At 73.0% G+C, this 57,671-nt stretch carries 41 protein-coding genes and 1 riboswitch (2 of these 42 running past the window's edge); of the genes, 27 read left to right on the forward strand and 14 right to left on the reverse strand.

Translation table 11 applies throughout. From position 1 onward, the window contains the following. Positions 1 to 987, reverse strand: the 5' portion of a protein-coding gene (locus ACFWRT_RS23780) for a nucleotide sugar dehydrogenase (RefSeq protein ID WP_380950138.1). 276 nt of this gene lie to the left of the window's left edge; the window shows 987 of its 1,263 coding nt (coding positions 1-987); its start codon is at positions 985 to 987; its stop codon lies beyond the left edge, outside the window. Positions 988 to 1,233: 246 nt separating this feature from the next. On the opposite strand from ACFWRT_RS23780, the gene ACFWRT_RS23785 reads away from it, so the two are divergent. From ACFWRT_RS23785 to ACFWRT_RS23815, 7 genes are all read left to right on the forward strand, one after another. After that, the gene (locus ACFWRT_RS23785; RefSeq protein WP_380950139.1) at positions 1,234 to 2,940 is read left to right on the forward strand and encodes a glycerol-3-phosphate dehydrogenase/oxidase; all 1,707 of its coding nucleotides are present in this window, start codon (positions 1,234 to 1,236) and stop codon (positions 2,938 to 2,940) included. 284 nt (positions 2,941 to 3,224) lie between these two features. Then, the gene (locus ACFWRT_RS23790; RefSeq protein WP_380950140.1) at positions 3,225 to 5,462 is read left to right on the forward strand and encodes a serine/threonine-protein kinase; all 2,238 of its coding nucleotides are present in this window, start codon (positions 3,225 to 3,227) and stop codon (positions 5,460 to 5,462) included. A 199-nt stretch (positions 5,463 to 5,661) separates the two neighbouring features. Beyond that, positions 5,662 to 8,835, forward strand: a complete 3,174-nt coding sequence (locus ACFWRT_RS23795; RefSeq protein ID WP_380950141.1) for a protein kinase — start codon at positions 5,662 to 5,664, stop codon at positions 8,833 to 8,835. Between the two features lie 160 nt (positions 8,836 to 8,995). Further along, positions 8,996 to 10,666 (forward strand): serine/threonine-protein kinase, encoded by a 1,671-nt coding sequence (locus tag ACFWRT_RS23800; RefSeq protein WP_380950142.1) that lies wholly within the window; start codon positions 8,996 to 8,998, stop codon positions 10,664 to 10,666. A 299-nt stretch (positions 10,667 to 10,965) separates the two neighbouring features. After that, positions 10,966 to 12,582 (forward strand): succinic semialdehyde dehydrogenase, encoded by a 1,617-nt coding sequence (locus ACFWRT_RS23805; protein ID WP_380950143.1) that lies wholly within the window; start codon positions 10,966 to 10,968, stop codon positions 12,580 to 12,582. Positions 12,583 to 12,631: 49 nt separating this feature from the next. Continuing rightward, positions 12,632 to 14,512 carry a GMC oxidoreductase gene (locus tag ACFWRT_RS23810; protein WP_380950144.1) on the forward strand — a complete coding sequence of 627 codons (1,881 nt, stop codon included), beginning with the start codon at positions 12,632 to 12,634 and terminating at the stop codon, positions 14,510 to 14,512. A gap of 94 nt (positions 14,513 to 14,606) precedes the next feature. Beyond that, on the forward strand, positions 14,607 to 16,361 hold the full coding sequence (locus ACFWRT_RS23815) for a peptidase (RefSeq protein WP_380950145.1): 1,755 nt from the start codon (positions 14,607 to 14,609) through the stop codon (positions 16,359 to 16,361). Between the two features lie 315 nt (positions 16,362 to 16,676). On the opposite strand, the gene ACFWRT_RS23820 is transcribed toward ACFWRT_RS23815, so the two are convergent. Then, positions 16,677 to 17,000 carry a chorismate mutase gene (locus tag ACFWRT_RS23820; protein WP_380950146.1) on the reverse strand — a complete coding sequence of 108 codons (324 nt, stop codon included), beginning with the start codon at positions 16,998 to 17,000 and terminating at the stop codon, positions 16,677 to 16,679. Positions 17,001 to 17,331: 331 nt separating this feature from the next. On the opposite strand from ACFWRT_RS23820, the gene guaA reads away from it, so the two are divergent. The 5 genes from guaA (at position 17,332) to ACFWRT_RS23845 (ending at position 22,505) form a co-directional block, all read left to right on the forward strand. Continuing rightward, a complete protein-coding gene (gene guaA, locus ACFWRT_RS23825; protein WP_380950147.1) occupies positions 17,332 to 18,918 on the forward strand; it encodes a glutamine-hydrolyzing GMP synthase in 1,587 nt (528 codons plus the stop codon). A gap of 129 nt (positions 18,919 to 19,047) precedes the next feature. Then, the gene (locus ACFWRT_RS23830) at positions 19,048 to 19,656 is read left to right on the forward strand and encodes a Uma2 family endonuclease (RefSeq protein ID WP_380950148.1); all 609 of its coding nucleotides are present in this window, start codon (positions 19,048 to 19,050) and stop codon (positions 19,654 to 19,656) included. An 80-nt stretch (positions 19,657 to 19,736) separates the two neighbouring features. Further along, a complete protein-coding gene (locus ACFWRT_RS23835) occupies positions 19,737 to 20,525 on the forward strand; it encodes a class II aldolase/adducin family protein (RefSeq protein ID WP_380950149.1) in 789 nt (262 codons plus the stop codon). A 112-nt stretch (positions 20,526 to 20,637) separates the two neighbouring features. Continuing rightward, on the forward strand, positions 20,638 to 21,906 hold the full coding sequence (locus tag ACFWRT_RS23840; protein WP_380950150.1) for a hypothetical protein: 1,269 nt from the start codon (positions 20,638 to 20,640) through the stop codon (positions 21,904 to 21,906). An 89-nt stretch (positions 21,907 to 21,995) separates the two neighbouring features. Continuing rightward, positions 21,996 to 22,505, forward strand: a complete 510-nt coding sequence (locus ACFWRT_RS23845) for a DoxX family protein (RefSeq protein ID WP_380950151.1) — start codon at positions 21,996 to 21,998, stop codon at positions 22,503 to 22,505. Here ACFWRT_RS23845 and ACFWRT_RS23850 read toward each other — a convergent pair. Together ACFWRT_RS23850 and ACFWRT_RS23855 are read right to left on the reverse strand one after the other, a co-directional pair. Then, positions 22,412 to 22,675, reverse strand: coding sequence for a hypothetical protein (locus ACFWRT_RS23850; RefSeq protein ID WP_380950152.1), 264 nt, complete (start codon positions 22,673 to 22,675; stop codon positions 22,412 to 22,414). The genes ACFWRT_RS23845 and ACFWRT_RS23850 overlap by 94 nt on opposite strands. Continuing rightward, entirely contained in the window at positions 22,662 to 24,008 is a 1,347-nt protein-coding gene (locus tag ACFWRT_RS23855) for a PspC domain-containing protein (protein WP_380950153.1), read from the reverse strand. The genes ACFWRT_RS23850 and ACFWRT_RS23855 overlap by 14 nt, the downstream gene beginning before the upstream one ends. Before the next feature lie 220 nt (positions 24,009 to 24,228). Here ACFWRT_RS23855 and ACFWRT_RS23860 point away from each other — a divergent pair, with 220 nt between their 5' ends. Both ACFWRT_RS23860 and ACFWRT_RS23865 read left to right on the forward strand, forming a co-directional pair. After that, complete coding sequence (locus ACFWRT_RS23860; protein WP_380950154.1) at positions 24,229 to 25,527, forward strand: PspC domain-containing protein; 1,299 nt, start codon at positions 24,229 to 24,231, stop codon at positions 25,525 to 25,527. Then, positions 25,524 to 26,219 carry a response regulator transcription factor gene (locus ACFWRT_RS23865; protein ID WP_326703979.1) on the forward strand — a complete coding sequence of 232 codons (696 nt, stop codon included), beginning with the start codon at positions 25,524 to 25,526 and terminating at the stop codon, positions 26,217 to 26,219. Before ACFWRT_RS23860 ends, ACFWRT_RS23865 begins: the two co-directional genes overlap by 4 nt. A gap of 60 nt (positions 26,220 to 26,279) precedes the next feature. Here the strand turns inward: ACFWRT_RS23865 and ACFWRT_RS23870 are convergent, their stop codons facing one another. After that, complete coding sequence (locus ACFWRT_RS23870) at positions 26,280 to 27,041, reverse strand: GNAT family N-acetyltransferase (RefSeq protein WP_380950155.1); 762 nt, start codon at positions 27,039 to 27,041, stop codon at positions 26,280 to 26,282. A gap of 41 nt (positions 27,042 to 27,082) precedes the next feature. Next, positions 27,083 to 28,231 carry a C40 family peptidase gene (locus ACFWRT_RS23875; RefSeq protein ID WP_380950156.1) on the reverse strand — a complete coding sequence of 383 codons (1,149 nt, stop codon included), beginning with the start codon at positions 28,229 to 28,231 and terminating at the stop codon, positions 27,083 to 27,085. A gap of 265 nt (positions 28,232 to 28,496) precedes the next feature. On the opposite strand from ACFWRT_RS23875, the gene ACFWRT_RS23880 reads away from it, so the two are divergent. Further along, positions 28,497 to 28,850 carry a hypothetical protein gene (locus ACFWRT_RS23880; RefSeq protein ID WP_326703976.1) on the forward strand — a complete coding sequence of 118 codons (354 nt, stop codon included), beginning with the start codon at positions 28,497 to 28,499 and terminating at the stop codon, positions 28,848 to 28,850. A 52-nt stretch (positions 28,851 to 28,902) separates the two neighbouring features. Here the strand turns inward: ACFWRT_RS23880 and ACFWRT_RS23885 are convergent, their stop codons facing one another. Further along, on the reverse strand, positions 28,903 to 30,138 hold the full coding sequence (locus ACFWRT_RS23885) for a C40 family peptidase (protein WP_380950157.1): 1,236 nt from the start codon (positions 30,136 to 30,138) through the stop codon (positions 28,903 to 28,905). Further along, positions 30,137 to 30,304: riboswitch (cyclic di-AMP (ydaO/yuaA leader) on the reverse strand. It overlaps the preceding gene by 2 nt. A 270-nt stretch (positions 30,305 to 30,574) precedes the next feature. Here ACFWRT_RS23885 and pcrA point away from each other — a divergent pair. After that, complete coding sequence (pcrA, locus tag ACFWRT_RS23890) at positions 30,575 to 33,016, forward strand: DNA helicase PcrA (RefSeq protein ID WP_380950158.1); 2,442 nt, start codon at positions 30,575 to 30,577, stop codon at positions 33,014 to 33,016. 91 nt (positions 33,017 to 33,107) lie between these two features. Here the strand turns inward: pcrA and ACFWRT_RS23895 are convergent, their stop codons facing one another. After that, positions 33,108 to 34,847, reverse strand: coding sequence for a peptidoglycan DD-metalloendopeptidase family protein (locus ACFWRT_RS23895; protein WP_380950159.1), 1,740 nt, complete (start codon positions 34,845 to 34,847; stop codon positions 33,108 to 33,110). A gap of 205 nt (positions 34,848 to 35,052) precedes the next feature. Further along, positions 35,053 to 35,988 carry a lipase family alpha/beta hydrolase gene (locus ACFWRT_RS23900; protein ID WP_380950160.1) on the reverse strand — a complete coding sequence of 312 codons (936 nt, stop codon included), beginning with the start codon at positions 35,986 to 35,988 and terminating at the stop codon, positions 35,053 to 35,055. Between the two features lie 287 nt (positions 35,989 to 36,275). Here ACFWRT_RS23900 and ACFWRT_RS23905 point away from each other — a divergent pair, with 287 nt between their 5' ends. Continuing rightward, positions 36,276 to 36,689 carry a cobalamin B12-binding domain-containing protein gene (locus ACFWRT_RS23905; protein ID WP_380950161.1) on the forward strand — a complete coding sequence of 138 codons (414 nt, stop codon included), beginning with the start codon at positions 36,276 to 36,278 and terminating at the stop codon, positions 36,687 to 36,689. Between the two features lie 57 nt (positions 36,690 to 36,746). Here the strand turns inward: ACFWRT_RS23905 and ACFWRT_RS23910 are convergent, their stop codons facing one another. Both ACFWRT_RS23910 and ACFWRT_RS23915 read right to left on the reverse strand, forming a co-directional pair. Continuing rightward, positions 36,747 to 38,381 (reverse strand): DUF5691 domain-containing protein, encoded by a 1,635-nt coding sequence (locus ACFWRT_RS23910; protein WP_380950162.1) that lies wholly within the window; start codon positions 38,379 to 38,381, stop codon positions 36,747 to 36,749. Between the two features lie 112 nt (positions 38,382 to 38,493). Continuing rightward, positions 38,494 to 39,978 (reverse strand): SWIM zinc finger family protein, encoded by a 1,485-nt coding sequence (locus ACFWRT_RS23915; RefSeq protein ID WP_380950163.1) that lies wholly within the window; start codon positions 39,976 to 39,978, stop codon positions 38,494 to 38,496. A 152-nt stretch (positions 39,979 to 40,130) separates the two neighbouring features. Here ACFWRT_RS23915 and ACFWRT_RS23920 point away from each other — a divergent pair, with 152 nt between their 5' ends. From ACFWRT_RS23920 to sucD, 5 genes are all read left to right on the forward strand, one after another. Continuing rightward, positions 40,131 to 41,321 (forward strand): ATP-binding protein, encoded by a 1,191-nt coding sequence (locus ACFWRT_RS23920; RefSeq protein ID WP_380950164.1) that lies wholly within the window; start codon positions 40,131 to 40,133, stop codon positions 41,319 to 41,321. After that, positions 41,318 to 43,774 (forward strand): DUF5682 family protein, encoded by a 2,457-nt coding sequence (locus ACFWRT_RS23925; protein WP_380950165.1) that lies wholly within the window; start codon positions 41,318 to 41,320, stop codon positions 43,772 to 43,774. The genes ACFWRT_RS23920 and ACFWRT_RS23925 overlap by 4 nt, the downstream gene beginning before the upstream one ends. After that, complete coding sequence (locus tag ACFWRT_RS23930; protein ID WP_380950166.1) at positions 43,771 to 45,069, forward strand: VWA domain-containing protein; 1,299 nt, start codon at positions 43,771 to 43,773, stop codon at positions 45,067 to 45,069. The genes ACFWRT_RS23925 and ACFWRT_RS23930 overlap by 4 nt, the downstream gene beginning before the upstream one ends. Positions 45,070 to 45,320: 251 nt before the next feature. Further along, complete coding sequence (gene sucC / locus ACFWRT_RS23935) at positions 45,321 to 46,502, forward strand: ADP-forming succinate--CoA ligase subunit beta (RefSeq protein ID WP_161266163.1); 1,182 nt, start codon at positions 45,321 to 45,323, stop codon at positions 46,500 to 46,502. Positions 46,503 to 46,521: 19 nt separating this feature from the next. Next, positions 46,522 to 47,406, forward strand: coding sequence for a succinate--CoA ligase subunit alpha (sucD, locus tag ACFWRT_RS23940; RefSeq protein ID WP_380950167.1), 885 nt, complete (start codon positions 46,522 to 46,524; stop codon positions 47,404 to 47,406). Positions 47,407 to 47,544: 138 nt separating this feature from the next. Here sucD and ACFWRT_RS23945 read toward each other — a convergent pair whose 3' ends face one another. After that, a complete protein-coding gene (locus ACFWRT_RS23945; RefSeq protein WP_380950168.1) occupies positions 47,545 to 48,867 on the reverse strand; it encodes a helix-turn-helix domain-containing protein in 1,323 nt (440 codons plus the stop codon). Between the two features lie 126 nt (positions 48,868 to 48,993). Between ACFWRT_RS23945 and ACFWRT_RS23950 the strand changes: the two genes are divergently transcribed. Next, positions 48,994 to 50,823, forward strand: a complete 1,830-nt coding sequence (locus ACFWRT_RS23950; RefSeq protein ID WP_380950221.1) for a cell division protein PerM — start codon at positions 48,994 to 48,996, stop codon at positions 50,821 to 50,823. On the opposite strand, the gene ACFWRT_RS23955 is transcribed toward ACFWRT_RS23950, so the two are convergent. Then, on the reverse strand, positions 50,813 to 51,727 hold the full coding sequence (locus ACFWRT_RS23955) for a hypothetical protein (protein WP_380950169.1): 915 nt from the start codon (positions 51,725 to 51,727) through the stop codon (positions 50,813 to 50,815). The genes ACFWRT_RS23950 and ACFWRT_RS23955 overlap by 11 nt on opposite strands. Positions 51,728 to 52,040: 313 nt before the next feature. Between ACFWRT_RS23955 and purN the strand changes: the two genes are divergently transcribed. The 3 genes from purN (at position 52,041) to ACFWRT_RS23970 (ending at position 55,916) form a co-directional block, all read left to right on the forward strand. Continuing rightward, entirely contained in the window at positions 52,041 to 52,697 is a 657-nt protein-coding gene (gene purN, locus ACFWRT_RS23960) for a phosphoribosylglycinamide formyltransferase (RefSeq protein WP_380950170.1), read from the forward strand. Continuing rightward, positions 52,684 to 54,237, forward strand: a complete 1,554-nt coding sequence (purH, locus tag ACFWRT_RS23965; RefSeq protein ID WP_380950171.1) for a bifunctional phosphoribosylaminoimidazolecarboxamide formyltransferase/IMP cyclohydrolase — start codon at positions 52,684 to 52,686, stop codon at positions 54,235 to 54,237. The genes purN and purH overlap by 14 nt, the downstream gene beginning before the upstream one ends. Before the next feature lie 182 nt (positions 54,238 to 54,419). Continuing rightward, positions 54,420 to 55,916: a DUF2079 domain-containing protein gene (locus ACFWRT_RS23970; RefSeq protein WP_380950172.1), complete on the forward strand. Its 1,497-nt coding sequence runs from the start codon at positions 54,420 to 54,422 to the stop codon at positions 55,914 to 55,916. Positions 55,917 to 56,130: 214 nt separating this feature from the next. Here the strand turns inward: ACFWRT_RS23970 and ACFWRT_RS23975 are convergent, their stop codons facing one another. Continuing rightward, on the reverse strand, positions 56,131 to 56,778 hold the full coding sequence (locus tag ACFWRT_RS23975; protein WP_380950173.1) for an RDD family protein: 648 nt from the start codon (positions 56,776 to 56,778) through the stop codon (positions 56,131 to 56,133). Between the two features lie 221 nt (positions 56,779 to 56,999). Between ACFWRT_RS23975 and ACFWRT_RS23980 the strand changes: the two genes are divergently transcribed. Beyond that, positions 57,000 to 57,671, forward strand: partial view of a bifunctional methylenetetrahydrofolate dehydrogenase/methenyltetrahydrofolate cyclohydrolase gene (locus ACFWRT_RS23980; RefSeq protein ID WP_326703958.1) — the 5' portion only. It continues 210 nt past the right edge of the window; 672 of the gene's 882 nt are visible here — the first part of the coding sequence; it begins with the start codon at positions 57,000 to 57,002; its stop codon lies beyond the right edge, outside the window.

The raw sequence follows: 57,671 nt of genomic DNA on the forward strand, positions 1-57,671 counted from the left end.
GCTGTCCGGCTTGTAGGTGACGCCGAGCAGCAGGACGCGGGCGCCCCGGACGGACTTGCCGTGCTCGTTCAGCAGGGTGGCGCAGCGCCGGATGACGTAGCTGGGCATCCGGTCGTTGATCTCCTGCGCCAGCGAGACCATCCGCAGCGGGTGGCCGGGCGTACGGCCGCTGTACGGGAGGCAGCCCGGGTCCACCGGGACGCCGTGGCCGCCGACGCCGGGCCCGGGGCGGAAGGGCTGGAATCCGAAGGGCTTGGTCTCGGCGCACCGGATGACGTCCCACAGGTCGACGCCCAGGTCGTGGCAGGCCACCGCCATCTCGTTGACCAGGGCGATGTTGACGTGCCGGAAGTTGGTCTCCAGCACCTTGGTCATCTCGGCCTCGCGCGGCCCTTTGGCCCGTACGACCTTGTCGGTGAGGCGGCCGTAGAAGGCGGCGGCCGACTCGGTGCAGGCGGGAGTGAGGCCGCCGATGACCTTGGGGGTGGAGGCGTAGGTGTGGGTGCGGTTGCCGGGGTCGAGGCGGCTGGGGGAGCAGGCGAGGTGGAAGTCGCGTCCGGCGGTGAGCCCGGAGCCCTCTTCGAGCAGGGGGCGCAGGACGTTCTCGGTGGTGCCGGGCGGGACGGCGGACTCCAGCACCACGGTGGTGTGCGGGCGCAGCCGGGCGGCCAGGGCGCGGGCGGCGTCGTGGAGGGCGGTGAGGTCGAGGGTGCGGTCGGGGCCGAGGGGGGTGGGGGAGCAGATCACGGCGGTACGGACCCGGCCCAGCTCGGCGGCGCCGGTGGTGGGGCGGAAGCCGCCGGAGAGCATGCGGCGGATCTCGGACGCGGTGAGGGAGCCCTCGACGGGGGTGCGGCCCGCGCGCAGCTCGGCGACGGGGCGTGGGTCGGTGTCGTAGCCGACGGTGTCGATCCCGGCGGCCACGGCCGCCTGCACGAGGGGGAGGCCGAGGTGGCCGAGTCCGATGACGGCGAGGTCTGCGGGCATGTCGAACGCCGCCTTCCCTAAGACCGGAGAACGTTTTTCGCAACTGCTGTGGACAGTGCAATGTCAGACTAGGCGTAAATATGACCTATATGTCGCATTGCGTGACGCCTGTCGTCCGGGTGTTGTCCACAGGCGGTGGCTGAAGTCGGGGAGCGCGGACAGAATCGAGGAGTGGACACGGGCGGCCGGCCCCTCGGCCGGGTGGCACTCCCGTGTCCGACCACCCCGATCCACCGGGAGGCAGCAGTGAGGACAGCGACACTGGGACCCGTCGAGCGCACCGCCGCGCTCGCCGCGATGGCCGAGCGCGAACTGGACGTGCTGGTCGTGGGGGCGGGCGTCGTCGGCGCGGGCACGGCGCTGGACGCCGCCACCAGAGGGCTCTCGACCGGCCTGGTCGAGGCGCGCGACTGGGCGTCCGGCACATCGAGCAGGTCGAGCAAGCTGATCCACGGGGGGCTGCGCTATCTGGAGATGCTGGACTTCGCCCTGGTGCGGGAGGCGCTGAAGGAGCGCGGGCTGCTGCTGGAGCGGCTCGCACCGCACCTGGTGAAGCCGGTGCCCTTCCTCTACCCGTTGCAGCACAAGGGCTGGGAGCGGCTCTACGCGGGCTCCGGCGTCGCGCTGTACGACGCGATGTCGGTCTCATCGGGCCACGGTCGGGGCCTGCCCGTCCACCGCCATCTCACCCGCAAGCACGCCCTGCGCGTCGCTCCCGCGCTGAAGAAGGACGCCCTGGTCGGCGCCCTGCAGTATTACGACGCCCAGATGGACGACGCCCGCTTCGTCACCGAGCTGGTCCGCACCGCCGCCTCCTACGGGGCCCAGGTCGCCAACCGGGCCCGGGTCATCGGCTTCCTCCGCGAGGGCGAGCGGGTGGTGGGCGCGCTGGTGCAGGACGTCGAGGGCGGCAGCGAGTACGAGGTCCGGGCCAAGCAGGTCGTCAACGCGACCGGCGTGTGGACCGACGACACCCAGGGGCTCATCAACGAGCGCGGACAGTTCCACGTCCGGGCCTCCAAGGGCATCCACCTGGTCGTCCCCAAGGACCGCATCCACTCCTCCACCGGCCTCATCCTGCGCACCGAGAAGTCCGTCCTCTTCGTGATCCCCTGGGGCCGGCATTGGATCATCGGCACCACGGACACCGACTGGGACCTGGACAAGGCCCACCCGGCCGCCTCCAGCGCCGACATCGACTATCTGCTCGAACACGTCAACTCCGTCCTCAACACCCCCCTGACCAGGGACGACGTCCAAGGCGTCTACGCCGGGCTGCGCCCGCTGCTGGCCGGCGAGTCGGACGCCACCAGCAAGCTGTCCCGCGAGCACACCGTGGCTCACCCCGCCCCCGGCCTCGTCGTCGTGGCGGGCGGCAAGTACACGACGTACCGGGTCATGGCCAAGGACGCGGTGGACGAGGCGGTGCACGGGCTGGACCAGCGGGTCGCGGCCTGCGTCACCGAGGACACCCCGCTGCTGGGCGCCGAGGGGTACAAGGCCCTGTGGAACGCGCGGGCCAGGATCGCGGACCGGACCGGCCTCCATGTCGTCCGGGTGGAGCACCTGCTCAACCGGTACGGCTCAATGACGGAGGAAATTCTGGAGCTGATCCTCGCCGACCCCTCCCTGGGTGAACCGCTGCCCGCCGCCGACGACTATCTGCGCGCCGAGATCGTCTACGCGGCCTCCCACGAGGGCGCCCGGCACCTGGACGACGTCCTGACCCGGCGCACCCGGATCTCCATCGAGACCTTCGACCGGGGCACCCGCAGCGCCCGCCTCTGCGCGGAGCTGATGGCACCGGTGCTGGGCTGGGACGCGGACCAGATCGACCGGGAGGTCGAGCACTACGAGAAGCGGGTGGAGGCCGAGCGCGAGTCGCAGCGGCAGCCGGACGACCTCACGGCGGACGCGGCCCGGCTCGGCGCACCGGACATCGTGCCGATCTAGAGCGCGTCCAAGCCCCGTCCAAGCCATGTCCAAGCCATGTCCAAGCCGCGTTCACCCGGGCGGCCACCGCCCGTCAGCTCCCGGCCAGTTGAGCGCGAAGGGCCCGGTCGCGCGGCGGTGGCCGTCCGGCCGGTGCTGGACGGGGAGGCCCGGTTGGTAGGAGGCTGTGGGGGATTCCCTCCTCGGGCCCCAGCGCGGCGGACCCCGGACCCGGCACCAGGACCGGTCCCGGGGTGAGGGACAATGAACGCTCTGCCAGGGCGGGTTGATCGCAGAGGGGACGCATGTCGGAGGCGGAGCAGGCACGGGAGCCCCAAGGGGACAAGAACGGTCGTCTCCTCGCGGGGCGCTACCGGCTCGGGGGAGTGCTCGGCCGGGGCGGCATGGGTACGGTCTGGCGCGCCGACGACGAGACGCTCGGCCGCACGGTGGCGGTGAAGGAACTGCGGTTCCCCGGCGCCATCGACGAGGACGAGAAGCGCCGGCTGATCACGCGCACGCTGCGTGAGGCGAAGGCGATCGCACGGATCCGCAACAACGGCGCGGTGACCGTCTACGACGTGGTCGACGAGGACGACCGCCCGTGGATCGTGATGGAGCTGATCGAGGGCAAGTCGCTCGCCGAAGCGATCCGCGAGGACGGCACGCTGACGCCGCGCCGGGCCGCCGAGGTCGGGCTCGCCATCCTCGATGTGCTGCGCTCGGCGCACCGTGAGGGCATCCTGCACCGCGACGTGAAGCCGTCCAACGTGCTGATCGCCGAGGACGGCCGCGTCGTGCTCACCGACTTCGGCATCGCCCAGGTGGAGGGCGACCCCTCGGTCACCTCCACCGGCATGCTCGTCGGGGCCCCCTCGTACATCTCGCCGGAGCGGGCCCGCGGCCACAAGCCCGGACCGCCCGCCGACCTGTGGTCGCTCGGCGGCCTGCTGTACGCGAGCGTCGAGGGCTGCCCGCCGTACGACAAGGGGTCGGCCATCGCCACCCTGACGGCCGTGATGACCGAGCCGCTCGACCCGCCGAAGAACGCGGGCCCGCTGACCGAGGTCATCTACGGGCTCCTCGCCCGCGACCCCGACCAGCGGCTCGACGACCGCGGGGCCCGGGCGCTGCTCAACAAGGTGATCAACGCATCCGAGGTCCCGCCCGCCGACTCCACGCAGGTCATGGCCCTGCCGGTGGTCCCCGCCGACGCCGAACCGGGCGCGGGCCGGCTCACGAAGGCGGCGAAGACCGCCAAGCCGCCGAAGCAGACCACCGGTGCGCCGAGCGACTCCGGGTCCGGCGCCGGCTCCGGTGAGGGCACGCGCGACCGGCTGCGCGGAGCGCTCCGTTCCGTACGGGGGGCGAAGGCGGCGTCCGGTATCGCGGCGGGTGCGGCCGGCGCGGCGGCGGCCTCGGCGACCCCGGCCTCCTCGGCTCAGGCGCCTGCGTCCCAGGCCTCGCAGGCCTCGCAGGCTTCCGCTTCTCAGGCTTCCGCTTCTCAGGCCTCGACCGGCTCTCCGGTCGCCCCGCCCAAGCCCGCCACGCCTCCCGGCGCCCCGGGCGGCAAGGCCGCGAAGGCCTCCGGCCCGGCGGTCACCACCGCTCTGGCCACCGGCTCCGGGTCGGCGGCGACGCCGGCGGGTTCCGGGGCCGCTTCGGGCGCGTCCGTACCCCCGCAGCGCCCCCCGACCTCACCGGCCACCACCACCCGCGCCTCGATCACCGACGTCGTGCCGCGCCGCACCCTCGCGATCATCGCGGGCGTCGTGGTGCTGGCGATCCTCGGCACCGTCCTCGCGCTCACCCTGGGCGACAGCGGTGACGACAAGGCCAACGCCGGTAACGGCAAGGGCGACACCACGGCGTCGGCCGGAGCCGCGGCAGGTGGTTCGGACGGCGAAGGCGAGGGCGACGGCCAGAAGGAGGGGCAGGGCACCGAGGACGGCAAGGCGACCGGCGACCCCTCCGGTGACCCGTCCGGCGACCCGTCGCAGGACGACCCGAAGACGGACGACCCCGGTACGGACGACCCCGCCGGGGACGACCCGAAGACCGAGGAGCCGGGCGACGGCTCCCTGCCCGCCGGGTACGAAGAGGTCTCCGACGACCGCTTCCACTTCACCATGGGGATGCCGGACACCTTCCGGCGCACGGCCATAGCGGGCTCCAACTCCGGCGGCATCTACAACGCCGAGCGCGGCGGTTTCCCCCGGGTTCAGGTCGACTTCACCGGCTCGCCCAAGGACGACGCGGCCGCCGCCTGGAGCGGGGCCGTCGCCAGCGTCAGGCTCCTCAGCGACAACTACCAGCACATCGGCATAAAAAAGGTCGAGTACAACGGCTATCCGACCGTCGCGGACTGGACGTTCGAGCGAAGCCACAACGGCGTCCGGGTCCGGGTGATCAACCGCGGCTTCAAGGTCGACGCCCGGCGCGGCTACTCGATCATGATCAGTTGCAAGGTCGACGAGTGGGACGGCGACGCGTGCCGCACGCTGCGCGAGACGGCGTTCGCCACGTTCACGCCCACGAAGTGAGCGTCGGCGAGCCGCGCGGGACGTATTGGGCGGGCCGGGTTGGTGCGACCCGTCCCGTCGGCGCGCGTTGCCACGTATCGTAAGACGACGGAGACCGTACGCAGCCGGAACAGTGGGTCAATTGGCCGCCGAATGACCACAACTGACTGATTCGTACGGAACAGATGACCGGGGGAACAGCGCGCTCTGGGGAGGCGTCGTGGACGACTACGCGGGTCGGGTGCTTGCCGACCGCTACCGCCTGCCGCTGCCCCCGTCCGACGGGTACGAACTGGTCGAGACCCGGGCGTTCGACACATACAGCGGTCAGGAAGTCCTGGTCCGCCAGGTGCCGTTGCCGGAGATCGTGGACGCCGAGGTGCTCGACGCCGACGGCCGGTCGCCGGGCGGCGGGCGCACCACCGGGCGGGCGGTGCGCCGCAGTACGGACCCCGCGGTCCGGCGGGCGATCGAGGCCGCGCAGGCCGCCGCCCAGGTGCCCGACCACCCCCGGCTGGACCAGGTCTTCGACGTGTTCGCCGAGGCCGGTTCGCTCTGGATAGTCAGCGAGCTCGTCGCGGCCCGCCCGCTCGCCGCCCTCCTCGCCGAACGCCCGCTGAACCCCTACCGGGCCGCCGAGATCGGCTCCGACGTGCTCACCGCCCTGCGGGTGCTCCACGCGCACGGCTGGACCCACCGCAACATCACCGCCCGCACGGTCCTGGTCTGCGACGACGGCCGTGTGATGCTCACCGGCCTCGCGGCGGGCGCCGCCGAGGAGGCGCTCTGCGGGTACGCCCCCGAGCCGCTGCCCGACGACGAGCCGGCGGCGGCCGCAGGGACGTACGGCGGGCCGTCGGAGGCGTACGGCGGCCACTCGGAGGCGTACGGGGGGCAGCAGGCTTACGAGGCGCCCGGGGCCTATGGGGCTCCCGGGGTCGGCGGGGCCGACGACACGCTCGGGATACCGGTCGTCGAGGCGGTCGACGCCGACGAGCCGGGTGAGTTGCCGGGCGCGCGGTCCGGCGCGCCGGAGGGCCGGGGCGCCTACTCGCTGCCGCCGGCCAGGGCGTACGACAGCCGGGACGACAGCGAGGACGACAGCCAGGAACTCCCGCTCGTACCGCCGTATGTGCGGGCGCGGCCGCCGCAGCACGACGCGTACCGCCGCCCGGACCGGGGCGAAGGTGACGGGCAGGTACCCGACGCCCCTGGGACTCCCGAGGCGTACGGCACGCCCGAGGCCCCCGGGACTCCGGAGGCGCACGGCACGCCCGGGTCTCCGGAGGCGTACGGCGCCCCCGGTGGCCAGGAGCTCGTCCCGCGTCCCGCCACCCCCGCCGTGCCCTACACCCCCGCCCCCCGGCCCCCCGCCGAGCCCGGAGCCGCGAGCGCCGCCCAGTTGCGGGCCGCCCGCGCCGGGGCGATCGCCGCCTACCGGGCCGGGGCGCGCGCCGCCGCCCGGGTCACCGAGGACCGTCAGCAGGCGGCCGGGAGCACCCCGGCGAACCTCTCCAAGGGGACGCCCGGCGCGGAGGCGGGCCTCTCCGAGCGAGCGCCCGGCACGGAGGAGGACGCCACCGGCATCCTCCCCCCGCCGCGCCCCGAGCCCGACGCCTTCGAACAGGGCCCCGACGCCCCCGCTCTCCCCGGCCCCCGCCTCACCTCCCCCTGGGCCCGCCCGCCCGAGGACCCCTACGACGACGAGGACGAGGACGACGACGAGGAGGGCCCCCGCCCGCCCCGCCGCGTCCACCTCGCCGGCACCTGGGACGACGGCCCCGGCTCCGGGCGCTCCGTCCCCGCGGGCGGCTCCGGCGCGGACGCGCTGCGCGCCGACTCCCGCCGCCCCGGACAGGCGGCCATCGCCCCCGCCACCCGCCTCCCCGCCGAGCGGACCCCCGCCAGCACCTGGGAGGAGGCCGTCGCGGGCAGCCGTAAGACCGCCGTCTACCGGGGCCCCGCCACCCCGCTCGCCGCCGAGCGCGCCCGGCAGGCCCGGATCGCGGTCGTCGGACCCGTCACCGAGCGCTGGGCGCCGGAGCAGGCCGGTCCCGTCCACGACAACTGGCAGCTCGCCCCGCCCATCGGCCCCTCCACCGACCTGTGGGCGCTCGGCGCCCTGCTCTACCGCGCGGTCCAGGGCCACGCCCCCTACCCCGAGGAGAGCGCGGCCGAGCTGGTGCAGATGGTCTGCGCCGAGCCGCCCGCCTTCGCCGAGGAGTGCGGCGCGCTGCGGCCCGTCGTCGAGTCGCTGCTGCGCCAGGACCCCACCGAGCGGCCGGACTTCGAGGAGCTGCGCGGCTGGCTGCGCTCGCTCGTGCGGTCCGCCCCCGAGCCCGAGGCGGGCGCCGACGTCGTCCCGCTGCCCGCGCCCGACGCCACCCGGCTCCCCGTCGTACGCCGCCGGGGCGAGCTGGTCCGCAGGCGCCGGGGCCGGTTCGGCGGAGGTTCCGCGCACGGCCGCCACCGGCAGGGCAAGCGGCAGCGGCAGCAGTACGAGAAGCAGCGCGCCGCCGAACGGCACGACCTGCGGCAGCCACCGCCGCGCCAGGAGTCGCTGCTGCCCCCCGGTCCCGACCACGGCCGCCCGCACCCCGCCGACGCCTGGGAGGAGCCCCGCCCGTCCCGCGCCCCGCGCGAGCCCAAGGGCCCCCGGGTGCTGCGTGAGCCCGCCCGCCCGCGCGACGGGCGCTCGCCGCGCCACCTCGGCCGGCTGCTGCTGATCCTGATCCTGCTGCTGATGGCCGCGGCCGTCACGTACGCCTTCCTGTTCATGCCGAAGCAGGAGCAGGGGACCCAGCAGGGCGCCCCCGGGCGGTCCACGGGCTCCGCCGCACCGCCACCGCCCGCCGCCTCCGACTCGCCCGCCCCCTCCGAGGGGGAGAGCACCGACACCGGCTCCCAGCAGCCGCAGACCAGCCGCTCGGCCGTCGCGCTCCCCTCCGGTTACACGCTCCGCAAGGACGCGGAGGGCTTCGAGGTCGGCGTACCGAAGGACTGGCAGCGCAGCCCCGCCAACGCGGACCGTCAGATCCGTTACGGCAGCGACGGGTTCACCCTCCTCGTCGTGCCCGGCCGGGACACCGTGAAGGCGGCGGGCGGCGACCCGCTGGACTACCAGCGCGTCAAGCAGCCCGAGCTCCAGCCGTTCCGGGAATCCAGCTGGGCCACCTCCTCCGGGCTGCGCCGCGTGGACGTGGGCCGACAGGCCATGGCCGAGGGGCAGTTCACCTGGCAGGAGAGCGGCGGCCGCGAGGTCTACGTCCGCAATCTGGCCATGATCGTGGACGGCCGGTACCACATCGTCCAGGTCATCGGCCCGGAGAACGAACGCGACAAGGTCACCGAGATCTATCAGCAGGCCATCGCCTCCTACCGGGTGACCGGGTGACTGCCTGACCGCCTGACCGCACGTCACCGGGGGCCGGAGGTCACGGCCGTTGTCCGGTGCCGACAACCATCACAGTGCGGTCTCGTGGGCGATCCCCCGTTCCGCCCCGCCGCCCGCGCTCCGTAATCTGGCAAGCTGAGGAACGGGGGCGGGGACACACGTGGATCGATCACAGGGCACGGCCGCAGGACTGGTGCTGGCGGGGCGTTACCGGCTGGGCGAGGTGCTGGGCCGCGGCGGCATGGGCAAGGTCTGGCGCGCCCATGACGAGGTGCTGCACCGCACGGTCGCCGTCAAGGAGTTGACCGCCGGGCTGTACGTCGCCGAGGCCGACCGGCTCGTGCTGCACGCCCGCACCCAGAAGGAGGCGCGCGCCGCCGCCCGCATCACGCACCCCGGCGTCGTCACCGTCCATGACGTGATCGAGTACGACAAGCGGCCCTGGATCGTCATGCAGTACGTCGACGGGCCCTCGCTCGCCGACGAGGCCAAGGAGAGGGGCGAGATCGCGCCGCGCGAGGCGGCCAGGATCGGCCTCCACGTCCTGAGCGCGCTGCGCGCCGCCCACAGCGCCGGGGTGCTGCACCGCGACGTCAAGCCCGGCAACGTCCTGCTGGCCCGGGACGGTCAGGTGCTCCTCACGGACTTCGGGATCGCCGCGATCGAGGGCGACTCCACCATCACCAGAACCGGTGAACTGGTCGGCTCCATCGACTATCTGGCGCCCGAACGGGTACGCGGTGGCGACCCCGGCCCCGCCTCCGACCTCTGGTCCCTGGGCGCCACCCTGTACACGGCGGTGGAGGGCCGCTCGCCGTTCCGCCGTACGTCCCCGATCTCCACCATGCAGGCCGTCGTCACCGAGGAACCGCCGCCGCCCGTCAACGCCGGTCCCCTCGGCCCCGTCATCACCGCGCTGCTCCGCAAGGACCCGGCCGACCGGCCCACGGCCGCCGACACCGAGCAGATGCTGCTGGACGCCATGGAGGGCCGGGAGCCGCGTTCGGCGCAGGCGCATGTGCCGACCCAACGGGTGCCGGAGGAGGACCGGTTCGCGTACGCGGGCCCGGACGGCTCCACGGCCCGGCTCACCGGAACGGTCCCCTCCACGCCGACCCCGACCGCCCCCGTCGCGGGCCACCCCTCCGCCCCCGTCACCCGGCGCGCCGGCTCCCGGCGGTGGCGCACGGTGCTCGTCGTGGTCGTCGCGGCGGCGGTCCTCGGGGGCGCGGGCGGGCTGGCCGCGATGCGGTACGGGCAGGACGCGTCGGCCGACGGCCGGACGACCACCACGCCCCCCACGCCCATCGCGCCTCGGACCACTCCGGAGCCCTCCGCCACCGACCCCGGCCCCGGCCCCGCGCCGGAGATACCCGACGGCTGGCACCGGGTCGACGATCCGGCGGGCTTCAGCCTGGTCGTCCCCCAGGACTGGACGCGCGAGGTGAACGAGGGGCAGATCGACTACACCCCGGACGGCGGGGCCCACCGCATCCGGATCAGCGTCGACCCGGACCCGGACTTCGAGCATCCGTATCTGCACATGCAGAACATGGAGGAACAACTGGCGGACCGGCTGCCGGGCTACCAGCGGATCAGGCTGGAGAAGAACATCTTCCGCGACCGGCCCGGCTCCCTCTGGGAGTTCACCTGGCACGAGACCCAGGACCACGCCGGGCCCCGGCACGGGATCGACCAGATGTACTACGGCGGGTCCGGCGGCCCCGAGTACGCCCTCTACCTGACCGCCCCGCAGCAGGGCTGGGAGACCAGCCGCGAGAAGTTCGACATCATGCTGCGGAGCTGGCGGGCGCCGGGCGCGCAGAGCTGACCGACGCGACGCCACGCGACGCCACGCGACGCCACACGACGCGACGCGACGCCACACGACGCCACGCCACGCGACGCCACACCGGGAACTTCCGTACGCGAGGGGTCGAGAATTCATGATTCCTGAGCGCGACGGGCTGACCGCGGCCGCCCGGTCCGCCGGAACGCCCCTGATCAGCGGTTATGTCGCCAGCGATCACTGGCTATGTCGTGCTGGTGGTCCCGGATGGGTGGCGGGTCCTGTGAAAAACTGTTACCGACGGGTACCCAAAGGGTGCGGCTGGACATACTCTCGGCCTCATGACGGACTCGCAGGCCCCTGACGCCCCTCTCGGTACGAACCCCGTCGCGGTCGCCCCCGCCGGCGTGCGCACGGCCGCCGACGTGGTCACCCCCGAGGTGATCGCCCAGCTCATCCGCGGCGTCGTCGGATCGGGCCGCACCGCCAACCACACGCCGTTCACCGGGGAGAAGCTGGCCGACCTGCCCGAGTCCACCCCCGAGGACGTCGCCACCGCCTTCGACCGGGCCCGCGCCGCCCAGCCCGCCTGGGCCGCCACCCCCGTACGGCAGCGGGCCGCGATCCTGCTGCGCTTCCACGACCTGGTCCTCAGCCGCCAGTCCGAGGTCCTCGACCTCATCCAGTTGGAGACCGGCAAGGCTCGCCTGCACGCCCACGAGGAGGTGCAGGCCGTCGCCGTCGCCGCCCGCCACTACGGGCGCAAGGCCGCCGCCTACCTCAAGCCGCGCCGCCACACCGGGGTCGTCCCGACCCTCACCAAGGTCACCGAGCTGCGCCAGCCGCGCGGGGTCGTCGGCCAGATCGCCCCCTGGAACTACCCCTTCGAGCTGTCCGTGGGCGACGCGCTGCCCGCGTTCGTCTCCGGCAACGCCGTCGTGATGAAGCCCGACACGGAGACCGCGCTCACCGCGCTCTGGGCCCGCGACCTGCTCATCGAGGCCGGGCTGCCCGCCGAGGTCTTCCAGGTCGTGCTGGGCGAGGGCCCTGTCGTCGGCCCCGAGGTCGTCAGCCGCGCCGACTACGTCTCCTTCACCGGCTCCACCCGCACCGGCCGCGAGGTCGCCATCGGCGCCGCCTCCCGCCTGGTCGGCGTCTCGCTGGAGCTCGGCGGCAAGAACGCCATGCTCGTCCTGGAGGACGCCGACGTGGAGAAGGCCGCCCAGGGCGCCGTCCGCGCCTGCTTCTCCTCCGCCGGACAGCTCTGCATCTCCATCGAACGGCTGTACGTCCACGAGTCCGTCGCCGACGACTTCGTGGAGCGGTTCGCCACCCGGACCAAGGCCATGCGGCTCGGCACCTCCCTCGCGTACGGCGCCGACATGGGCTCCCTCGTCGGGGAGCGCCAGTTGGAGACGGTGACCCGGCACGTCGCCGAGGCCGTCGAGAAGGGCGCCACGCTCGTCGCGGGCGGCGTCGCGCGCCCCGACATCGGCCCCCTCTTCTACGAGCCGACCATCCTGGACGGCGTCGAGGCGCCGATGGCCGTCTGCACCGAGGAGACCTTCGGCCCGGTCGTCGCCATCTACCGCTTCAGCGACGAGGACGAGGTCATCGCGGAGGCCAACGCCACCCCGTACGGCCTCAACTCCAGCGTCTGGACCACCGACTCCAAGCGCGGCCACGAGGTCGCCGCCCGGCTGCGCACCGGCACCGTCAACATCAACGAGGGGTACGCCCCCGCCTACGGCAGCGTCCAGTCCCCGATGGGCGGCATGAAGGACTCCGGACTCGGCCGGCGGCACGGCTCCGAGGGCATCCTCAAGTACACCGAGGCCCAGACCGTCGCCCAGCAGCGGCTGATCCCGCTCGCCCCGTCCTTCGGCATGGACGACGAGAAGTACGCCGCGTTCATGACCCGCAGCCTCAAGGCGATGAAGGCGTTCCGGCTGCGCTGAGCTCCCGCCAAGACGTCGTAACCCTGCCCTTTTCGTACCGAGGAGCGCCATGTCCCAGCACAGCCCTGCCCGGAAACAGCCCGTGAGCCATGTGCCGGCCGAGGACGACGCCGCGTACGACTACGACGTCCTGGTCGTCGGTTCGGGCTTCGGCGGGGCGGTGTCGGCGCTCCGGCTGACCGAGAAGGGGTACCGCGTCGGCATCCTGGAGGCGGGCCGGCGCTTCACCCCCGGCACGCTCCCCAAGACCTCCTGGGACCTGAAGAACTACCTCTGGGCCCCGGCCCTCGGCCTCTTCGGCATCCAGCGCGTCCACCTCCTCGGCAACGTCATGGTGCTCGCGGGCGCCGGGGTCGGCGGCGGCTCACTCAACTACGCCAACACGCTGTACGTGCCGCCCGCGCCGTTCTTCGAGGACCGCCAGTGGGCCTCGATCACCGACTGGCAGGACGAGCTGAAGCCGTACTACGACCAGGCCCGCCGGATGCTCGGGGTCCGCCTCAACCCGACCATGACCCCGTCCGACATCCACCTCAAGGCCGCCGCCGAGGCGATGGGCGTCGGCGACACCTTCCACCTGGCCCCGGTCGGCGTCTTCTTCGGCGACGGCAAGGACGCCGACGGCACGGCGAAGGCCAAGCCCGGCGACACCGTCCCCGACCCGTACTTCGGCGGCGCCGGACCCGCCCGCAAGGCCTGCACCGAGTGCGGCGAGTGCATGACGGGGTGCCGCCACGGCGCGAAGAACACCCTCAACGAGAACTACCTCCACCTCGCCGAGAAGGCCGGAGCGGTCATCCACCCGATGACCTCCGTCGTCGCCGTCACCGACGACCCCGAGGGCGGCTACCGCGTCCTCACCGTCCCCACCGACCGCCGCCGCAAGGCGAAGCCCACCAGGCTGCGCGCCCGCAAGGTGGTCGTCGCGGCGGGCACGTACGGCACGCAGACCCTGCTGCACTCCATGAAGGACCGCGGCCTGCTGCCCCGGCTCTCCGCCAGGCTCGGCGAGCTGACCCGGACCAACTCCGAGGCGCTGGTGGGCTCCCAGACCAGCGACCGCCGCTACCGCCGGAAGCACGGCATCGCCAAGGCCGACTTCTCCCGGGGCGTCGCGATCACCTCCTCGATCCACCCGGACGGCAACACCCACATCGAGCCGGTGCGGTACGGCAAGGGCTCCAACGCCATGGGCGCGATGTCGATCCTCCAGGTGCCCTACGGGGCCCACCGGGTGCGCGGCTGGCTCGCCAACATGGTCAAGCACCCGACCCTCGCCGCGCGTTCGCTCTCCAACCACCACTGGTCGGAGCGCACGATCATCGGCCTGGTCATGCAGTCGCTGGACAACTCCCTGACGACGTACCGCAAACCGGGCGGCATCGGCAAAGGCCTGCTCACCGCCCGCCAGGGCCACGGCGCGCCCAACCCGACCCAGATCCCCGAGGCCACCCGCAGCGCCACCCTCCTCGCCGAGGAGATCAACGGCTTCGCCGGCTCCAACGTCGGCGAGCTGATGGGCACCCCGCTCACCGCCCACTTCCTCGGCGGCTGCCCGATCGGCGCGAGCGCGGAGGAGGGCGTCATCGACCCCTACCACCGCCTCTACGGCCACCCCGGCATCAGCGTCGTCGACGGCTCCGCGGTCTCCGCCAACCTCGGCGTCAACCCCTCGCTGACCATCACCGCCCAGGCGGAGCGCGCGATGTCCTTCTGGCCCAACAAAGGCGAGGCGGACCCGCGCCCGGGGCAGGACGCGGCCTACGAGCGGCTCACCCCGGTCGAACCGCTCGCGCCCGCCGTACCGAAGGACGCGTTCGGCGCGCTGAAGCTGCCGTTCCTGGGCATTCCGGTGGTGCCGCCGAAGGGGACGGCGGAGGCCGGGGCGGGCATCGAAGGCGTCGGGAACACCCCCGTACCCAATCCGTGATCTTTCTCCGGGCAACTGTCCGGGAAGCTGCGTGGTCGAACCCGTGCTGCCTCACAGCAGTCACACAGCGCCCGCCACGTACCAGAGGTCCCCGATGACACGCTTCTCCCCGAGAGCCGCGCTGCGCCGCGCCGCGGGCTCCCTCGCCGCCGCAGGTCTGCTGGCCGCGGCCTCGCTCGCGGGCACGGCCGCCCCGGCGCAGGCCGCGGACGCGCCGGTGCTCGCCATCGGCGGCCCCGCCGAGACCGCGCTGCACCCGTACCCGGAGAGCGGCGAGCCGCTCCACTCCACGCTCGGGATCACCCTGAACAACCCGGGCGCGGACGAGGAGGACGACGACTACGAGACGGAGTTCACCGTCACCTTCGACCTCAGCGGCATCGCGGGCGTCGCCGACGCGGCCGTGGAGGACACCTCGGACTGCGAGGTCACCGGCGCGAAGGCGGTCTGCACGGACCAGGGCATCCGGGCCGGCCTCCGCGGCATCGACGACCTCCTCCTCACCGCCGCCGAGGGCAGCGAGGAGGGCGACACCGGCACGATCAGGGTGACCGGACAGTCCCAGGGCGCGACCTTCACACCGTTCACCACCCGGGTCACCGTGGGCGGCGCCGACCTCGTCATGGAAGAGCTCCCCTTCAAGGAGCGGACGACTGTGGGCGACCGGCAGAAGGCCCCGATCACCTTCACCAACCGGGGCACCCGCGCCGCCGACGGCGTCCTCCTCGGCCTGGTGTACTCCCGCGGCCTCGACATCCCCGAGCGCTACTCCAACTGCGAGTACGCCGAGGGCGGTCCGGGCTCCCGGGGCGCCGGCTGGACCACCGCCCTCTGCTCGGTCGACGGCTCCTTCGAGGCGGGCGCGACGTACACCCTGGCGACCCCGCTGACCATCGAGGTCACCGACCGCGCCTACTTCGACATGTTCGTCTACAGCATCCACGAGAACAGCGCCGCCCAGCGCACCGCACAGCGTGCGGGCGCCCCCTTCGAGCGCGGCACCGGCGCCGTCCTGAAGGCGGTCCCGGCGAAGACCCCCGCGAAGAAGGGCGCGACCGCCCGGGGCGGGGACCTCAACCCGTGGGACAACCTGCACGAGGCGGACTTCCGTACGGAGAACACGGCCGACTTCGTGGCGTACGGCGACAAGGTGGCCGGGGCCGAGGGCTCCACCGTGACGGCGGACATCGGCTTCCGTAACGACGGCCCGGCCTGGGTCAGCTACCTCCGCTCCGGCGAGAGTGTCGCCACCCTCGACTTCACCGTCCCGCCGGGCACGACCGTCACGGACAAGCCGGACCGCTGCCGCGCGGTGACCGCCGGCGGCGGATACCGCGAGGACCAGAAGAGCCCCGCGCCGCGCTACGTCTGCGACGCCTCCATGACCGTGCTGGACGGCGGCGGCCTCGACCTGCCGTTCGCACTGCGGATCGACCGGAGCGCGGTCGGCGCGGAGGGCGCGGTCACCATCCGCGGCCCCTTGCTCCAGAACCCCAAGCTGCCGTTCGACCCGAAGCCGGCCAACAACACCGCGTACCTGATCGTGAACGGTGAGGGTGAGGGCGAGGGCTCCGAGTCGGGTGGTGCGACGGGCGGCGGCTCCGGCGAACCGTCCACCCCGCCGACCTCGGCCCCGGCCCCGTCCGGCACCACCGGCCCCTCGGAGTCCGCCCCGTCCGCCACGTCGGGCGCAGGCGCGGCGGGTACGACGGGCGGCTCCGCCGGCGGGGGCGGCCTCGCCTCGACGGGATCGACCGCCCTGATCGCCTCGGGCGCGGCGGCCGCGGCGCTGGCGGCGGGCCTGGTGCTGTTCACGGCGGCACGGCGACGGGCTGCGCGGCAGAGCTGAGAGGAAGAGCGGCGGAGGAGGGAGCGGGCCTCCGCGTCCCGATGCGGCCGATCCGGGCGTCCCCGGGATCGGCCGCACATGGGGTGACCGGGCTGCTGTCCCCTGCGGACCGGTCACGTGCGCCGGGATGTGGTCCCACGACGTACCTGCGGTACGTCACACGTCCCGGCGGAGCCACGCGTGGTACTCCATCGATGCCGCCCCTGGTTGGCACGGACACCGGGACCAACGAAGGCACGCCGGTCCCGGTCACGCGCCGTACGGGTGAGACGGGCACCGAACGCAGATACGGTCCTGCTGGTGCCGTCCCCCGGGTCACACCCGGCCGCGGCACAGCTCCAGCAGGGTCATCGCCAGAGCGGTACCCGGCTTGCCCAGCGCGTCCCTGTAGTGGCCGAGCACGGCCGTCTCGCGGGACAGGTTGACCCGGCGGCCTCCGGAGGTGATCCGGGCTTCCTGGATGACCGCCGAGACGGCCATCCGTTCCTGGACGAGGCCGATGATCCGGTCGTCGAGGGTGTCGATGCGCTCCCGGGCGCCGCCGATCAGGGCGGCGGCCTCGTCGGTGTGGGCGCCGGTCCGCTCGGCAGGGGTCGTGGTGCTGGTGTTTCCGGCGGGACTGGTGGTGATGCTGCTCATGGTGGTGACTCCTGGTGGGTCGGAGGCCACCCCGGGCGATGGGCCCGGGAAACGCAGAACGCCCCGGGCCTGGTGGCCCGGGGCGCCTGGAACGTTGCTTGTCAGTAGCTCAAGCAGCACGACCATGGCAGCCGGCGGGCCGGATGCCATAGGTAAAGACGAAGATCGTGTGCTGACGCATGGGGACAGTATGGCCCGGCCCGCCGGGCCCACCAAGCCGGGGCCCGGATCCTGAGACACGGAGTCCCTCCGGCGGCCCGGCGGAGGGTTCACGTACGGCCGGTAGAATCGGAGGAACCGACCCCCTTCACCACCGCCGGAAGGCCGCCCCGTGCCAGCAGCACCCCCCGCCGCCCCCGACACCACGGCCGACGTGGTCCTCGTCGTCGACTTCGGCGCGCAGTACGCCCAGCTCATCGCCCGCCGCGTCCGTGAGGCCCGGGTCTACAGCGAGATCGTCCCGTCCACCATGCCGGTGGCCGAGATGCTGGCGAAGAACCCCCGCGCGATCATCCTCTCCGGCGGCCCGTCGTCGGTCTACGCGGAGGGCGCGCCGTCCCTGGACCGCTCGCTGTTCGAGGCCGGGGTCCCCGTCTTCGGCATGTGCTACGGCTTCCAGCTGATGGCGACGACGCTCGGCGGCACGGTCGACGACAACGGGGCGCGTGAGTACGGCCGCACCCCGCTGCACGTCTCCAAGGCGGGCTCGACGCTCTTCGAGGGCACGCCCACCGAGCAGCCGGTCTGGATGTCGCACGGCGACGCCTGCTCGGCCGCCCCCGAGGGCTTCACCGTCACCGCCTCCACGGACGTGGTCCCGGTCGCGGCCTTCGAGAACGACGAGAAGAAGCTCTACGGGGTGCAGTACCACCCGGAGGTCATGCACTCGACCCACGGCCAGCAGGTCCTGGAGCACTTCCTCTACCGCGGCGCGGGCATCGAGCCGAACTGGACCACCACCAACGTGGTCGAGGAGCAGATCGCCCTCATCCGCGAGCAGGTCGGCGACAAGCGCGCCATCTGCGGCCTCTCCGGCGGCGTGGACTCCGCCGTCGCCGCCGCCCTCGTCCAGAAGGCCGTCGGCTCGCAGCTCACCTGCGTCTACGTCGACCACGGCCTGATGCGCAAGGGCGAGACCGAGCAGGTCGAGAAGGACTTCGTCGCCGCGACCGGCGCGAAGCTGAAGGTGGTCGACGCGGAGAAGCGCTTCCTCGACGCCCTGGCCGGGGTCTCCGACCCGGAGCAGAAGCGGAAGATCATCGGCCGCGAGTTCATCCGCGTCTTCGAGCAGGCCCAGTTGGAGATCCTCCAGGAGGAGGGCCCCGAGGTCGCCTTCCTGGTCCAGGGCACGCTCTACCCGGACGTGGTGGAGTCCGGCGGCGGCACCGGCACCGCCAACATCAAGTCCCACCACAACGTGGGCGGCCTCCCCGACGACATCGAGTTCCAGCTCGTCGAGCCGCTGCGCCAGTTGTTCAAGGACGAGGTCCGGATGGTCGGCCAGGAGCTCGGCCTCCCCGAGGAGATCGTCCAGCGCCAGCCGTTCCCCGGCCCCGGCCTCGGCATCCGCATCGTCGGCGAGGTCACCAAGGACCGCCTGGACCTGCTCCGCGAGGCCGACGCCATCGCCCGCGAGGAGCTGACGGCGGCCGGCCTGGACCGCGACATCTGGCAGTGCCCGGTGGTCCTCCTCGCCGACGTCCGCTCGGTCGGCGTCCAGGGCGACGGCCGCACCTACGGCCACCCGATCGTGCTGCGCCCGGTCTCCTCCGAGGACGCCATGACGGCGGACTGGTCGCGCCTGCCGTACGAGACGCTGGCGAAGATCTCCACCCGCATCACCAACGAGGTCGCCGACGTCAACCGGGTCGTCCTCGACGTGACGAGCAAGCCGCCGGGGACGATCGAGTGGGAGTGACCTCCCGCCGGGGCTCCTGATCCCCCTGGTCAACGCCGATGCCGTCGCTCATTCGTTTGGGCGGCGGCATTGTCGTTCCCCCTGGGTACGCTGAGTGAAGAGACGAGACTTCGGCGTATGGGAGTAATCATGAGCGCCGCACCCGAGCCCAGGCTCGAACAGCAGCCGTACCGGTGGCCCGTCCCGCCGGAGGGCGGCTGGACGGCGGACGACCTCGACCGGATTCCGGGCCTCCCGCCCCACACCGAGCTGATCGACGGGAGTCTCGTCTTCATGAGTCCGCAGACCGCCTTTCACGGGCGTGCCATGCGTCTGTTCGAGAACGCCCTCCTGGACCAGGCGCCTGCTGACCTGGACGTCCTGCGTGAGATGACCATCAAGCTGGACGAGAAGAACCGTCCGGAGCCGGACGTGCTGGTGTTCCCCGTCGGGGCGAACACGGGGCCGCGCCAGACATGGTTCCGTCCCGAGGACATCGTGCTCGCCGTCGAGGTGGTGTCCGACGACTCGGTACAGCGTGACCGGGAGGTCAAGCCCCGCAAGTACGCCGCCGCCGGAGTGCGGCACTTCTGGCGGGTGGAGGCGGACGAGGAAGGCGTGCCGGTCGTGTACGTCTATGAACTCGACCCCGCACTGAAGGTCTACGTACCCACGGGCATTCATCGGGACAAGCTCACGTTGACCGTCCCCTTCCCTCTGGAGATCGACCTCACCGCGATCAACCGCCGCCGCCCGTAGCCCGCCCCACCCCTTCCCCTCACCCCCACCCGCCGGTAACTTCCGATCCCGTACGCCCCCCGGGAAAGTGAGGAGCCGCCATGTCCGAGCCGCCCGCCGTGCCCGCCCCCGCGCCCGTCCCCGTAGAGCAGCTGCACTTCGCGATGCCGCCCGTGCACGCGTCGCCGGACGAGGAACGGACGTACCGCAGGCAGCGGCTCGCGGGGGCGTTGCGGCTGTTCGGGGAGTACGGGTACGAGGACGGGGTCTCCGGGCACATCACCGTGCGCGATCCGGAGCTGGACGACTGCTACTGGGTCAACCCGTTCGGGGCGCCCTTCGCCGGTATCGCCCCGCAGGATCTGATCCTCGTCAACGGGGACGGGCAGGTGGTCCAGGGGCGCTTCCACGTCAACCAGGCGGCCTTCGCCGTGCACGCGGCCGTGCACCGGGCCCGGCCGGGCGCTGTCGCCGTCGCGCACACCCACTCCACGCACGGGCGGGCGCTGGCCGCGCTGGGGGAGCCGATCGAGCCGATCACGCAGGAGGCCTGTGCGTTCTACGAAGACCATGCGGTGTACGACGCGTACACCGGGGTCGTCGTGGACGAGGAGGAAGGGCGGCGGATCGCCGAGGTGCTCGGGGGGTGCAAGGCCGTCATCCTGCGCAACCACGGGCTGCTGACCGTGGGCGACTCGGTCGACGCGGCCGCCTGGTGGTTCCTGACCCTGGAGCGCGCCTGCCAGGTGCAACTGCTGGCACGGGGAGCCGGGAAGCCCGTGCTGATCGGCCACCGGGACGCCCTCACCACCCGTGACCAGCTCGGCAGCGACCTGGTGGCGTGGATCAACTACCAGCCCCTGTGGCAGCGGATCAGTCGAACGTTCTGACGACGGCCGCCCCGGGCCGCCCCGATGCGGGGCCCGCCCGTCCCGTACGGCACAATTCGCTGGTATCGCAGGTGAGTTGGCTGTACCGGGGTGGGAAAGGGTGTAAATCTCCGTGGCGTTGGACGAGGCAAGGGTGAGCGGTACGCACGGCGGAGGCTGTACGTGCGGCGACTGCCCGCACGGAGCACGCGAGGGGCACCGGCGCGCGGTCGCCGCGTTCCTCGCCAAGCGGGACGAACTGGCAGCGGGAAACGGTCTGCCCGCCGGGGTCGCCCAGTCGCCCTCCGCGTCCCGGCAGTGGGTCTCCGACGAGCTGACCGAGTCCGCCCGCGCCGTCGCCGAACGGGGCCGGGCCGCCGGGGACGTCTGGCTGCACCATGTGTGGCGGGGCACCCTGTTCGTCGTCTGGGGCGCGGTCGTCGCCCTCCTCGTCGGCGCGAGCCTCACCGCGATCGGGCCCGGCTGGACCACCGCCCGCACCGCCGCTCTGGTCGCCGCGGTCATCACCGCTTCCCTGCTCACCGTCGCCGCCCGCTTCCACCGCGCCCGGGGCGGCCTCCTCGCCCCGCTGATCGGCGAGGACAACCGGCTCTCCACCTCCAGGGCCGTCGCCGCCGCCTGGGTGCTGCTCGCCGTCTTCGCCGTCCTGGTGCTGGCCCTCCAGTTGGCGGGGGCATCGGACCCGGACGACCGGGACGCGCTGATCGAAGGGCTCGACCTCGTGCGGTCCGCCGGGGTGGTGGCCGTGCTGGCGCTGGTGTGCGCCGTCGCCGTCGTCGTCCGCCGCGTGGTGACCGTACGGGTGCTGGGCCGACGGCTCCAGAAGCTGCGCGCGGACCGGCCGCGCGCCGCCGATCTGCTCACCGACGACTCCGGGCGCGGCTCGTTCACCGATGTGCAGTACGTGCTGGTCAGCGCCGTCGCCGTACTGTTCGCCGGGGTCCGGCTGGCCCGCCGCCCCGAGCAGCTGCCCGACCTGCCGTGGGGGCTCGCCCTGCTGGTGGCCGTCTCGGCGGCGACGTACTTCGCCGGGAAGTACGCGGAGGGCGGCCGTCCGGTCGTCCTGTCCGTGGTGCGTGCCCGGGAGGCCGGGGACCTGGACGCCCCGATCCGGACCGGCGACGACATCGAGATCCGGGGCGCGGGCTTCGTACCGCCCGGTGCGGGCAGCCCCGACCGGCTGGCCCGGCTCGTCGTACGGATCGGCACGGTCCACGTCCACGTACCGCTCATCCCGGTCGCCGGAGGGTTCGCCAACCCGACCGACACCGTGCTCACCGTCCCGGTCCCGGTCGAGGTGGAGCCCGGCACCGTGGACGTCCAGGTCATCACCGCCGCCGGGGTGGAGACCGACCGCTGCTCCATCGACGTCACGGACTGACCACCATCCGCCTCCCGGGTCTGGTGAGCGGCGCCGTACAGGCGTACGTATGGTCGGATGACAGGTCTTCGGGAAGCGGGGCGGCAGTGATGAGCGGTTACGGCGGCGGTGCGTACGGTCCGGGCGAGCCGAGAGGGCTGCGGGAGCGGGCGGGGCAGTACGCCCTGCTGCCGCTGCGGCTCTTCCTCGGCGTCACCTTCGTCTACGCGGGGCTCGACAAGCTCACCGACAGCGGGTTCCTCTCCGCCACCGGCCCCGGCTCCATCGGCGAGCTGATGAACGGGGTCCGCGACTCCTCCGCGATCCCCGCCCTCGTCGACCTGGCGCTCAAGAGCCCTGAGGGCTTCGGTTACGCCATCGCGATCGGCGAACTCCTCGTCGGCCTCGGCACCCTCGTCGGCCTGTGGGCCCGGCTCGCCGCGCTCGGCGGCGCGCTGATCTCGCTGAGCCTGTGGCTGACGGTCAGCTGGCAGTCGACCCCGTACTACTACGGCAACGATCTGCCCTACTTGATGGCGTGGCTGCCCTTGGTGCTCGCGGGCGCCTCCATGTTCTCCGTCGACGCCTTCCTCGCGTCCCGGCGGCGCCGCAGCATGTAGGCGGTCCAGGTGACCGTGGCGGCCAGCCACAGGCCACCGAGGAAGACCCCGAGGAAGAAGGTCCACGGCGCCTCCCAGTCTCCGGCCGCGTCACCCGCGTACCCTCCGGCGAGGACCAGCATCGTCAGGCCCGCCACCGCCCGTCCCGGCCGGAACTCATGACGCAGCACGGCTGACCTCCACCTGTCCGACTCCGACTTCCACTTCGAGCTCGATCGTCCCGGCCGGCTTGCTGCCCTGGGGCGGTGGAAGCGTGCGCTGCGACGTCTGGTCGCTGTTGATGCGGACCTGGACCCGCTGCCCCTCCTCCAGCCGGATCTCCCCGAGACCGGCCTCGGCCCGGACCTTCACCGTCACGCCCACCGGGACGACGACGGCCGCCCGGCCCGCCCCGACCTCCAGCCGGGTCCGCACGGTCCCGCCCGGCGGGACCACCACCCCGGACAGGTCCAGCCGGGCGTCCCCGCTGCCCAGCTCGTAACGCTGCTGTACGGCGGCGGGCCCGGCCGGACGCCACTCCTGGCGGGCCCACTCCGTGCTGATCTCCTTCGGCAGCAGCGTCGCGCCCGCCAGCAGCACCGCCGTGACCACCGCCAGCAGCACCGTGCCGAACCCGGTCCGCCCGAGCACCGAGGAGACCAGCAGGCCGAGCCCGAAGACCGCGAGCGCGGCGACCAGGCCGGTCTGCAACGCCGTCCCCAGCGGCTGCTGCTCCCAGCTCAGCCCGGTCCCCAGACCGCCCGCCACCAGCGCCGTCAGGAAGACGAGGCCGCCGATCGGGCGCGGTCCCGGCGCGGCGGGCGCCGGGGCGGGCGGCCGGAACGGGGCGTCCGCGCTGGGACGCCCGGCCCGGACCGTCTCCGCCGCCGCGTCCGGGTCGGTGTCCGAGGGGCCCCAGAGATAGCCCGAGCCGACCGGGCCCGTCGTCCCGTCCTTCACGATCGGGTCCCGCCACCACGACGGACCGCCCGGCGTCGGCGGCGCCTTCACCTCCGGCGGGGGCGTGCCGAGGCCGGAGGCGTGCGGGTAGGCGGGGGCGGCGGGGGTGCCCGGCGGGGCCGCCGGGTCCTCCGGCGCCGACGTCCTGCGGGACTGCGTCCACACCGAGCAGCCGACCACGGCCACCGTCAGCAGCGCGGCGAACGCCAGCATCCCCCGGTTGCCCAGCATCGACAGGAAGAGCCCGCAGCCGATCAGCGCCAGCAGCAGCGCCACCAGCGACGCCCCGTCGACCCGGCCCGACAGCAGCCGGCGCGCCTCGTTCTCCTCCTCGCCCTCCACGGGCAGCAGGAGCCAGGCGAAGCCGTAGAAGATCAGGCCGATCCCGCCGGTCGCCGAGAGGACACCGAGCACGATCCGGAAGATCACCGGGTCCACGTCGCAGTACCGGCCGAGTCCGCCGCAGACCCCGGCCACCACCTTCTGCCGCGGGCTGCGGCGCAGCAGCGGTTTGGGCGCGTCGGGGGGTGCGACGCCGGGGGCGGCGTCCGAGGGAGCGGTCATACCTCCATGGTGACGGCCCGCACCGGCGGGCGGGAGCCGCGCCGACCCTGGCCGGTCCCTGATTTTGCGCCGGGCCGCCCCGCAGGGGTGGTCTCTCAGCGGTGCCGGGGGTGCCGGGGGTGGCGGGGGTACCAGGGGCGGCGGGGTAGGGCTGGCCTCAGGGTCGATCAGGGGGACTACCCTGATGCCTCGCGCCCCCGCCGCGTGTGACGATCGGGGTATGCCAGCCGCCACCGCCCGAGCCGGGCACAGCTCACTCGCCTCCGACCCGGAGGAGCCGCCGCTGCGCAAGCTGTACCGCAGCGCCGACGGGCGGATGCTGGGCGGCGTCGCGCGCGGGCTCGCCGGACACCTCGGGCTGCCGGTCGCCTGGGTGCGGTTCGTCTTCCTCGGGCTCTTCCTCAGCGACGGCCTGGGCGCCCTGCTGTACGCGGTGTTCTGGATCGTGGTCCCCCTCGGCGTCGGCGGTGTCGGCGGCGCCCACGCCCCGCGTTCGGTGTTCGAGACCGCGGCGGACGGCCGGCGCAAGCTCCGCAAACCGGACCCGGGCCAGGTCTTCGCGCTGGTCGCCCTGCTCGTCGGGGCCGTCGTCTTCGTCGCCAACGTCGACATGGGCAGCGAGGCCGACCGCTACATCTGGCCGACGCTCCTCATCGGCGCGGGCTCCGTCCTCGTCTGGCGCCAGGCGGACAACGCGCGGCGCGCCCGCTGGATCGAGGTCGGCCGCCGCCGCCGGCTGCTGCAACTGGCCCGCGCGCTCGCCGGGGTCGCCCTCGTGGGCCTCGGCCTCGCCGTCTTCATGGTGGTGCGCGGCTCGGCCGCCCAGTTGGGCAACGTGCTGACCGCCGCCATCGCCGTCCTCACCGGCATCGCCCTGCTGGCCGGCCCCTACCTGGTCCGGATGACCCAGGACCTCTCCGAGGAGCGCCTGATGCGCATCCGTGCCCAGGAGCGCGCCGAGGTCGCCGCCCACGTCCACGACTCCGTCCTGCACACCCTCACCCTGATCCAGCGGAACGCGGACGACGGCGGCGAGGTCAGACGCCTGGCCCGGGCCCAGGAGCGCGAGCTGCGGAACTGGCTCTACAACCCCGAGGGCACCGGCAAGGACGAGGACGACGAGCCGGAGACCCTCGCCGAGGCCGTGAAGCGGGCCGCCGCCGAGGTGGAGGACAAGCACGGCGTCCCCCTGGAGGTCGTGGTCGTCGGCGACTGCCCCCTCGACGACAAGCTGGGCGCCCAGATGCAGGCCGCGCGCGAGGCGATGGTCAACGCCGCCAAGTACGGTGGCGAGGGCGGTGCCGTGCAGGTCTTCGCCGAGGTCGAGGGCACCACGGTCTTCGTCTCCGTGAAGGACCGGGGCCCGGGCTTCGACCTGGACGAGGTTCCCGCCGACCGCATGGGCGTACGAGAATCAATCATCGGCCGGATGCAGCGCAACGGCGGCACTGCCCGGCTGCGTTCGGTGCCCGGCGGGGGCACCGAGGTCGAGCTGGAGATGGAGAGGGCGAGCGAATGACCGAGAACACCGAAGCCACCGGGGGCCCGGAGCGACGGGTACGGGTCGTGCTCGTCGACGACCACCGGATGTTCCGCACCGGGGTGCAGGCCGAGATCGGCCGCACCGAGGAGACCGGCGTCGAAGTGATCGGCGAGGCCGCCGACGTCGACCAGGCCGTCACCGTCATCACGGCGACCCGCCCCGAGGTCGTCCTCCTCGACGTCCATCTCCCGGGCGGCGGCGGCGTCGAGGTGCTGCGCCGCTGCGCCCCGCTGATGGGCGCGGCCGACGACCCGGTCCGCTTCCTCGCGCTCTCCGTCTCGGACGCCGCCGAGGACGTCATCGGCGTGATCCGGGGCGGCGCCCGCGGCTATGTCACCAAGACGATCACCGGCACCGACCTGGTCGACTCCATCTTCCGGGTCCAGGAGGGCGACGCGGTCTTCTCCCCGCGCCTGGCCGGCTTCGTCCTGGATGCCTTCGCCTCCACGGACGCCCCGCCGGTCGACGAGGACATGGACCGCCTGACCCAGCGCGAGCGCGAAGTGCTGCGGCTGATCGCCCGGGGATACGCGTACAAGGAGATCGCGAAGCAGCTCTTCATCTCGGTGAAGACGGTCGAGTCCCACGTCTCGGCGGTGCTGCGCAAGCTCCAGCTCTCCAACCGGCACGAACTGACCCGGTGGGCGACGGCACGACGGCTGGTCTGAGCCGAGCCGGGCAGGCCGGGCGGGCCGGAGGAGCTGGGCGGGCCGGGTGGGCCGGAAGCGCTATGACGGCTCCAGCGCGATGGAGACCTTCTCGCCGATCCGGCGGTAGCCGACGCCCGCGTAGATCCGTTCCACGTCGGCGTCCCCCGGCTCCAGCCAGACGGCCCGGCACCCCTGGTCCAGGGCCCGTTCGGTCAGCCAGGCGGAGAGCGCGGCGCCGACGCCCCGGCGGCGGAAGGGGGCGGCGACGGCGAGGCCGACCAGTTCGCTGAGGCCGTCGACGGGGAGGGTGCAGCCGCCCACCCCGGCCGGCGCGCCGTCCAGGGCAGCCAGGGCGGCGACCCCGGCCCCGGCCGCCGCCGAGCGCAGCCAGGTGATCGTTCCCGGCTCGGGTTCGCCCGTGCCGCCGAAGCCGTGGTGCTGGATGCGGGCGGCGTCGACGAATTCCGTCGCGGTGGCGGGCGCGGCGATGCGCAGGCCCTCGACCGGCTTCGGCGTGCGGAGGTCCTCGGGGGCGCAGACGAGCAGCGGGGCCCGGCTCTCCACGGTGAACCCGGCGGAGAGCAGCGCCGGTTCGACGGCCGGGGCCCAGGCGGGCAGGAACTCCAGGCGGGGCAGCCGCTTCCGCTTCCGGAACGCGTCGATGAGGGTCGCCACGTCGTTCACCGTGGGTTCCGCATCGCGGTCGGGGATGGCGTAGTTGGCGTATTTCAGCTCCCAGCCCGGGTTGTACCGGACGGTGAACGGGCCCGCCCGGTAGTGGGCGGAAGTGCGCAGCGTGAGCGTGCGGGCGTACTCCTGGACGGCGTTCGCCATCGACATACGGGGAGTTCCTTCGGCGGGGGAGAGGTCGGCGCCGGGGACTATGCCACCCGGGTCGCTCCGGCGAAAGGCATCTGGCTGATAGGCGCGATGCGGACCGGTGCGCCGGGGCGCGGGGCGTGGATCATCTGGCCGCCGCCGATGTAGAGGCCGACGTGGCTGATGCCGGAGTAGAAGAAGACCAGATCGCCGGGGGCCAGTTCGGAGCGGGAGACCCGCTGTCCGGCGTTGATCTGGGTGTAGGTGGTGCGGGGCAGGCTGACGCCCGCCGCCTTCCAGGCCGCCTGGGTCAGCCCGGAGCAGTCGAAGGCGTTCGGGCCGGTCGCGCCCCAGACGTACGGCTTGCCGATCGCCCCGTGGGCGAAGGAGACGGCCCGGGCCGCCCGGGAGTTGGGGGCGGCCACCGAGGCGCGGGGGGCCGAGCGGTCGGCGTGGGCGCCTGCGACGGCCCGGTCGGGGTGGGTGGCGGAGCCGTCGGCCGCCTGACTGGTGGCCGGGTCTGCCTGTGCCGGGCCGCCGCCGTGGGCCGCGTCGGCCGACCGCTCGTACGCGGCGCGCTCGGCGGCGGTGAGGGTGGCCAGGAGCGTCCGGGCGTCGGCCAGCTTGGTCCGGATCGCGGTGCGGTGCTCGTTCAGCTCGGCGCGGCGGGCGGCGAGTGCCTCGGTCTCCTGGTCGGCGCGGGCCTTGACCCGCGCGATGCCGGAGAGCTGGCGCCGGATGTTGCCGAGCAGGCCCGCCTGCCGGTCGCCCGCCCGGTCCAGGTGGGCGGCGCGCTCCAGGTAGCTGTCGGGGTCCGAGGAGAGCGCCAGCTGTACGGCGGGGTCGAGGGCGCCGGTGCGGTACTGGGCGGTGGCCATCGAACCGAGCGCGTGGCGGGCGGTGTTGAGGCGGTCGGTGCGGCGGGCGGCCTCGTCGGCCAGGGTGTCGACGGCCTTCCTGGCGGCCGTCTCCTTCTCCTTCGCCCCGTTGTACTTCTCGGTGGCGACCTCGGCGTCGTGGTAGAGCCGGTCGACCTTGGCCCGGACCTGGGCGGCGGTGGGAGCGGGCTCGGCGGGTGCGGCGCCGGCCCCGGTGGCCGAGGTGGCGGTGGCGGCCCCGGCGAGCGCCAGGGTGGCGGCGGTGCGGGCAGCAGGGCCGGTGAAGGGGCGCTGCTTGGGTTTCCGGTGAGCGGATTTCCGGTGCGCGGCCACGGGGGCGGCATCCTTCCTGTCGGCTGCCCGCCGGGGGGTGCCGGCAGGTCCGCCAAGGACGCTAATCCGGGGGCACGGAAAAGGTTCGCCATGACAGCTATTGCCCGGATGTGACGTTTCCGTGCTGCCGAATGACCGTAGGCGTGAAGTCGGAACTGATCATTCCGGCAGGTTCGGGCACGGGGCGCCCAGTTCCGGCGAAGGCGTCGAGGAAGGCTTGCCTCACTGCTGGGTAAAGTTTTGGCCATGGCTAGGCTCCGGAGCCATGGACGTCCTCATCAATGTCTTCGTCGCCCTGCACATCATCGGCATCGCCTCCCTGCTGGGCGGCTTCCTGACCCAGATGAAGGCCATGGGCGCGGGCACCGCCCGCTTCACTCCCGCCATGCTGCACGGCGCGCTGACCATGCTGGTCACCGGCGTCGCCCTGGTCGGGCTCAACCAGGCCGACGACCAGGCCGTGAACAACATCAAGATCGGCGTGAAGCTGGCGCTCCTCGTCGTCATCCTCGCGCTCGTCTACGTCAAGCGGGACGAGGAGAAGGTCGAGAAGGGCGCGTTCGCGGCGGTCGGCGGGCTCACGGTCGCCAACATCTTCATCGCCACGCTCTGGACCTGAGACCCACTCGGGGGCGGCCGCCGCTCAGGCAGCCACCCCCGCCCCTTCGGTGCTACGCCGGGCGCACGCTGCCGTAGATCGGCATGGAGTAGATCGACTCCTCGCGGACGTTCGCGCCCGGCTTCGGGGCGTGGATCATCATCCCGTCGCCCTTGTAGATGCCGACGTGGCTGATGTCGTCGTAGAAGAAGACCAGGTCCCCGGGCCGAAGGTCGGACGTGGCGACTCGCGTGCCCACCTTCACCTGGTCCCAGGTGGTCCGGGGCAGCGTCACCCCCGCCTCCCGCCAGGCCGCCTGGGTCAGCCCCGAGCAGTCGTACGAGGCCGGGCCCGAGGCCCCCCACACGTACGGCTTCCCGATCTGGGCGCGGGCGAAGGCCAGCACCTTCTCGGCCTTGGCGGCGTAGCTGCCGTCCGCCCCGGTCCCCGTACCCGTGCCCGTGCCGGATCCCGGGCTCGTCCCCGTACCCGTACCGCTGCCGGAACCGGAGCCGCTGTCCTTGGCGGACTCCTTCGCGGCCTCCTCGCGGGCCTTCCTCTCCGCCGCCTCGCGCTCCTCGCGCTCCTTGGCCTCGGCGGCCTGGCGGGCGGCCAGCCGCTTCGCCTTCTCCTTGGCCTCGGCCTCCTTCTTGCGCTCCAGCTCCGCCAGCCGCGCCTTCTCCTCGGCGGTCAGCTTCGCGAGCAGGGACCGGGCCTCCGTGAGCTTCGTCTGCACCTTCTGCTTGCTGGAGCGCAGCGTGGTCTGCGTCTCGGTGAGCGACTCCAGGCTCTGCACGGCCTCCGCGCGCTTCTTCGACGCCTCGGCCTGCTGCGTACGGAAGTCGTCGACGGCCTTCTGCTGCCGCTCCGTGGACCGGCTCATCAGCCGGCTCTGGTCGAAGTACGCCTGCGGGTCGTCCGCGAGGAAGAAGGTGGCGGTGGGCGCGATGCCGCCGGTGCGGTACTGCTCGGCCGCGTAGGCACCCAGCTCCCGGCGGGCCTCGTTGATCTTCTCGGTGCGCTTCGCCACGTCGGAGAGCAGCGTGTCGACCTTGGTGCGCTGGGCGGTGGAGGCGGCCTTCGCCCGGTTGTACTGCTGGGTCGCGCTGCCCGCCTGCCGGTAGAGCTCGTCGACCTTCTTCTGCACGTCCTCGATGGCCGGCTTCGGCTCGGCGGGGGCGGGAGCGGCGGTCGCGCTCTGCGTGGAGAGCAGCGTCACCGAGGCCAGCGCGGCCGTCGTGAACCCGACGGCGGGGGTGGTCGTGCGCACCTTCGTGCGCGGCTTGCGATGCGATGCCAAGACCGGCATCTCCTTCCGTGGACCGCCTACCGGGTTAGCTGTCGGGTTCGGACGGGACGGAAGGCTGTCCTACGGTCCGTTATGCGAGGGTAAGGACCGATTCACCCCGGTTGTGCGTGTGGGTCCCCGGTTCCGAACTGCTGGGAGGGCAGCACGGATTCGGCAGAGGTGACCGTGAGACGCGGTTCGTCTCAGGGAGGTTACGGATCACCTGACCGAGCACGCTAGCCAACCGGCGGCACCGCTGGGAAGGAGGATGAGCGATTTGCCCGATACATTTTCGTGACCTTTGGGGATCGAGGGTCGAGCACCCCCTCCGACCGGGCTTTCGTTCACGGAACGTGGACGTCCGCTCTCCGTGCGTACGGCTGGGAACGGTCGCTTCCGGGTCGCTTCCGGCCTTCGGCGGAAGGTTGTCGGTGCGGCCGCCTAGACTCGGGAGGCGATGAGCAGCCTCTTTGACGACAACTTCCTGACCGGCCTCCAGTCCACGGAGGACGGCCCGCCGCCGCCCCCCGAGGACCACGCACCCGAAGCGGTGCCGGAGGGGCTCTTCGAGGGCGTCTACGACGCGCCCCCGCCGCCCCGCGACGGGTATTACCGCGACGGCCACCCGCGCCCGGTGATCGACGCCGCCGCACTGCTCGACGGGCTGAACACCGAGCAGCGCGCCGCCGTCGTGCACGCCGGGTCCCCGCTGCTCATCGTCGCCGGAGCCGGCTCGGGCAAGACCCGGGTGCTCACCCACCGCATCGCCCACCTGCTGGCCGAGCGCGGGGTGCACCCGGGACAGATCCTCGCGATCACCTTCACCAACAAGGCCGCCGGCGAGATGAAGGAGCGCGTCGAGCAGCTCGTCGGGCCGCGCGCCAACGCCATGTGGGTCATGACCTTCCACAGCGCGTGCGTCCGCATCCTGCGCCGCGAGTCCAAGAAGCTCGGCTTCACCTCGTCGTTCTCGATCTACGACGCCGCCGACTCCAAGCGCCTGATGGCCCTGGTCTGCCGCGATCTCGACCTGGACCCCAAGCGCTACCCGCCGAAGTCCTTCACCGCCAAGGTCTCCAACCTCAAGAACGAGCTCATCGACGAGGAGACCTTCGCCGGGCAGGCCGCCGACGGCTTCGAGAAGACCCTGGCGCAGGCGTACGCGCTCTACCAGGCCCGCCTGCGCGAGGCCAACGCGCTGGACTTCGACGACATCATCATGACGACGGTCCACCTCCTCCAGGCCTTCCCGGACGTGGCCGAGCACTACCGCCGCCGCTTCCGCCACGTCCTGGTCGACGAGTACCAGGACACCAACCACGCCCAGTACACGCTGGTGCGGGAGCTGGTCGGCCCCTCCGGTGAGGCGTCCGACGCCCCGGCCGAGCTGTGTGTCGTCGGTGACGCGGACCAGTCGATCTACGCCTTCCGGGGCGCGACCATCCGCAACATCCTCCAGTTCGAGGAGGACTACCCGGACGCGAAGACGATCCTCCTGGAGCAGAACTACCGCTCCACGCAGACGATCCTCTCCGCCGCCAACGCCGTCATCGAGCGCAACGAGAGCCGCCGCCCCAAGAACCTGTGGACCAACGCCGGCAGCGGCGCCCGCATCACCGGCTATGTGGCCGACACCGAGCACGACGAGGCGCAGTTCGTCGCCGAGGAGATCGACCGGCTCACCGACAAGGGCGACGCGAAGGCGGGCGACGTCGCCGTCTTCTACCGCACCAACGCCCAGTCCCGTGTCTTCGAAGAGATCTTCATCCGCGTCGGCCTGCCCTACAAGGTCGTCGGCGGCGTGCGCTTCTACGAGCGCAAGGAGGTCCGGGACGTCCTGGCCTACCTCCGCGTCCTCGCCAACCCCGAGGACACCGTCCCGCTCCGCCGCATCCTCAACGTGCCCAAGCGCGGCATCGGCGACCGCGCCGAGGCCATGATCGACGCCCTGTCGCTGCGCGAGAAGATCTCCTTCCCGCAGGCGCTGCGCCGCGTCGACGAGGCGTACGGCATGGCGGCCCGCTCCTCCAACGCCGTCAAGCGCTTCAACACGCTGATGGAGGAGCTCCGCACCATCGTCGAGTCCGGCGCCGGACCCGCCGTCGTGCTGGAAGCGGTGCTGGAGCGCACGGGCTATCTCGCCGAGCTCCAGGCCTCCACCGACCCGCAGGACGAGACCCGTATCGAGAACCTCCAGGAACTCGCCGCCGTGGCCCTCGAATTCGAGCAGGAGCGCGGGGAGGACGAGGGCAGCGGCACGCTCGCGGAGTTCCTGGAGAAGGTCGCGCTGGTCGCCGACTCCGACCAGATCCCCGACGAGGACGAGGACGGCTCCGGCGTCATCACGCTGATGACCCTGCACACGGCGAAGGGCCTGGAGTTCCCGGTCGTCTTCCTCACCGGTATGGAGGACGGCGTCTTCCCGCACATGCGGGCCCTCGGCCAGACCAAGGAGCTGGAGGAGGAGCGCCGGCTGGCGTACGTCGGTATCACCCGCGCCCGCGAGCGGCTCTACCTGACCCGGGCCGCGATGCGCAGCGCCTGGGGCCAGCCCTCGTACAACCCGCCTTCGCGGTTCCTGGAGGAGATCCCGGAAGCGCACCTGGAGTGGAAGCGCAAGGGCCCGATGGCGGCCCCGGCCGGACCCACCTCGGGCATCACGTCCTCGCTCTCCTCCTCGCGCGCCCGCTCCGGCCCCTCGGGCTTCGCGACCCGGCGCACCTCGGAGAAGCCCACGGTCACGCTGGTGGTCGGGGACCGGGTCACGCACGACCAGTTCGGGCTCGGCACGGTGACGGCCGTCGAGGGGTTCGGCGACCAGGCCAAGGCGACGGTGGACTTCGGCGACGAGCGCCCGAAGAAGCTGCTCCTGCGGTACGCGCCGGTCGAGAAGCTGTAGGACGTAGGGGATCACGGGAGAGGGGCGGGGGGGGGGGGGGGGGGGGCGCCCGCCCCCCCCCCCCCGCCCCTCTCGCGTGTCCCGTGCTCCGTCAGGTCGGGTTGACGCCGTGGCTCCGCAGCCACACCAGCGGGTCGATCGCCGCGCCGCCGCCGGGCCGGACCTCGAAGTGCAGGTGCGGGCCGGTGGAGTTGCCGGAGCTGCCCGCGTACGCGATGACGTCACCGGCCTTCACCGGGCCGGAGCGGATCTTGGTGCTGCTGAGGTGGCAGTACCAGGTCTCCGTACCGTCGGCCATGGTCACGATCGCCATGTTCCCGTAGGCGCTGTTGTACTGCGTGCGCACGGTGCCGTCGGTCGCGGCCATCACCGGGGAGCCGTAGCCGACCGGGAAGTCGATGCCCGTGTGCACGGACATCCAGTTGACGCCCGCCTGGCCGTAGTAGGCGCTCAGCCCGTGCTGCTTGACCGGCAGGACGAACTTGGGGCGCAGCGCCTCGCGGCGGGCGGCCTCCTCCTCGCGCTTCTTCTTCTCCTCGACCTGCCGCTGCTTGAGGTCGATGCGCTCCTGGGTGCGGCTCGCGCGCTGGCGGAAGTCGTCGCTGCCCTCGGAGAGCTGCTCAAGCTGGCTGTCGAGCTTGTTGTTCGCGGCGACCGGCTTGACCGTGCTCGGATCGGCGACGGCCAGCGAGGCGGTCTTCTCCGGCTTGTCCTCGTCGCTGATCCCGTTGACGGAGGCGGCCGCGATGCCCGCGACGCTCATCACGCAGGCGGAGGGGACGGCGACGGTCAGGAGAGCGGAGCGCTTGGCGGGGCTGCGGCGGCGCGCCCGGCTGCGCGGGGCGGGGGTGCGGACCACGGTGCGGTCCACGGAGAGCGGCGGGGCCTCGGGGGTGTCGTCGCCGTCGCCGTCGTCGTCGCTGTCGGGGGCGGCGTCGGGGGTGGCGGCTTCCGGGGCGAGGCCGGTCGTGTGATCGGTCGTGTGATCGGTTGCGTGATCGGTTTCCAGGACGGCGAACTCGGCGGTGCCGGACTCTTCTTCGGGCGTCTGCTGTTCGTACAGCTGATGCGAAGTCTGTTCGGGTCCGTACGCGGCGTCCCCGGGCGTGGCGCCGGAGTTCCAGGCGGTCGCGTCGTAGGCGCCGGTGTCGTACGTCCCCGTGTCGTAGGTGCCCGTGTCGTACGCGGCGGTCGCGCCTGTGTCGTACACCCCGGTGGTGAAGGCGGTGGTGTCGTACGTGCCGGTCCCGTCAGCGCCGATCGTCCCGTACGCGCCGGTGTCGTAGGTGCTGGTGTCGTACGTCCCCGTGTCGTACGCGGCGGTCGCGCCCGTGTCGTACGTACCCGTGTCGTGCGTGCCGGTCTCGTAGACGTCCGTGCCGTACGAGCCGTCCGTGACGTACGCGGTGCCCGTGCCGTACGTGGCGGTGGCGTAGGAGCCGGTGTCGTAGCCGCCCGTCTCGTAGCTGTCCGTCTCGTAGCCGCCGGTGCCGTACGAGGTCGCGCCGTACGCCGCCGTGGTGAACCCGTCCTGGTCGGAGGGCTGCTGCTGCCAGACGGGCGTCGCGCCGGTGTCCCACTGCTGGTGGTCGGCGGTGTGGGCCGGGGCGGCGTACGCGTCGTACGTGACGGTCTGCTCTGCGCCCGTGTCCCAGGCGGAGGAGTCGTACGCGCCGTTGGGGGCACCGTAAGAGGTGTCGTAACCGGAAGCCGCGTAATCCGTGGTCTCGGAACCACCAGGGAGGGAACCGAAGAGCGGGTCGGTGTCGAAGCTGCCGGTCGATCGGGTGTCGTACCCGACGGTCCCGGCGTGGGGGTGCTGGTCGTTCACCAACTTCTCTCTCGCCTCGGCAGCAGGACTGTTCTGGATCCCGGTGAGGGGGGTCCCAGGGGGAAGCAGTGGCCGCGACTGTACCCGGCAGTATGTGAGGACGACAATCTTCGGCAGGTTTTGCGTCCTCAGGAAACGGGCAATCGGCCGTCTTTCGGTGGACGGCAGGCAGAGGCTTGGCCCTATGTTCGAGGATTGTTCTATTTTAAGCGACAGAAGACGTTCCGGTTGAGGGCGCTGTGCCCTCCCGGGCCTCCTGTGGCTCCAGCGCCTCTTGTGCCTCATCTGACTCCAGCGCCTCTTGTGCCTCTTCTGACTCCAGTGCCTCGCGGACCGCGGCGGCGACCGCCGGGTGCACCGGCAGTGCGAGATGCCCGATTCCGGTGACGCGTACGTTCACGGCGTCGAGGTCGGGGTGATCGACGCAGGCCGTCACGACCGGGACCATCACCTGGTCCAGCTCGCTCCAGAAGCTGACGAACCGGGTCCGGCATCCGGGGGCGGGGCGGCGCAGCTCCTCGATCAGCGGGGAGCCGCCGCGCATCTGCCGCACGATGGGGTGAAGGCCGGCTCCGGGGGCGACGGCGGTGCCGCCGTGCGGGGTGCCGAGCGTGACGAGGGTGCGCACCCGGTGGTCGCCGCCCAGCCGTTGTACGTAGTAGCGGGCGATCAGGCCGCCGAGGCTGTGCCCGACGATGTCGACCTCGCGTTGCCCGCTGCGGGCGCAGATCTCCTCCACGTGCCGGCCGAGCAGCTCGGCGGCGGTGCGCAGGTCGCGGGTGAGCGGCGAGTAGTTGAGCGACGCCAGGTGGCGGCGGCCGTGCCGGGCGAGCGCGCGGCGCAGCAGGAGGAAGACGGAGCGGTTGTCGATGAACCCGTGGAGGAGGACGACGGGGCGTTCGGCGGCGGGCGAGCCGGGCAGCGGGGGCGGGCCCGGTGATGGGCCTGGTGGTGGGCCCGGGGCGCGGCGCTCCTGGGGGACGGGCTCCTGGGGGACGCGCTCCTGGGTGAGGCCGAAGGGGTAGGCGGCCAGGTGGCCGGTGAGGACGACGAGCTCCAGCACGGTGGCGCCGAGCAGCGCGGTCGAGAGCCGGGGGCCAGGGAGGCGGGGCGGTAGGGGGAGGAACGGGAGGGCCTTCACGCCGACCTCCTGCACTGGCGCACCGGGAGGCGGCGGCTACGTGCCGTACCACCGTGCCGTGCGGCTGGCGGCACGGTGGTACGGCGACCTCGTAGCGGCTCTCCCCGCGCCGGGCCCCGCGGCGGCCGGATTGCCGCGTTCTACGGGGGGACGGCGCCTGGCGAACATGTCCCACGTGTGATTTCCCCCTCCCCGCCTGCCGCGAAACGGTGGCTTGCGGGATGCTGTGGATAACGTTCGTTCACATCCCCGGCCCTTCAGGCGCGGGAGACCATGTGGAGGCAGTGATGGGTGTGACCGGTCCGATCCGTGTGGTGGTGGCCAAGCCGGGGCTCGACGGCCATGACCGCGGGGCCAAGGTGATCGCGCGGGCGCTGCGGGACGCCGGTATGGAAGTCATCTATACGGGGCTCCACCAGACACCCGAGCAGATCGTCGACACGGCGATCCAGGAGGACGCCGACGCCATCGGCCTCTCGATCCTCTCCGGGGCCCACAACACGCTCTTCGCGAAGGTGATCGAGCTGCTGAAGGAGCGGGAGGCGGCGGACATCAAGGTGTTCGGCGGCGGGATCATCCCGGAGGACGACATCGCCCCGCTGAAGGAGCTGGGCGTGGCGGAGCTCTTCACCCCCGGTGCGACGACGACCGAGATCGTCACCTGGGTGAACGCGAACGTCCGCCAGCCCGCGCAGGCCTGACACCCTGGGACCCGGGGGCGCGGTCGAGGCCGGGGGCGGGCGTCAGGTGCGGTCGGGTCAGGTCAGCTCCGCCTCCATCGCGGCGCGCAGGCGCAGCGTGGAGACCAGGCGCTGGAACGCCTCCGACCAGTACCCCCCGGCCCCCGGCGACGCCCCCTCCTGCTCGTCCGGGGTGGCCGTGAGGACCTCCAGGCGGTCGGCCTCGGCCGGGTCGAGGCAGCGCTCGGCCAGGCCCATCACCCCGCTGAAGCTCCACGGGTAACTCCCGCCGTCCCGCGCGATGTCGAGCGCGTCCACCACGGCGCGCCCGAGCGGGCCCGACCACGGCACCGTGCAGACGCCGAGTAGCTGGAACGCCTCCGACAGCCCGTGCGCGGCGATGAACGCGGCCACCCAGTCCGCCCGTTCGGCCTCGGACAGCACCGCCAGGAGCTTGGACCGCTCGGCGATCGACGTGGGCCCGGGCGTGCCGGCCGGGGGCGCGGCCGCCGCACCCAGCAGGGCCCGCGCCCACTCCGGGTCGCGCTGGCGCACCGCGGCCCGGCACCAGGCGGCGTGCAGCTCGCCCGCCCAGTCGTCGGCGACCGGCAGCGCCACGATCTCCGCCGCCGGGCGTCCGCCGAACCGCTCCCGCCAGACCCCGAGCGGCGTGGCCTCCACCAACTGCCCGAGCCACCAGGACCGCTCGCCCCGGCCCGTCGGCGGATCGGCCACCACCCCGTCGCGCTGCATCCCGGCGTCGCACTCGTGCGGCGCCTCCACGGCGATGGACGCGCCCGCCCCCGTACGGTCGGGGTTGACGCACGACGTCGCGCGGGCCGCCATCCGCCCGGCGAAGGCCGAGGAGGGCAGGGCGGAGAGCAACTCGGCCGCCGTGGCGCGCACGTTGCGGCTGCGGTCGGCGAGCGCCTGTTCCAGGAACTCCTCGTCCCCCTCCCCGAGCCCGTTGCGCAGGGAGTCCAGGAACATCAGCCGGTCCTCGGCCCGCTCGGTGGACCAGGTGGTGGTGAGCAGGGCGAGCGCGGCGGCCGGATCCCGCGTCCGTACGGCGTCGAGCAGCGCGACCCGCTCCGCGAACAGCCCCTCCTCCCACAGCCGCCCCACCGCCTCCGGATCGCCGGTGTCGGGGACGAGCGAGCCGCCCGCTCCACCGCGCAGGGCGAACTTCCACTCGGGGTTCAGCGCGGCCAGCCACAGGCCGAGCGGCCCGGCGAAGGCGAGCGCCTGCGGGCGCAGGTCGGTGCGGGCCCGCGCGGCGTCCAGCAGCGGCGGCACCAGGTCGGCCGGGGCCCGGAACCCGCGCCGGTCGGCGGTGGCCAGCCACTGCGGGATGAGCTCGGTCAGGTCGGGCGTGGCCCCGCGCCGTCCGGAGGCGGTCGGCGCGGCCCGGTCGGCGAGCAACTGGGCGAGCCGGTGCCGGGCGGCCTCGGGGAGGAGGGGGCGCGGGTCGTGCGGCGCGGGCGCGGGCCTGGCCCCCGGCACGGCGGGCAGCAGCCCGGCCCGCCGCCGCACGGTGTGCAGGGCGGCGGCGTCCAACAGGGCGGCCGGGCCGTCGGCCGGCACCGGACCCCCGGGAGCCGTCGGCGGGCGGCGGTCGGTGCCCAGCAGCGCCGAGGTGACCAGCTCCTCCCAGGGGAGGGAGGCGAGGGGGTGGGCTGAGGCCGTGGTCGGGCCGGTGGTGGTGGGAGGCATCGGGTCCCCTTCGGTGGCGTTCAGGCGGTCGGCGGCGGAGAGGGGTGATCAGCGGGTTGGGGGAGGGCGGTGGCCCGCGCAGGTCGGAAGGGCGGGCGGTGGCCCGTACAGCTCAGATGAGCCGTACGACCCCGTCGGTGACATCCGCGGCCCCGGACACCGGCCCGGCCCCGGGCTCGCGCCCGTTCTCGCCCCCCGTACCCCCCGCGTCCCAGGCCGCGAACGGGTCGAAGCCGCGGTGGCCCAGCTCGCCGAAGACCGTGACCGGTCCGCCGCCGGAGAGCGCGACGAGCTTCCACAGCCCCGGACGGGACTGTGCCGCCGAGGAGAGGGGCAGCGCGGACGCGCCCTCCGCGTCGGCCAGTTGCCAGCCGCCCTCGGACGGCACGGGTATGACGCCCCGCAGGGTGACCGGCCAGGCGTCGAGCCAGGGGTCGCCCCGCAGCGCCTCCCCGTACGCCGCGAGGGCGGTCGCGGTGGACCCGCCCGGCGGGGGTGAACCCGGCGGCGGTGAACCCGGCACCGGGGTGCCCGGCGCCGCGGCAGGCGGGGCGAACTGCCGTCCCAGATCGGCCCGGAGTCCGCCGCCCGGGTACGGCGTGAGCTCGGCGTCGATCGTGACGCCCACCGGCAGCGCGAGCTCCGGGGCGCGGCCCATGGCGCCGAAGGAGAGCAGCAGGGCCGTGCGGCCCGACTCCCTTCCGTACAGCCAGATCCGCCGCGTGGTGAGCCGGCCGTCCGGGGTGTCGTACTGCGCGAGGACCAGCCAGTGGTCGCGCAGCGGCGGGCCCTCGGCGGACATGGGCAGCCCCACCCGCGTACGCACCGTGGCGGCCAGCGGGTCCGGCAGCCGCTCCCGGCCCAGCCAGGCCGTGTCCAGCAGATGCAGCAGGCCGCACTCCTCCAGCAGCCGCACCGGCCAGCCCGGCCCGGAACCGGGTATCGCACCCAACTCCCTTACCCGGCCCGCCAGTCCGGGCGCCTGGGCGTCGACCATGCGGGCGGCGGTCTCCTCCCACAGGGCGTACCCCGCGCGATCGGCGGTGGCGAGCCCGCCCCGCAGCAGATCCGTCAGGCGCTGCTCCAGCTCCAGCGCCCCCGAGGTGACGCGTTCCGCCCGGCGCTCCGCCCGCTTCCTGGCGGCCGCGTTGTCGGCGGGGCCGGGCGCCGCCTCTCCGCTCACGGCGGTGTCCCGCTTGGCCTGCTTGGCCTCCGCCCGCCCCCGGCGGGCCGTGAGCCACTGCGCGGCCCAGTCGGCCGGCTCACCCTGCGGGACCGCGCCGTCGCCGGAGGCGCGGAGCAGCAGCAGCCCCAGCGCGTGCTTGCAGGGGAACTTGCGGCTCGGACAACTGCACGTGTACGCGGGGCCCGTGGTGTCGACCACCGTCTGATACGGCTTGCTCCCGCTCCCCTTGCACAGCCCCCACACCGCCCCCGATCCGTCGAAGCCGGCGCCCGACCAGTGTCCGGCCGTGGCCAGCTTGTTCCCCGCCTTGCGTGATGCGTCGTCAGGCGCCAGGGACAGCACCTGCTCCACCGTCCAGCGCGCCACCGATTCCGTGGCGGGCAAGGGTTCTCCCCCGTGAGATAGCAGCATGGGAACGACGGTAGGCGGCACCACTGACAATCCCCCTGACCTGCGATCAAAGCCCTGGTGGGAGCGGTCGGGAGGCCCGTTGTCAGTGGCATGGTGCACGGTGGGAACCACGTCAGGTCGACCGAATCTGTCGACGATCTGGAGGGGGATCCATGACCGTGCCCGAAACCACCACCACCGCCACCACTGCGAGCGCCACCGCCACCTCGGCCACCGCCACCTCGGCCGCCATCGGCGAGGCGTCCGGCGCCGAGACGTCCGGCGCCGAGGCCCTGCGCCCGCACGCCGAGGACGCGTTCGCCGATGAGCTGAAGGCGCTCGCCGCCGCCGACGACCGCCCCAGGCCCGCCCGTTGGCGCCTCTCGCCCTGGGCCGTCGCCACCTATCTCCAGGGCGGGACACTGCCCGACGGCACGGTGATCACACCGAAGTACGTGGGCCCGCGCCGGCTGATCGAGGTGGCCGTGACCACCCTGGCCACCGACCGCGCGCTGCTCCTGCTCGGTGTCCCCGGGACCGCCAAGACCTGGGTGTCCGAGCATCTGGCCGCCGCCGTCAGCGGCGACTCCACCCTGCTCGTGCAGGGCACCGCCGGCACCCCGGAGGAGGCCGTCCGCTACGGGTGGAACTACGCCCAACTGCTGGCGCACGGCCCCAGCCGCGACGCGCTGGTGCCCAGCCCGCTCATGCGGGCCATGGCGGACGGCATGACCGCCCGGGTCGAGGAGCTGACCCGCATCCCCGCCGATGTGCAGGACTCGCTCATCACGATCCTCTCCGAGAAGACCCTCCCCATCCCCGAGCTGGGACAGGAGGTCCAGGCCGTCCGCGGCTTCAACGTCATCGCCACGGCCAACGACCGCGACCGGGGCGTCAACGAGCTCTCCAGCGCGCTGCGCCGCCGGTTCAACACCGTCGTCCTGCCGCTGCCCGCGACGCCCGACGCCGAGGTCGACATCGTCTCCCGGCGCGTGGACCAGATCGGCCGCTCGCTCGACCTGCCCGCCGCACCCGAGGGGCTCGCCGAGATCCGCCGCGTGGTGACGGTCTTCCGGGAGCTGCGTGACGGTGTCACCACCGACGGGCGCACCAAGCTCAAGTCGCCCTCGGGCACGCTCTCCACGGCCGAGGCGATCTCCGTCGTCACCAACGGCCTCGCCCTCGCCGCCCACTTCGGCGACGGCATCCTGCGCCCCGGCGATGTCGCCGCGGGCATTCTCGGCGCGGTCGTCCGGGACCCGGCAGCCGACCGCGTGGTCTGGCAGGAGTATCTGGAGACCGTGGTGCGCGAGCGGGACGGCTGGAAGGACTTCTACCGCGCCTGCCGTGAGGTCTCCGTATGAGCGACCGGACCACTACAGGCACAGCCCCTGCCGTCGCCGGGCCGCTGCTGCTGGGCGTGCGGCACCACGGGCCCGGCTCCGCCCGCGCGGTCCTCGCCGCGCTCGACGCCGCCCGGCCGGCCGCCGTGCTCATCGAGGGGCCGCCGGAGGGCGACGCGCTGCTGCCGCTCGCCGCCGACCCGCAGATGCGCCCGCCCGTCGCGCTGCTCGCCCATTCCGTGGACGACCCGGGGCGGGCCGCCTTCTGGCCGCTGGCCGAGTTCTCGCCGGAGTGGGTGGCGATCCGCTGGGCCCTCGCCCACGACGTCCCGGTCCGCTTCATCGACCTCCCCGCCACCCACTCCCTCGCCCTGAAGGAGCCCCACGGGGACCGGACCGGAGAACACCCCGGCGAACAGCCCGGCGAACAGCCCGGCCAGGAGACCGCACCCGCTCCTGAGGCCCCCGTGGGCGAGGCGGTCACCCCCGCCGTCGACCCGATCCGCGCGCTCGCCGAGACCGCCGGATACGACGACCCCGAGCGTTGGTGGGAGGATGTCGTCGAGCACCGCTCACCGGCCGCCGACGCCACCGCCGACGCGCTCGCCCCGTTCACCGCGCTCGCGGAGGCCATGACGGCCCTGCGCGAGGCCTATGGGGACGGCGGGCACCCCCGGGACGCCGTACGCGAGGCGTACATGCGGATCCAACTGCGTACCGCGCGCAAGGAGTTCGGGGACGGCCTCGCCGTCGTCTGCGGCGCCTGGCACGTCCCCGCGCTCGCCGCCCGCACCACCCTCGCCGCCGACCGCGCCCTCCTCAAGGGGCTCCCCAAGGTCAAGGCCGAGATGACGTGGGTGCCGTGGACCCACCGCAGGCTCGCCCGGCACAGCGGTTACGGTGCCGGGATCGACTCACCCGGCTGGTACGGGCACCTCTTCGGCGCCGCCGACCGGCCGATCGAGCGCTGGATGACGAAGGTCGCAGGGCTGCTCCGCGAGGAGGACCGGTTCGTCTCCACCGCCCATGTCATCGAGGCCGTCCGGCTCGCCGAGACGCTCGCCGCGATGCGGGGCCGCCCGCTGGCCGGACTGAGCGAGACCACCGACGCGGTACGGGCCGTGATGTGCGAGGGCTCCGACATACCGCTCGCGCTCATCCAGGATCGCCTCGTCGTCGGTGAGACCCTCGGCGAGGTGCCCGACAGCGCCCCCGCCGTCCCGCTCCAGCGCGACCTGACCCGCAGCCAGCGCACCCTGAGGCTCAAGCCGGAGGCCCTGGAGCGGGAGCTGGACCTCGACCTGCGCAAGGAGACCGACGCGGCCAGGAGCCGCCTCCTGCACCGGCTGCGCCTCCTCTCCATCGGCTGGGGTGAACCGGCCCAGGGCCGCGGCAGCACCGGCACCTTCCGGGAGAGCTGGCGGCTGCGCTGGGAGCCCGAGCTCCACGTCCGGGTCGCCGAGGCCGGGGTCTGGGGCACCACGGTCGCCACCGCCGCCACGGCGAAGGCCGAGTCCCAGGCGCTCGCGGCGACCGCGCTCTCCGAGGTCACCGCCCTCGCCGAACACTGCCTCCTGGCCGGACTGCCCGAGGCGCTGCCCGTCGTGATGAAGGCCCTCGCCGACCGTGCCGCACTCGACGCGGACGTCGGCCACCTCGCCGACGCCCTCCCCGCCCTCGCCCGCTCCCTGCGCTACGGGGACGTGCGCTCCACCGACACGGCCGCGCTCGCCGAGGTCGCCGCCGGACTGGCCGAGCGGATCTGTGTCGCCCTGCCCCCGGCCTGCACCGGCCTCGACGCGGACGGGGCCGAGGCACTGCGCCGCCAGGTGGACGGGGTCCACAGCGCGATCGGCCTGCTCGCCGCCGGCGCCAAGCCCGCCGAAGCCGAAGCCGAAGCCGACGCCGCCACGACCGAAGCCACCGCCACCCCCGCCCACGGCCTCCGCGACCGCTGGGCCACGGTCCTGCGCAAGCTGGCCGGCCGGGACACGGTCGCCGGGATCATCCGGGGCCGGGCCACCCGGCTGCTCCTCGACGAGGGGCGGCTGACCGAGGACGAGGCGGCCCGGCTGATGGGCCTGGCCCTCTCGCCCGGCACCCCGCCCACCGACGCGGCGGCCTGGATCGAGGGGTTCGTCGGCGGGGCGTCCGGCGGCGGCATGCTGCTGGTCCACGACGAGCGGCTGCTCTCCCTGGTCGACGCGTGGCTCACCGGCGTCCCCGCCGACACGTTCACCGACGTGCTGCCGCTCCTGCGCCGTACGTTCTCCGCCTACGAACCGGGCGTACGCCGCACCCTCGGCGAGCTGGTCCGGCGCGGCCCCGTCCCCGAGGGCGCCCGGAACGACGGCACGGACCACGCGTACCCGGGCTTCGGCCCCGGCCTCGACCAGGAACGAGCCGACGCGGTGGAGCCGGTGCTGCACCTGCTCCTCGGCCGCACCCCCGTACCGGCGGAGGCGACCGCATGACCGCACACACCACCCGGCACGCCACCCGGCACGCGACACACGACCACGACCGAACGGGGAAGACGGTGGACACGGAGACAGCGACGGCACAGCCCTCGGCGCCCCCCGCCGACGGCGAGCGGATGCGGCGCTGGCGCATGGTGCTCGGCGGGGACAGCGCGGAGAGCACCGGCTGCACCCTCACCGGCCAGGACGTCGCGATGGACGGCGCACTGAACGCGCTGTACGGCGGGGGCGGCGGGAAGAAGCCCGGCGGCCGGGGCGGCGGCGGACGTTCGGCCGGGCTCGGCGCGTCCGCCCCCTCGGTCGCCCGCTGGCTCGGCGACATCCGTACGTACTTCCCCAGCTCCGTCGTCCAGGTCATGCAGCACGACGCGATCGACCGGCTCGGCCTCTCCGCGCTGCTCCTGGAGCCGGAGATGCTGGAGGCCGTCGAGGCGGACGTCCATCTCGTCGGCACCCTGCTCTCCCTCAACAAGGCCATGCCCGAGACGACCAAGGAGACCGCGCGGGCCGTCGTCCGCAAGGTCGTCGACGACTTGGAGAAGCGGCTGGAGAGCCGCACCCGGGCCACCCTCACCGGGGCCCTGGACCGCTCCGCGCGGATCAGCCGGCCGCGCCACCGGGACATCGACTGGGACCGCACGATCCGTGCCAACCTGAAGAACTACCTGACCGTCCCGGGCGCGGACGGCGGCCCGGACACCGGCACGGTCGTCCCTGAGCGCCTCATCGGCTACGGCCGGGCGTCGCAGTCGGTGAAGAAGGACGTCATCCTCTGCATCGACCAGTCCGGTTCGATGGCCGCCTCCGTCGTCTACGCCTCGGTCTTCGGCGCGGTCCTCGCCTCCATGCGCACCCTCGACACCCGCCTCGTCGTCTTCGACACGGCGGTCGTCGACCTCACCGACCAGCTCGACGACCCGGTCGACGTCCTCTTCGGCACCCAGCTCGGCGGCGGCACCGACATCAACCGGGCGCTCGCCTACTGCCAGTCGCAGATCACCCGGCCCGCGGACACCGTCGTCGTCCTCATCAGCGACCTGTACGAGGGCGGCATCCGCGACGAGATGCTCAAGCGGGTCGCGGCGATGAAGGCGTCCGGCGTGCAGTTCGTGACCCTGCTCGCCCTCTCCGACGAGGGCGCCCCCGCCTACGACCACGAGCACGCCGCAGCACTCGGCGCGCTGGGCGCCCCCGCGTTCGCCTGTACGCCGGACCTCTTCCCGGACGTCATGGCCGCCGCGATCGAGAAGCGGCCGCTGCCCATACCGGACAAGGAGGCCGGGGCGTAGACGCGCGAAGAGCCTCCCGCGGACGCACCACGGGACACGCCCGTCCGGCACCCTCTGTGACCGTTATCACCGCTCAGGTGTGATCTGCGATTTAGGGTCACACGGAGTGCGGGGATAACCTGCCGGATGGACATGCCGCGTACTCGGACACCGTGTGCGCCTCCCTAGTGACAGAGCAGTCACGTTGCCCTTCGCGGCACTGCCCACGCAGAAGAACGAACCGCGATACCACTGAAAAGGGACGGACGCGCGTGGACCTGTTCGAGTACCAGGCGAGGGACCTCTTCGCCAAGCACGGTGTACCGGTGCTGGCCGGTGAAGTCATCGACACGCCTGAGGCGGCCCGCGAGGCGACCGAGAAGCTGGGCGGCAAGTCGGTCGTCAAGGCGCAGGTGAAGGTCGGCGGCCGCGGCAAGGCCGGTGGCGTCAAGCTCGCCGCCGACGCCGACGAGGCGGTCGCCCGGGCGACCGACATCCTCGGCATGGACATCAAGGGCCACACGGTCCACAAGGTGATGATCGCCGAGCTGTCGCCGGAGATCGAGGCGGAGTACTACGTCTCGTACCTCCTGGACCGCACCAACCGCACCTTCCTGGCCATGGCCTCGGTGCAGGGCGGCATGGACATCGAGGAGGTCGCGGAGAAGACCCCCGAGGCCCTCGCGAAGGTCCCGGTCGACTCCAATTCCGGCGTGGACATCGTCAAGGCCCGCGAGATCGTGGCCCAGGCGAAGTTCCCGGCCGAGGTGGCCGAGAAGGTCGCCGAGGTCCTGGTGACGCTGTGGGACACCTTCGTCGCCGAGGACGCGCTCCTCGTCGAGGTGAACCCGCTGGTGAAGACCAAGGACGGCCGGATCCTGGCCTTGGACGGCAAGGTCTCGCTCGACGAGAACGCCGACTTCCGCCAGCCCGACCACGAGGCGCTCGAGGACAAGGCCGCAGCCAACCCGCTCGAGGCTGCCGCCAAGGCCAAGAACCTCAACTACGTCAAGCTCGACGGTGAGGTCGGCATCATCGGTAACGGTGCCGGTCTGGTCATGTCGACCCTGGACGTCGTCGCGTACGCCGGTGAGAACCACGGCAGCGTGAAGCCCGCCAACTTCCTCGACATCGGTGGCGGCGCCTCCGCCGAGGTCATGGCGAACGGCCTGGAGATCATCCTCGGCGACCCGGACGTCAAGTCCGTCTTCGTCAACGTCTTCGGTGGCATCACCGCGTGCGACGAGGTCGCCAACGGCATCGTGCAGGCGCTCGCGCTGCTCGAGTCCAAGGGCGAGAAGGTCGAGAAGCCGCTGGTCGTGCGTCTCGACGGCAACAACGCGGAGCTCGGTCGCAAGATCCTCTCCGACGCCAACCACCCGCTCGTGCAGCGCGTGGACACCATGGACGGCGCGGCCGACAAGGCCGCCGAGCTCGCCGCGGCTGCGAAGTAAGGACGAGGGACTCCACACCATGGCTATCTTCCTCACCAAGGACAGCAAGGTCATCGTCCAGGGGATGACCGGCGCCACGGGCATGAAGCACACCAAGCTCATGCTGGCCGACGGCACCAACATCGTCGGTGGCGTGAACCCGCGCAAGGCGGGCACGTCCGTCGACTTCGACGGCACCGACGTACCGGTCTTCGGCTCCGTCAAGGAAGCGATGGAGAAGACGGGCGCCAACGTCTCCGTCCTCTTCGTGCCGCCGGCGTTCTCCAAGGCCGCCGTCGTCGAGGCGATCGACGCCGAGATCCCGCTCGCGGTCGTCATCACCGAGGGCATCGCCGTTCACGACTCCGCCGCCTTCTGGGCGTACGCGAACGAGAAGGGCAACAAGACCCGGATCATCGGCCCGAACTGCCCGGGTCTCATCACCCCCGGCCAGTCCAACGCCGGCATCATCCCGGGCGACATCACCAAGCCCGGCCGCATCGGTCTCGTGTCCAAGTCCGGCACGCTGACCTACCAGATGATGTACGAGCTCCGTGACATCGGCTTCTCCTCCGCCGTCGGCATCGGTGGCGACCCGGTCATCGGTACGACGCACATCGACGCCCTCGCGGCGTTCGAGGCCGACCCCGAGACCGACCTCATCGTGATGATCGGCGAGATCGGCGGCGACGCCGAGGAGCGTGCCGCCGACTTCATCGCGAAGAACGTCACGAAGCCGGTCGTCGGCTACGTCGCGGGCTTCACCGCCCCCGAGGGCAAGACCATGGGCCACGCGGGCGCCATCGTCTCCGGCTCCTCCGGCACCGCCCAGGCGAAGAAGGAGGCCCTTGAGGCCGCCGGCGTGAAGGTCGGCAAGACGCCGACCGAGACCGCCAAGCTGGCGCGCGAGATCCTCGGCGCCTGAGCCAGGCAGCCGCACCACGCGTGAACGGCGCGGGCCCGCACCCCCTCCAGACCAGGGGTGCGGGCCCGCGCCGTTCGGCGTTTCCGCAGGTCGTTCCGCACGTCGTTCCGCAGGTCGATCCGCAGGTCGATCCGCAGGTCAAGGAATACGCGGCACCAGCCGCTCCGGGCCGTGGGCCAACTGCTCCTTCAGCGACTTCTGCAGCTTCAGGTCCTGCGGCGTCAGCTTCTGCGGACCGCCGCGCGGCGGTACGCCCCCGACCCGTTCGGGGGGCGAGAGGGGCTGCTCGTAGTGCGTGGGCGCCGTGTGCAGGGTCAGCGCGGTCGCCCCGATGAGCAGGGCGGCGAAGGCGATGGCGGCCCGGGTCCAGAGCCGCGCCTTGTTCTCGCTGCCGGTGCGCACGGTGCGGGCGGGCAGCGGCGCCGGGACGTGTTCGGCGCGGGCGAGTCCGCCGAGCCGGTCGTGGAGCAGCTCGGACTGTTCGGCGGGCGAGGCGGCGGCCGCCAGTTCGGGCACCCGCTCGGCGACGGCGGCCCGGGCCACCTCCAGCCGCCCGGCCGCCGCCGGAGTGGACGCCTCCGTCTCGGCCGCCGTCTCCGGCAGGTCCAGGCCGACCCCGTCGTAGAGGAGCAGGGTGCGCCGGTAGGCCGGGGGGAGGTCGAGCAGCGCCTCGAACAGGGCCCGCCGGGCCGGTTCGGTGGGCGGTTCGTCCGGGTGCCGGTGGACGCGGCGCAGCCGGTGCCAGGGGGACATCGCGTACTCGTACGCCGCCGCGCGCACCCAGCCGACCGGGTCCCGGTCCACGGCCACCTCGGGCCAGCGGTGCCAGGCCAGTTGGAAGGCCCGCTCGACGGACTCCCGGGCCAGGCTGCGGCGGCCGGTCAGGAGGTAGGTCTGCCGTACGAGGCCGGGGGCGGCGTGGGCGTACAGCGCGTCGAACGCCTCGTCGGGGGAGAGCCGGGGGGTGGCGGGCTCCGGCTCGGGGGGCGGGGGAGGAGCCGCCGGTACGGGAGGTGACGAGGCGTCCGGCGCCGTCGACGCGCTCGCGGGCTCGGGCTCGGGCGCGCCGGCCGGCTCAGGCTCGGGCGCGCTCACCGGAGGGGCCACGGGCGCGCTCACCGGAGGGGCCACCGGAGCGCGCTCGGCCGCGATCACGGACGCGGGCTCGGGCCCTGTCACGGGAAGGGGCGCGGGAGGCGGCTTCGGCTTCCGTCTCCGCTTCGACTCCGGCTTCGACTCCGGCCTCGGGTCCGGCGCGATGAGCTTCGCGTACAGCGCGCGCTTGCGGCCGCGCGGGCTCGTGCGCCCCGTCTCCCAGGAGCGCACGGTGGCACGTGTCACGCCCACGGCTGCCGCCACCTGCTCCTCGCTCAGCGACTTCGCCTCGCGCAGTCTGCGGCGCTCCTTGGGGGAGGAGGGCAGCGGTGGTGCGGCGACCTCGTCGGTGGTGCTCCGGGTCATGGACGACCCCCGGCAGCACTGCACTGGGTGAAAAAGTACATAAACGTATATTGAGCGACACGGCGGCTCTTCGCGCGTTACGCGAGATAAGCGCGTGTCGTTGGGAGCATGGGCGACGTGACCCAAATGACCGAACGCAGCCCGATGTTGCCGCCCGAACGGACCAGGACCCTCGCCCTGGCCTCCGCCTTTCTGCGGGGCGTGGCCGCCGCCGGGCTGGGTCTCGGTTCGCTGGCCGTGCTGGTGACGGTGCTCTGGATCAGCTCCCCGTACCCGGACAGCGGACCCGGCGGCGCGCTGCGCGCGGCGGCCGCGGTCTGGCTCCTCGCGCACGGCGCCGAACTCGTCCGCCCTGACACCCTCAGCGGAGTCCCGGCGCCGGTCGGCGTGGTCCCGCTCCTCCTCGTGGCGGGCCCCGTCTGGCTGGCGCACCGGGCGGCGCGCGATGCGGCGGAGCCGGAGGAGGGGCGGCGACGGCCCTCGCAGGCCGGCGCGTTCTGTGCGGTGACCGCCGGATACCTGCTGGTCGCGGCAGGCGCGGCGGCCTATGCGCGGGGCGGGTCGCTGCGCGTCGTGCCGGACACGCTGGCGTTCCCGGTGGCGCTGGTGGTGGCCGGTGCGGCGGCGGCCGGGGTGTGGACGGCGGCGGGGCGACCGTTCGGGCCGCTGCCGTCCTGGTCGCCCCTGGTGCTCCAGGAGGCCGTCGCCCGGACGCTCTTCCGCAACCGGGCCGAGGCGGCGTGCCGGGCGGCGGCGGTCGGCACCGCGGTCCTGGTCGGCGGGGGCGCGCTCCTGGTGGCGGTGGCCCTGGGGCGGAACGCGGTGGCGGCGCAGGAATCCTTCCTGGCGCTCTCCGGCGACTGGTCGGGGCGGCTGGCGGTGCTGCTGCTCGCCGTGTCGCTGGTGCCCAACGCCGCGCTGTGGGGCGCCGCGTACGGGCTCGGCCCCGGCTTCGCGCTCGGTACGGGGGCCACGGCCACCCCGCTGGGCCTCACCGGGACCCCGGCCGTGCCCCACTTCCCGCTGCTGGCGGCGGCCCCCGACCAGGGCCCGGCCACCCCGCTGAACTGGGCGGCCCTCGCCGTCCCGGCCGTAGCCGCGCTGGCGCTCGCCTGGTGCGCCGTACGCCGGGCGGCCCCCGCCGACGCCCCCCGCGCGCAGGCCTGGAGCCCGCGCGAGACGGCGCTGGTGACCGGCCTCGCCGCGCTGGGGTGCGGAGCGGTCACGGCGCTGCTCGCGGCGGTGGCGGGCGGCCCGCTGGGGTCGGGGGCGCTCGCCGCGTTCGGGCCCGTGTGGTGGCTGGCGGGACCGGCGGCGCTGGCGTGGACGGCGGGCATCGGCGTACCGGCTGCCCTGCTCCTGCGGCTGTGGCGGCTGCGCGAACGGGGCTGGGCCTGGCGCAGGGACGCGGACGTGCCGGAGGGAGCCGAGGGCGCCGACGACGAGGACGTACGAGAAGGGCCGGACGGGAACGGGGCGGACGCGGACGCGGTGCCGGAGGGGGAGGAGGCGGAGGCAGCGGATGAGACCGGGAAGTCCCGCCGCTGGTGGGCGCCCTGGCGCACGGGCGCGCCCGGAGGCAGCACCGCCCAGGAGGACCCGGCCGGGTCGGTGGCCGGAGGGCCGGCCCCGGCGGGCGGTGCGCCCGAGGACGATCCGGGTTTCGAACCGTACGACTTCCTGCCGACCGACCCCTGGCACGAGAAAGAGACGAGGGAGGCCCGGTGGGCCTCCCTCAAGCGGGGCTCCGGCGGCCTGATGGCCGACTTCCCCGCACGCGTCCCGGCCGCCCTGGGATCCGAGGAGACGACTGCGAGGGAGACGCCCGGGAAGGAGACGTCCACGAAGGGGACGCCCGGGAAGGAGGCGCCGGGGAAGAAGGCGCCGGGGAAGAAGGCGCCCGCGGCCCTCGCTGACGAGAAGTCAGGTGACGGCCGGGACGGCGCTACTCCTTGACGCCGAAGAGCGGTTCCAGCGGCTTCGGCAACTGGTCGTTGCAGGCCACCGCGCCGGACTTGGTCAGGGCGTCGTTCACGCACGTGTAGTAGTCGCGGTAGACGAGCTGCACGGTGTACGTCGTGATCACGATGATCAGGGCCAGCAGCGCGGTCACCAGCCCGCTGATGGCCGCCGTGGTCTGAGGGCGGCGCTCACCGGTCCGGGCCGGGGTGGCCGCCGGCGCGGCACCTCCGTCGCCCACGGCCGGAGTTCCGGCGCCCGTGGCCGCGCCCACCGCCGTCCGGTCCGGCGCGGACGGGCTCCTGGGCTCGGCGCGCAGCGAGCTGATCGCCCAGTACACGGAGAGGGCGCCCAGCAGCAGCGCGACCTCCGTGAAGTCGAAGAGCGCGAAGAAGACGGACCAGATACCGCCGAGCAGCGCGTAGCGGGCGCGCCGCTGTACGGGGTCGGTCGGGTCCCAGCGCATCCCGGCGGGGCCGCCGTCGGGCCCGCCCTTGCCGCCCGGGCCGTTCGCACCGGAACGGCCGCCGAAGCCGCCGCCACCCCGTCCGGGCTGCTTGTTGCTCCACTGGCTGCCCCAGGAGGAGCGGCCGCCGGAGCCCTCGTCGTCGCTGCCGTTCGCAGGGCTGGAGCCCGAGGGGTGGCGCGGCTGCCACGGCTGGTCGGGCCGGCCGGCCGGCGGCGGGGCGAACGGATTGTCGTCGGCCGGCTTCGCGGGAGCATCCGGCGACGAACCAGACGAACCAGACGAGCCAGAAGAGCCAGGCGAACCGGAGGCGGATGAGGAGTCCGGCGACTCCGGGCCGGAGTCCGGCGAAGAGGACTGGCGCTCCCGCATCAGCAGAGCGGCCCGTGCGGGCGACGGGAGGCGGAAGGCGGTGCGACGGCGTCGGTCCGGCATGTGGTGAACGTCTTCCCCATCTCGTCATGTCCGTCCGAAGGACGGTTCGACCGCCCGGTGGACGGCTCGCTGTCCCCTGACGCTACCTCTCGGCCCGGCCCCCGTCCCGTGGGGGCCGCCCGGTGTGCCGGTATCGTTGCTGACGGTCGGCCCGTTCGTAGGGTTCCCCGTATCGGGCGAAGCGATTCTTTCGTACGACCCTACAAAGAGTTCGCCGCAAGAGTTCGCCGCAAAGAGCTCGCCGAAGAGTTCACCGAAAGAGTTCACCGCACCTGCGTCACCGCGCGGTCATCACGTGAGAAAGGGCCCCGACGTGGCCTCCCCGCCTCCCTCCGCCTCTCCCGCCCGGCTGGTCGTGCTGGTCTCCGGATCCGGCACCAACCTCCAGGCCCTGCTCGACGCCATCGGCGACGACCCGGCGGCGTACGGGGCACGGATCGTCGCGGTCGGCGCCGACCGTGACGGGACCGGCGGGGCGGAGCGGGCCGAGAAGGCCGGAATCCCCACGTTCGTGTGCAGGCTCAAGGACCACGCGACGCGTGCGGAGTGGGACGAGGCGCTCGCCGCCGCCGTCGCCGAACACCGCCCGGACCTCGTCGTCTCCGCCGGTTTCATGAAGATCGTGGGCCCCGCGTTCCTCGCTGCCTTCGGTGGCCGGACCGTCAACACCCACCCCGCCCTGCTGCCCAGCTTCCCCGGCGCCCACGGAGTGCGTGACGCACTCGCGTACGGCGTCAAGGTCACGGGCTGCACCGTCCACTTCGTCGACGACGGCGTCGACACCGGTCCGATCATCGCGCAGGGCGTGGTCGAGGTGACCGAGGAGGACACCCCGGAGGGCGAAGCCGCCCTCCACGAACGCATCAAGGAAGTCGAGCGCTCGCTGCTCGTCGAGGCCGTGGGGCGGATCGCCCGTGACGGCCATCGCATTGAGGGACGAAAGGTTCATCTCGGTCATGTCGGTGAATAAGCCCATCCGCCGCGCCCTGGTCAGTGTCTACGACAAGACGGGGCTCGAAGACCTCGCCCGCGGTCTGCACGAGGCGGGCGTCGAACTCGTCTCCACCGGCTCCACCGCCGGGAAGATCGCCGCCGCCGGAGTACCGGTCACCAAGGTCGAGGAGCTCACCGGCTTCCCCGAGTGCCTGGACGGCCGCGTGAAGACCCTCCACCCCCGCGTCCACGCCGGCATCCTCGCCGACCTCCGCCTGGACGCCCACCGTGAGCAGCTCGCCGAGCTCGGGGTCGAGCCGTTCGACCTGGTGGTCGTGAACCTCTACCCGTTCAAGGAGACCGTCGCGTCCGGCGCCTCCGACGACGAGTGCGTGGAGCAGATCGACATCGGCGGCCCCTCCATGGTCCGCGCCGCCGCCAAGAACCACCCCTCCGTGGCCGTGGTCACCAGCCCCGAGCGGTACGCGGACGTCCTCGCCGCCGTCCAGGCCGGCGGCTTCGACCTCACCGCCCGCAAGCGGCTCGCCGCCGAGGCGTTCCAGCACACCGCCGCGTACGACGTGGCCGTGGCCTCCTGGTTCGTGGACGGCTACGCGCCCGCCGACGACTCGGGCCTCCCGGAGTTCCTGGGCGACGCCCTCATCCGTAAGAGCGTCCTGCGCTACGGCGAGAACCCGCACCAGCCCGCCGCCCTCTACACCTCGGGCACCGGCGGTCTGGCCGAGGCGGAGCAGCTGCACGGCAAGGAGATGTCCTACAACAACTACACGGACACCGACGCCGCGCGCCGGGCCGCGTACGACCACGCCGAACCGTGCGTCGCGATCATCAAGCACGCCAACCCGTGCGGCATCGCGATCGCCGACGATGTCGCGACCGCGCACCGCAAGGCGCATGCCTGCGACCCGCTCTCGGCGTTCGGCGGCGTCATCGCCGTCAACCGTCCGGTGACGGTCGAGCTGGCCGAGCAGGTCGCGGAGATCTTCACCGAGGTCATCGTTGCCCCGGCCTACGAGGACGGCGCGGTCGAGGTGCTCGCCCGAAAGAAGAACATCCGCGTGCTGCGCGCCCCCGGGGCCCCGGCCACCACGGTCGAGGTCAAGGCCGTCGACGGCGGGGCGCTCCTCCAGGTCACCGACCGCCTCCAGGCCGAGGGCGACGACCCGGCCAACTGGACGCTGGCCACCGGCGACGCGCTCTCCGAGGCCGAGCTGAAGGAGCTGGCCTTCGCCTGGAAGGCGTCCCGGGCCGTCAAGTCCAACGCGATCCTCCTCGCCAAGGACGGCGCCTCGGTCGGCGTCGGCATGGGCCAGGTCAACCGCGTCGACTCCGCGAAGCTCGCCGTCGAGCGGGCGGGCGCGGAGCGGGCGGCCGGTTCGTACGCCGCCTCCGACGCCTTCTTCCCGTTCCCCGACGGCCTGGAGATCCTCACCGCCGCCGGCATCAAGGCGGTCGCCCAGCCCGGCGGCTCCGTCCGCGACGAGCTGGTGATCGAGGCCGCGAAGAAGGCGGGCGTCACGATGTACCTCACCGGGACGCGCCACTTCTTCCACTGACCGGCACCTGTTCCACTGACCGGCACCTGTACGACCCGTGGCCGCACCCGGTGAAGGGGTGCGGCCACGGCCGTGTCCGTCGTACGGAATCGCCTCGGCGCTCTGTTCTAATGAACGGCCGTATCCGAAGAACAGCGGCCGTATCCGAAGAACAGCAGGAATCCCTAGCGGGGGCAGTCACCGTGCTTGAGCTGAACAAGAGTGGAACGGACCCGGTGGAGACGGGGCGGCTGCTGCCCACGCAGCGCACCGGCCCGGACCCCGCCACCGCCGAACGCGTACCCCTGCGGCCGTACCTCGTCACCGGCGCCGTCCTGTGCGGGCTGTACTTCCTCTACTCCTACCTCCAGTACGCCCGCTTCGGCTCGCCCTCCTGGGACCTCGGGATCTTCGAGCAGGAGGTACGGGCGTACGCGGACCTCAGGGCCCCGGTCGTCGACATCAAGGGCCCCGGCTATCTGATCCTCGGCGACCACTTCTCCCCGATCGTCGCGCTGCTGGCCCCGCTCTACTGGCTCTGGCCCTCGGCCGAGTCCCTGCTCTTCGCGCAGGCCGCGTTCTTCGCGCTGGGCGCGGTCATCGTCGGCCGCACCACGCAGCAGCTCCTCGGCGGCCGTTCCGGGCTCTGCGTCACCGTCGCGTACGGACTCTCCTGGGGCATCCAGGAGGCGGTGAAGTCCGACTTCCACGAGATCGCCTTCGCCGTCCCGCTCCTCGCCCTCGTCTGCCGCGCGCTGCTCCTGGAGCGGTACACGGCCGCCCTGCTCTGGTCGCTGCCGCTGGTCCTGGTCAAGGAGGACCTCGGCGCGACCGTCGCCGTCGTCGGCTTCCTGCTCTTCGTGTACGGGCGCCGCCTCCAGGGTGCGCTGCTCGCCGCGTTCGGGGTGGCCGCGTTCGTGGTGACCCTCATGGTCCTCATCCCGGCGGCCTCCAGCGCGGGGACGTACGACTACTGGCAGAAGATCGACAAGAACGGCGAGCAGGACGTCTCGATGCTGGACTCGCTCCTCGGCGTCCTGAACTCCTCCGCCAAGATCGAGATGCTGGTCTTCCTGGTCGGCATCACCGCGTTCATCGCGCTGCGCTCGCCGCTGACGCTGCTGATCATCCCGACGCTCGGCTGGCGGCTGCTCTCCCAGGACAGCAACCACTGGGGCATGGTCTGGCACTACAGCGCGATCCTGATGCCGGTGCTCTTCCTGGCGATGGCCGACGGCGTCCGCCGCAGCCGCGCGTCGGAACGGCCCTGGCTCGCCTCGTACGCGAAGGTCGTCGTCCCGGTCTCCGTCGCGATCGCCGTGGCCATGACCCAGCACCTGCCGCTGCGCGACCTGCTGCGCCCGGACTCCTACAGCACCGACGCCCGTACGGAAGCGGCCCGGGCGGCGCTGAAGGCGATCCCGGTCGGCGCGCGGGTCGAGACGGACATCACGCTCATGGCCCACCTCACCTCCGACCGGACCGTCTACTGGATCGGCGGCGCACCGGAGACCGCGCCCGACATCGTCGCCATCAACCTGGACTTCGGCTGGTCACGCCCGATCCAGGACCCGGTGGCGTACGCCGAGCAGCTCCACCCCGAGGCGCGCTACCGGCTCAAGCACCGGGGCGGCAGCTTCGTGGTGATGGAGCGGACGACGCCGGAGCCGGCGGAGATCCCGGGCGTACGGGAGGACTGAGCGGGCCGGCGCGGGGGCGGGCGCCCGACGGCCGGTGCCGTACGCGATCGGGGGCCCGGCGGTCGGTCCCGGGCCCGTACGCGATCGGGCGCCCGGCGGTCGGTCCCGTACGCGCGAAGGCCGCACCCGGTGGACGGGTGCGGCCTTTACAGCGAGCGCCGGGCGCCGAGCGCCGGGCGCCGAGCGCCGGGCGCCGAGCGCCGAGCGCCTAGGGTCACTTCGAGCGGATGACCACCGACGAGCAGACCTTGTCCGCGAACGTCTGCTTCTTCTCGTCCCACAGCGGCCACAGCCACCCGATGTAGCAGGCGATGCTGTCCAGGAAGTGGGCCAGGCGGCGCACGAAGGCCATACCGAAGCCCAGCGGGCGGCCGTCGGCCTCGCGCAGCAGGCGGATGCCCACGGCCTTCTTGCCGATCGTCTGGCCGGTGGTGCCCTCCTGGTACAGCTGCCAGATGGTGAGGCCGATCATCAGGAGGAAGCCGAGCAGGGCGAGGATGCCGCCCGTCGCGTCACCCATGGCGCCGCCGATGCCTACGAGGACGAGGTACGGCGCGCCGATGATGAGGCCGTCGATGATCAGCCCGCCCGCCCGCAGACCCCAGTGCGCCAGCTCCGGCATCCCGCCGCCGTACCCGGGCTGCCCCTGCGGGTAGCCGCCGCCGTAGGGCTGGCCGGGCTGCTGCGGGTATCCCGTCTGCGGCGGGTATCCCGGCTGCTGCTGCGGGTAGCCGTAGCCCTGCTGCGGGACGCCCTGCGGCGCCTGCTGCGGGTAGCCGTAGCCCGGCTCCCCCTGCGGCGGTCCCTGGGGAGGCTGGCCGGGCTGCTGCCCGTACGGGTTGTTGGGGTCGCCGAAGCTCATATCAGGGGTGTTCCTTCAACAGACGTGTGGGGACGGATGGCCACACGGAGGAAGGACGACGTTCAGCGGCCCACCCCCCGTACAACCGCGGCCTTCATCGTTATAAGCGCGACCGGCGTTTGTCCAGTCCGGGGCACCGGACGTTGTGCAAGTGCAATCTCGGCCACAGGTGAGGCACAGGCAATTGGTACGCGGGCGGGGTCATCCGCGAGGATGGGGCCATGACTGCCCAGATTCTCGATGGCAAGGCCACCGCTGCCGCGATCAAATCCGATCTGACCGTCCGTGTGGCGGCCCTCAAGGCGCAGGGGATCACCCCCGGCCTCGGAACCCTGCTCGTCGGGGACGACCCGGGCAGCCGCTGGTACGTGAACGGCAAGCACCGCGACTGCGCCGAGGTCGGTATCGGCTCCATCCAGCGCGAACTCCCCGACACCGCCACCCAGGAGGAGATCGAGGACGTCGTACGGGAGCTCAACGCCGACCCGGAGTGCACGGGTTACATCGTCCAGTTGCCGCTGCCCAAGGGCATCGACACCAACCGGGTCCTGGAGCTGATGGACCCGGAGAAGGACGCCGACGGGCTGCACCCGATGAGCCTCGGCCGCCTCGTCCTCAACGAGACGGGCCCGCTGCCGTGCACCCCGCAGGGCGTCGTCCAACTGCTGCGCGCGCACGGCGTGGAGATCAACGGCGCGCATGTCGTGGTCGTCGGACGCGGTGTCACCATCGGCCGTTCGATCCCGCTGCTGCTGACCCGTAAGTCGGAGAACGCCACGGTGACCCAGTGCCACACCGGCACCCGGGACCTCGCCTCGCACCTGCGCCAGGCCGACATCATCGTCGCCGCGGCGGGCGTCCAGCACCTGATCAAGCCCGAGGACGTCAAGCCG

Origin of the sequence: Streptomyces cyaneofuscatus, from assembly GCF_042718795.1 — a bacterium.
Taxonomy (GTDB): Bacteria; Actinomycetota; Actinomycetes; order Streptomycetales; family Streptomycetaceae; genus Streptomyces; species Streptomyces cyaneofuscatus_A.

Coding starts and splice junctions, on each gene's coding strand:
- ACFWRT_RS23790 (WP_380950140.1), top strand. CDS start 3,225: ATGTCGGAGGCGGAGCAGGCACGGGAGCCCCAAGGGGACAAGAACGGT.
- ACFWRT_RS23805 (WP_380950143.1), top strand. CDS start 10,966: ATGACGGACTCGCAGGCCCCTGACGCCCCTCTCGGTACGAACCCCGTC.
- ACFWRT_RS23810 (WP_380950144.1), top strand. CDS start 12,632: ATGTCCCAGCACAGCCCTGCCCGGAAACAGCCCGTGAGCCATGTGCCG.
- ACFWRT_RS23815 (WP_380950145.1), top strand. CDS start 14,607: ATGACACGCTTCTCCCCGAGAGCCGCGCTGCGCCGCGCCGCGGGCTCC.
- ACFWRT_RS23820 (WP_380950146.1), bottom strand. CDS start 17,000: ATGAGCAGCATCACCACCAGTCCCGCCGGAAACACCAGCACCACGACC.
- ACFWRT_RS23830 (WP_380950148.1), top strand. CDS start 19,048: ATGAGCGCCGCACCCGAGCCCAGGCTCGAACAGCAGCCGTACCGGTGG.
- ACFWRT_RS23835 (WP_380950149.1), top strand. CDS start 19,737: ATGTCCGAGCCGCCCGCCGTGCCCGCCCCCGCGCCCGTCCCCGTAGAG.
- ACFWRT_RS23845 (WP_380950151.1), top strand. CDS start 21,996: ATGAGCGGTTACGGCGGCGGTGCGTACGGTCCGGGCGAGCCGAGAGGG.
- ACFWRT_RS23855 (WP_380950153.1), bottom strand. CDS start 24,008: ATGACCGCTCCCTCGGACGCCGCCCCCGGCGTCGCACCCCCCGACGCG.
- ACFWRT_RS23860 (WP_380950154.1), top strand. CDS start 24,229: ATGCCAGCCGCCACCGCCCGAGCCGGGCACAGCTCACTCGCCTCCGAC.
- ACFWRT_RS23865 (WP_326703979.1), top strand. CDS start 25,524: ATGACCGAGAACACCGAAGCCACCGGGGGCCCGGAGCGACGGGTACGG.
- ACFWRT_RS23870 (WP_380950155.1), bottom strand. CDS start 27,041: ATGTCGATGGCGAACGCCGTCCAGGAGTACGCCCGCACGCTCACGCTG.
- ACFWRT_RS23880 (WP_326703976.1), top strand. CDS start 28,497: ATGGACGTCCTCATCAATGTCTTCGTCGCCCTGCACATCATCGGCATC.
- ACFWRT_RS23885 (WP_380950157.1), bottom strand. CDS start 30,138: ATGCCGGTCTTGGCATCGCATCGCAAGCCGCGCACGAAGGTGCGCACG.
- pcrA (WP_380950158.1), top strand. CDS start 30,575: ATGAGCAGCCTCTTTGACGACAACTTCCTGACCGGCCTCCAGTCCACG.
- ACFWRT_RS23905 (WP_380950161.1), top strand. CDS start 36,276: ATGGGTGTGACCGGTCCGATCCGTGTGGTGGTGGCCAAGCCGGGGCTC.
- ACFWRT_RS23910 (WP_380950162.1), bottom strand. CDS start 38,381: ATGCCTCCCACCACCACCGGCCCGACCACGGCCTCAGCCCACCCCCTC.
- ACFWRT_RS23915 (WP_380950163.1), bottom strand. CDS start 39,978: ATGCTGCTATCTCACGGGGGAGAACCCTTGCCCGCCACGGAATCGGTG.
- ACFWRT_RS23920 (WP_380950164.1), top strand. CDS start 40,131: ATGACCGTGCCCGAAACCACCACCACCGCCACCACTGCGAGCGCCACC.
- ACFWRT_RS23925 (WP_380950165.1), top strand. CDS start 41,318: ATGAGCGACCGGACCACTACAGGCACAGCCCCTGCCGTCGCCGGGCCG.
- ACFWRT_RS23930 (WP_380950166.1), top strand. CDS start 43,771: ATGACCGCACACACCACCCGGCACGCCACCCGGCACGCGACACACGAC.
- sucD (WP_380950167.1), top strand. CDS start 46,522: ATGGCTATCTTCCTCACCAAGGACAGCAAGGTCATCGTCCAGGGGATG.
- ACFWRT_RS23945 (WP_380950168.1), bottom strand. CDS start 48,867: ATGACCCGGAGCACCACCGACGAGGTCGCCGCACCACCGCTGCCCTCC.
- ACFWRT_RS23950 (WP_380950221.1), top strand. CDS start 48,994: ATGACCGAACGCAGCCCGATGTTGCCGCCCGAACGGACCAGGACCCTC.
- ACFWRT_RS23955 (WP_380950169.1), bottom strand. CDS start 51,727: ATGCCGGACCGACGCCGTCGCACCGCCTTCCGCCTCCCGTCGCCCGCA.
- purH (WP_380950171.1), top strand. CDS start 52,684: ATGTCGGTGAATAAGCCCATCCGCCGCGCCCTGGTCAGTGTCTACGAC.
- ACFWRT_RS23975 (WP_380950173.1), bottom strand. CDS start 56,778: ATGAGCTTCGGCGACCCCAACAACCCGTACGGGCAGCAGCCCGGCCAG.